General features: G+C 54.9%; 52 protein-coding genes (1 of these 52 cut by a window edge). 30 read left to right on the forward strand and 22 right to left on the reverse strand.

Features of this window, described 5'->3' with window-relative positions; all coding sequences use genetic code 11:
- The first annotated feature begins 419 nt into the window (after positions 1-419).
- Both FHC51_RS05390 and mdtD read left to right on the forward strand, forming a co-directional pair.
- Positions 420-1,112, forward strand: a complete 693-nt coding sequence (locus tag FHC51_RS05390) for a FadR/GntR family transcriptional regulator (RefSeq protein ID WP_103824219.1) — start codon at positions 420-422, stop codon at positions 1,110-1,112.
- Between the two features lie 20 nt (positions 1,113-1,132).
- The gene (gene mdtD / locus FHC51_RS05395) at positions 1,133-2,560 is read left to right on the forward strand and encodes a multidrug transporter subunit MdtD (protein ID WP_103824220.1); all 1,428 of its coding nucleotides are present in this window, start codon (positions 1,133-1,135) and stop codon (positions 2,558-2,560) included.
- On the opposite strand, the gene rbsR is transcribed toward mdtD, so the two are convergent.
- From rbsR to kup, 7 genes are all read right to left on the reverse strand, one after another.
- Positions 2,526-3,518, reverse strand: coding sequence for a ribose operon transcriptional repressor RbsR (gene rbsR, locus FHC51_RS05400; protein ID WP_103177593.1), 993 nt, complete (start codon positions 3,516-3,518; stop codon positions 2,526-2,528). The two genes, mdtD and rbsR, sit on opposite strands and share 35 nt — an antisense overlap.
- Before the next feature lie 3 nt (positions 3,519-3,521).
- Positions 3,522-4,451, reverse strand: a complete 930-nt coding sequence (gene rbsK, locus FHC51_RS05405; RefSeq protein WP_220436653.1) for a ribokinase — start codon at positions 4,449-4,451, stop codon at positions 3,522-3,524.
- A gap of 107 nt (positions 4,452-4,558) precedes the next feature.
- The gene (rbsB, locus tag FHC51_RS05410; RefSeq protein ID WP_220435053.1) at positions 4,559-5,449 is read right to left on the reverse strand and encodes a ribose ABC transporter substrate-binding protein RbsB; all 891 of its coding nucleotides are present in this window, start codon (positions 5,447-5,449) and stop codon (positions 4,559-4,561) included.
- A 27-nt stretch (positions 5,450-5,476) separates the two neighbouring features.
- Positions 5,477-6,442, reverse strand: coding sequence for a ribose ABC transporter permease (gene rbsC / locus FHC51_RS05415; RefSeq protein ID WP_220435054.1), 966 nt, complete (start codon positions 6,440-6,442; stop codon positions 5,477-5,479).
- 4 nt (positions 6,443-6,446) lie between these two features.
- Positions 6,447-7,952 (reverse strand): ribose ABC transporter ATP-binding protein RbsA, encoded by a 1,506-nt coding sequence (gene rbsA / locus FHC51_RS05420; protein ID WP_103824224.1) that lies wholly within the window; start codon positions 7,950-7,952, stop codon positions 6,447-6,449.
- Positions 7,953-7,959: 7 nt separating this feature from the next.
- The gene (rbsD, locus tag FHC51_RS05425) at positions 7,960-8,379 is read right to left on the reverse strand and encodes a D-ribose pyranase (RefSeq protein ID WP_114316332.1); all 420 of its coding nucleotides are present in this window, start codon (positions 8,377-8,379) and stop codon (positions 7,960-7,962) included.
- A gap of 196 nt (positions 8,380-8,575) precedes the next feature.
- Positions 8,576-10,444 (reverse strand): low affinity potassium transporter Kup, encoded by a 1,869-nt coding sequence (gene kup / locus FHC51_RS05430; RefSeq protein WP_103177598.1) that lies wholly within the window; start codon positions 10,442-10,444, stop codon positions 8,576-8,578.
- Positions 10,445-10,667: 223 nt separating this feature from the next.
- On the opposite strand from kup, the gene ravA reads away from it, so the two are divergent.
- Both ravA and viaA read left to right on the forward strand, forming a co-directional pair.
- Positions 10,668-12,164: an ATPase RavA gene (gene ravA / locus FHC51_RS05435; protein ID WP_103824226.1), complete on the forward strand. Its 1,497-nt coding sequence runs from the start codon at positions 10,668-10,670 to the stop codon at positions 12,162-12,164.
- A complete protein-coding gene (gene viaA / locus FHC51_RS05440; RefSeq protein ID WP_103824227.1) occupies positions 12,158-13,609 on the forward strand; it encodes an ATPase RavA stimulator ViaA in 1,452 nt (483 codons plus the stop codon). The genes ravA and viaA overlap by 7 nt, the downstream gene beginning before the upstream one ends.
- On the opposite strand, the gene asnA is transcribed toward viaA, so the two are convergent.
- Positions 13,610-14,602: an aspartate--ammonia ligase gene (gene asnA, locus FHC51_RS05445; RefSeq protein WP_103824228.1), complete on the reverse strand. Its 993-nt coding sequence runs from the start codon at positions 14,600-14,602 to the stop codon at positions 13,610-13,612.
- Between the two features lie 150 nt (positions 14,603-14,752).
- On the opposite strand from asnA, the gene asnC reads away from it, so the two are divergent.
- From asnC to FHC51_RS05510, 13 genes are all read left to right on the forward strand, one after another.
- A complete protein-coding gene (gene asnC / locus FHC51_RS05450) occupies positions 14,753-15,211 on the forward strand; it encodes a transcriptional regulator AsnC (protein ID WP_032615488.1) in 459 nt (152 codons plus the stop codon).
- 90 nt (positions 15,212-15,301) lie between these two features.
- Positions 15,302-15,751 (forward strand): FMN-binding protein MioC, encoded by a 450-nt coding sequence (gene mioC / locus FHC51_RS05455; protein ID WP_103177602.1) that lies wholly within the window; start codon positions 15,302-15,304, stop codon positions 15,749-15,751.
- 373 nt (positions 15,752-16,124) lie between these two features.
- Positions 16,125-18,014, forward strand: coding sequence for a tRNA uridine-5-carboxymethylaminomethyl(34) synthesis enzyme MnmG (gene mnmG, locus FHC51_RS05460; RefSeq protein ID WP_220435055.1), 1,890 nt, complete (start codon positions 16,125-16,127; stop codon positions 18,012-18,014).
- 105 nt (positions 18,015-18,119) lie between these two features.
- Positions 18,120-18,743, forward strand: a complete 624-nt coding sequence (gene rsmG, locus FHC51_RS05465; protein WP_220435056.1) for a 16S rRNA (guanine(527)-N(7))-methyltransferase RsmG — start codon at positions 18,120-18,122, stop codon at positions 18,741-18,743.
- 615 nt (positions 18,744-19,358) lie between these two features.
- Positions 19,359-19,739 carry a F0F1 ATP synthase subunit I gene (atpI, locus tag FHC51_RS05470; protein WP_220436654.1) on the forward strand — a complete coding sequence of 127 codons (381 nt, stop codon included), beginning with the start codon at positions 19,359-19,361 and terminating at the stop codon, positions 19,737-19,739.
- Positions 19,740-19,747: 8 nt separating this feature from the next.
- Positions 19,748-20,563 carry a F0F1 ATP synthase subunit A gene (atpB, locus tag FHC51_RS05475; RefSeq protein ID WP_040077702.1) on the forward strand — a complete coding sequence of 272 codons (816 nt, stop codon included), beginning with the start codon at positions 19,748-19,750 and terminating at the stop codon, positions 20,561-20,563.
- A gap of 49 nt (positions 20,564-20,612) precedes the next feature.
- Positions 20,613-20,852, forward strand: coding sequence for a F0F1 ATP synthase subunit C (gene atpE, locus FHC51_RS05480; protein ID WP_000429386.1), 240 nt, complete (start codon positions 20,613-20,615; stop codon positions 20,850-20,852).
- A gap of 52 nt (positions 20,853-20,904) precedes the next feature.
- Positions 20,905-21,375 carry a F0F1 ATP synthase subunit B gene (gene atpF, locus FHC51_RS05485; RefSeq protein ID WP_032615498.1) on the forward strand — a complete coding sequence of 157 codons (471 nt, stop codon included), beginning with the start codon at positions 20,905-20,907 and terminating at the stop codon, positions 21,373-21,375.
- 14 nt (positions 21,376-21,389) lie between these two features.
- A complete protein-coding gene (gene atpH / locus FHC51_RS05490) occupies positions 21,390-21,923 on the forward strand; it encodes a F0F1 ATP synthase subunit delta (RefSeq protein WP_103824232.1) in 534 nt (177 codons plus the stop codon).
- 12 nt (positions 21,924-21,935) lie between these two features.
- A complete protein-coding gene (gene atpA, locus FHC51_RS05495) occupies positions 21,936-23,477 on the forward strand; it encodes a F0F1 ATP synthase subunit alpha (RefSeq protein WP_103177607.1) in 1,542 nt (513 codons plus the stop codon).
- 50 nt (positions 23,478-23,527) lie between these two features.
- Complete coding sequence (gene atpG, locus FHC51_RS05500; protein WP_103824234.1) at positions 23,528-24,391, forward strand: F0F1 ATP synthase subunit gamma; 864 nt, start codon at positions 23,528-23,530, stop codon at positions 24,389-24,391.
- 31 nt (positions 24,392-24,422) lie between these two features.
- A complete protein-coding gene (gene atpD, locus FHC51_RS05505) occupies positions 24,423-25,805 on the forward strand; it encodes a F0F1 ATP synthase subunit beta (protein WP_103824235.1) in 1,383 nt (460 codons plus the stop codon).
- 20 nt (positions 25,806-25,825) lie between these two features.
- Complete coding sequence (locus tag FHC51_RS05510; protein WP_039032217.1) at positions 25,826-26,245, forward strand: F0F1 ATP synthase subunit epsilon; 420 nt, start codon at positions 25,826-25,828, stop codon at positions 26,243-26,245.
- Positions 26,246-26,585: 340 nt separating this feature from the next.
- Here the strand turns inward: FHC51_RS05510 and FHC51_RS05515 are convergent, their stop codons facing one another.
- Complete coding sequence (locus FHC51_RS05515) at positions 26,586-28,676, reverse strand: right-handed parallel beta-helix repeat-containing protein (RefSeq protein WP_220435057.1); 2,091 nt, start codon at positions 28,674-28,676, stop codon at positions 26,586-26,588.
- 343 nt (positions 28,677-29,019) lie between these two features.
- On the opposite strand from FHC51_RS05515, the gene glmU reads away from it, so the two are divergent.
- From glmU to FHC51_RS05555, 8 genes are all read left to right on the forward strand, one after another.
- Positions 29,020-30,390 carry a bifunctional UDP-N-acetylglucosamine diphosphorylase/glucosamine-1-phosphate N-acetyltransferase GlmU gene (gene glmU / locus FHC51_RS05520; protein ID WP_220435058.1) on the forward strand — a complete coding sequence of 457 codons (1,371 nt, stop codon included), beginning with the start codon at positions 29,020-29,022 and terminating at the stop codon, positions 30,388-30,390.
- Positions 30,391-30,569: 179 nt separating this feature from the next.
- Positions 30,570-32,399: a glutamine--fructose-6-phosphate transaminase (isomerizing) gene (gene glmS, locus FHC51_RS05525; protein WP_220435059.1), complete on the forward strand. Its 1,830-nt coding sequence runs from the start codon at positions 30,570-30,572 to the stop codon at positions 32,397-32,399.
- 323 nt (positions 32,400-32,722) lie between these two features.
- Positions 32,723-33,763, forward strand: a complete 1,041-nt coding sequence (pstS, locus tag FHC51_RS05530; protein ID WP_114316326.1) for a phosphate ABC transporter substrate-binding protein PstS — start codon at positions 32,723-32,725, stop codon at positions 33,761-33,763.
- 128 nt (positions 33,764-33,891) lie between these two features.
- Positions 33,892-34,851 (forward strand): phosphate ABC transporter permease PstC, encoded by a 960-nt coding sequence (pstC, locus tag FHC51_RS05535; protein WP_103177614.1) that lies wholly within the window; start codon positions 33,892-33,894, stop codon positions 34,849-34,851.
- The gene (pstA, locus tag FHC51_RS05540) at positions 34,851-35,741 is read left to right on the forward strand and encodes a phosphate ABC transporter permease PstA (protein WP_103177615.1); all 891 of its coding nucleotides are present in this window, start codon (positions 34,851-34,853) and stop codon (positions 35,739-35,741) included. The genes pstC and pstA overlap by 1 nt, the downstream gene beginning before the upstream one ends.
- Before the next feature lie 47 nt (positions 35,742-35,788).
- A complete protein-coding gene (gene pstB, locus FHC51_RS05545) occupies positions 35,789-36,562 on the forward strand; it encodes a phosphate ABC transporter ATP-binding protein PstB (RefSeq protein WP_103177616.1) in 774 nt (257 codons plus the stop codon).
- Positions 36,563-36,576: 14 nt separating this feature from the next.
- Positions 36,577-37,302: a phosphate signaling complex protein PhoU gene (phoU, locus tag FHC51_RS05550; RefSeq protein WP_103177617.1), complete on the forward strand. Its 726-nt coding sequence runs from the start codon at positions 36,577-36,579 to the stop codon at positions 37,300-37,302.
- A gap of 156 nt (positions 37,303-37,458) precedes the next feature.
- Entirely contained in the window at positions 37,459-38,607 is a 1,149-nt protein-coding gene (locus tag FHC51_RS05555) for an esterase (protein ID WP_375373815.1), read from the forward strand.
- Positions 38,608-38,643: 36 nt separating this feature from the next.
- Here the strand turns inward: FHC51_RS05555 and yieH are convergent, their stop codons facing one another.
- Positions 38,644-39,309, reverse strand: a complete 666-nt coding sequence (yieH, locus tag FHC51_RS05560; RefSeq protein ID WP_220435061.1) for a 6-phosphogluconate phosphatase — start codon at positions 39,307-39,309, stop codon at positions 38,644-38,646.
- A 168-nt stretch (positions 39,310-39,477) separates the two neighbouring features.
- Between yieH and adeP the strand changes: the two genes are divergently transcribed.
- Positions 39,478-40,812 carry an adenine permease AdeP gene (gene adeP, locus FHC51_RS05565; protein WP_156240113.1) on the forward strand — a complete coding sequence of 445 codons (1,335 nt, stop codon included), beginning with the start codon at positions 39,478-39,480 and terminating at the stop codon, positions 40,810-40,812.
- A 49-nt stretch (positions 40,813-40,861) separates the two neighbouring features.
- Here the strand turns inward: adeP and FHC51_RS05570 are convergent, their stop codons facing one another.
- The 12 genes from FHC51_RS05570 to rpmH form a co-directional block, all read right to left on the reverse strand.
- Positions 40,862-41,428 carry an NADPH-dependent FMN reductase gene (locus tag FHC51_RS05570; RefSeq protein ID WP_103824242.1) on the reverse strand — a complete coding sequence of 189 codons (567 nt, stop codon included), beginning with the start codon at positions 41,426-41,428 and terminating at the stop codon, positions 40,862-40,864.
- Between the two features lie 38 nt (positions 41,429-41,466).
- Complete coding sequence (locus FHC51_RS05575; RefSeq protein ID WP_114316323.1) at positions 41,467-42,213, reverse strand: 4'-phosphopantetheinyl transferase superfamily protein; 747 nt, start codon at positions 42,211-42,213, stop codon at positions 41,467-41,469.
- Between the two features lie 143 nt (positions 42,214-42,356).
- Positions 42,357-43,319, reverse strand: a complete 963-nt coding sequence (gene yidZ / locus FHC51_RS05580; protein WP_220435062.1) for an HTH-type transcriptional regulator YidZ — start codon at positions 43,317-43,319, stop codon at positions 42,357-42,359.
- Entirely contained in the window at positions 43,288-44,463 is a 1,176-nt protein-coding gene (locus tag FHC51_RS05585; RefSeq protein WP_220435063.1) for an MFS transporter, read from the reverse strand. The genes yidZ and FHC51_RS05585 overlap by 32 nt, the downstream gene beginning before the upstream one ends.
- Positions 44,464-44,595: 132 nt before the next feature.
- Positions 44,596-45,852 (reverse strand): low affinity tryptophan permease TnaB, encoded by a 1,257-nt coding sequence (gene tnaB, locus FHC51_RS05590; RefSeq protein WP_220435064.1) that lies wholly within the window; start codon positions 45,850-45,852, stop codon positions 44,596-44,598.
- 90 nt (positions 45,853-45,942) lie between these two features.
- A complete protein-coding gene (gene tnaA, locus FHC51_RS05595; RefSeq protein ID WP_220435065.1) occupies positions 45,943-47,358 on the reverse strand; it encodes a tryptophanase in 1,416 nt (471 codons plus the stop codon).
- Between the two features lie 228 nt (positions 47,359-47,586).
- Positions 47,587-47,664 (reverse strand): tryptophanase leader peptide, encoded by a 78-nt coding sequence (tnaC, locus tag FHC51_RS23205; RefSeq protein WP_350028380.1) that lies wholly within the window; start codon positions 47,662-47,664, stop codon positions 47,587-47,589.
- 194 nt (positions 47,665-47,858) lie between these two features.
- A complete protein-coding gene (mnmE, locus tag FHC51_RS05605; protein ID WP_114316319.1) occupies positions 47,859-49,223 on the reverse strand; it encodes a tRNA uridine-5-carboxymethylaminomethyl(34) synthesis GTPase MnmE in 1,365 nt (454 codons plus the stop codon).
- 74 nt (positions 49,224-49,297) lie between these two features.
- Complete coding sequence (gene yidC / locus FHC51_RS05610; RefSeq protein ID WP_103177628.1) at positions 49,298-50,941, reverse strand: membrane protein insertase YidC; 1,644 nt, start codon at positions 50,939-50,941, stop codon at positions 49,298-49,300.
- A 2-nt stretch (positions 50,942-50,943) separates the two neighbouring features.
- On the reverse strand, positions 50,944-51,201 hold the full coding sequence (yidD, locus tag FHC51_RS05615; RefSeq protein WP_072036746.1) for a membrane protein insertion efficiency factor YidD: 258 nt from the start codon (positions 51,199-51,201) through the stop codon (positions 50,944-50,946).
- A complete protein-coding gene (gene rnpA / locus FHC51_RS05620) occupies positions 51,165-51,524 on the reverse strand; it encodes a ribonuclease P protein component (RefSeq protein ID WP_014072458.1) in 360 nt (119 codons plus the stop codon). The genes yidD and rnpA overlap by 37 nt, the downstream gene beginning before the upstream one ends.
- A 16-nt stretch (positions 51,525-51,540) precedes the next feature.
- Positions 51,541-51,681 carry a 50S ribosomal protein L34 gene (gene rpmH, locus FHC51_RS05625; protein WP_003849659.1) on the reverse strand — a complete coding sequence of 47 codons (141 nt, stop codon included), beginning with the start codon at positions 51,679-51,681 and terminating at the stop codon, positions 51,541-51,543.
- 604 nt (positions 51,682-52,285) lie between these two features.
- On the opposite strand from rpmH, the gene dnaA reads away from it, so the two are divergent.
- The 4 genes in view from dnaA to gyrB are tightly spaced (at most 28 nt apart) and all read left to right on the forward strand, a layout consistent with a single transcriptional unit that may run on beyond the window.
- Entirely contained in the window at positions 52,286-53,686 is a 1,401-nt protein-coding gene (gene dnaA, locus FHC51_RS05630; RefSeq protein ID WP_103177629.1) for a chromosomal replication initiator protein DnaA, read from the forward strand.
- Between the two features lie 4 nt (positions 53,687-53,690).
- A complete protein-coding gene (gene dnaN, locus FHC51_RS05635) occupies positions 53,691-54,794 on the forward strand; it encodes a DNA polymerase III subunit beta (RefSeq protein WP_103177630.1) in 1,104 nt (367 codons plus the stop codon).
- Positions 54,794-55,867, forward strand: coding sequence for a DNA replication/repair protein RecF (gene recF, locus FHC51_RS05640; RefSeq protein WP_114316318.1), 1,074 nt, complete (start codon positions 54,794-54,796; stop codon positions 55,865-55,867). Before dnaN ends, recF begins: the two co-directional genes overlap by 1 nt.
- A gap of 28 nt (positions 55,868-55,895) precedes the next feature.
- Positions 55,896-57,671: the 5' portion of a DNA topoisomerase (ATP-hydrolyzing) subunit B gene (gene gyrB / locus FHC51_RS05645; RefSeq protein WP_103177632.1), read on the forward strand. 636 nt of this gene lie beyond the right edge of the window; 1,776 of the gene's 2,412 nt are visible here — the first part of the coding sequence; its start codon is at positions 55,896-55,898; the stop codon falls past the right edge of the window.

Below are 57,671 nucleotides of genomic sequence, written 5' to 3' on the forward strand. Positions count from 1 at the left end.
ATTCATTTATTGTCCGAGGACATTAAGAATCCATGTCACTTTGAGTGCCCACACAGATTGTCTGATAAATTGTTAAAGAGCAGTGCAACGCGGCTTTCGCTCACCGTTGCGAGGTCCCGTATATTACGCTTTCCTCTTTCAGAGTCAAGCGATTATTTTACGCTTTTCTCTGCCGGGTATTCATCGCTGAACCCCGCTGACCCGGCGGCTTGCGTGCCGTTGTTCCGTGTCAGTGGAGGCGCATTATAGGGAGTTCTCCGGCGCTGACAAGCGTAAAATTAAAAAAAACTATCAACCGTGTTTTTTTTCGCCAAAAGCCTCATCTTTTAGCCAGAAACGGCGCTAATTGCTGTTTTCGCCACCACAAGCCGCCTGCAGGTGGCATACTTACTGGCATCAAGATTTAAGGAATATGCTTTATGCCTTTAAGCGCGCAACAGCTGGCGGCACAAAAAAACCTTTCCTATGTGCTGGCAGAAAAACTGGCACAGCGGATCCTGGCAGGTGTTTACACGCCTGGCAGCATCCTGCCGGGTGAACTGGAACTGGGGGAACAGTTTGGCGTGAGCCGAACGGCCGTTCGTGAAGCCGTGAAAACGTTAACCGCGAAAGGGATGGTATTGCCCCGTCCGCGCATCGGTACGCGCGTGATGCCCCAGGGCAACTGGAACTTCCTCGATCAGGAGCTGCTCTCCTGGTGGATGACGGAAGATAACTTCCAGCAGGTTATTGATCACTTCCTTGTCATGCGCAGTAGCCTGGAGCCGCAAGCCTGCCTGCTGGCCGCAACGATCGGAACGGCAGAGCAAAAAGCGCGGTTAAATACTCTGATGGATGAAATGGTGCATCTGAAAAAGCACTTTAACCGGGAACGCTGGATAGATGTGGATATGGCCTGGCACGAGCATATCTATGAGATGAGCGGTAATCCGTTCCTGACCTCTTTTGCCTCGCTCTTTCACTCTGTCTATCACACCTACTTTACCTCTATTACCCAGGATGAAGTGGTTAAGCTGGATTTACACCAGGCCATTGTCGATGCCATTCAGGACAGTGACGGGCCACGCGCCATGGCAGCCAGCCAGGCGCTGCTTGCCCCACCAGCACGGTAGCCATAACAACAGGAACTCGAATGACAGTAAAAAAAGCACGCAGTATGGCGGGCCTGCCGTGGATAGCGGCAATGGCCTTCTTTATGCAGGCCCTGGATGCGACCATCCTCAATACTGCCCTTCCCGCAATAGCCCAAAGCCTGAACCGTTCTCCGCTGGCCATGCAGTCGGCCATCATCAGTTATACCCTGACCGTTGCGATGCTGATCCCGGTGAGCGGCTGGCTGGCCGATCGCTTCGGCACCCGCCGTGTCTTTATGCTGGCGGTAACGTTATTTACGCTGGGCTCGCTGGCCTGCGCACTCTCCAGTTCTCTGGGAGAGCTGGTTGTTTTCCGGGTGATCCAGGGGATAGGCGGCGCGATGATGATGCCGGTTGCGCGCCTGGCACTGTTACGGGCCTATCCGCGCAGCGAACTGTTGCCGGTGCTTAACTTTGTCACCATGCCGGGCCTGGTCGGGCCGATCCTCGGCCCGGTGCTAGGTGGCGTGCTGGTCACCTGGGCCAGCTGGCACTGGATATTCCTTATTAATATCCCGATTGGGATCGCCGGTCTTTTCTATGCCCGTAAATTTATGCCGAACTTCACCACCCCACGGCGCAAATTCGATATGGGCGGGTTCTTCCTGTTTGGCCTGAGCCTGGTGCTCTTTTCCAGCGGCATGGAGCTTTTCGGTGAGAAAGTGGTGGCGACCTGGCTGGCTATCTCCATCATTTTCAGCGGCATCGTTCTTTTCCTTCTTTATATCCGTCACGCGCGCCGTCACCCGACGCCGCTTATTTCACTGTCGCTGTTTAACACGCGCACCTTCTCGGTGGGCATTGCCGGCAACATCGCTTCACGGCTGGGTACCGGTTGTGTTCCTTTCCTTATGCCGCTGATGCTGCAGGTCGGGTTTGGTTACCCGGCACTGATTGCGGGCTGCATGATGGCGCCTACGGCGGTGGGCTCGATTCTCGCCAAATCCGGCGTGACGCAACTTCTGCGTCGGCTGGGCTACCGCAGGACGCTGGTTGGCGTGACGATATTTATCGGCGTGATGATTGCTCAGTTCTCACTGCAGTCGGCGGCGTTGCCGGTATGGATGCTGATCCTGCCGCTGTTTGTGCTGGGGATGGCGATGTCCATCCAGTTCACGTCGATGAACACCATTACCCTTGCCGATCTCAACGACGAGAATGCCAGCGGCGGTAACAGCGTGCTGGCGGTGACGCAACAGCTGTCGATCAGTCTGGGGGTGGCGGTAAGTGCGGCAGTACTGCGTTTTTATGAAGGGTTCGACAGCACAAATACTGTCGAACAGTTTCACTCCACCTTTATCACCATGGGCGTGCTGACGGTGATCTCGGCGCTGGTCTTTATGCTGCTAAAACCGAAGGATGGTCGTAACCTTATTAAAGATCGGCACAAACCTAAACAGACCCCCGTTCCATCAGAACAGGAGTAAGCTGCAGCCGCTGTTGTTGCAGAGCGGGCTGGGCGATACGGTGGATCAGGACATCAACCGCCAGCTCGCCCAGTTCATCTTTTGGCTGATGAATGGTGGTGAGCGGCGGCGTCATATACTGCGCCAGTTCGATATCGTCATACCCCACCACGGCGATATCGTCCGGGATACGCAGTCCCGCCTGATAAAGCGCCTTGTAAGCCCCTACCGCCATCGCATCGTTACCAATAAAGACCGCCTGCGGGCGCTCCTTCTGGGCGAGTAAGGCCTGCATCGCCTCAAACCCGCCGCTAAATTCAAAGTCACCGGTGATTTGATAGCCCTCAGGCACTGGCAAACCTGCACGCGCCATCGCCACCAGGAACCCTTCCAGCCGCAGGCGGGCGGGGGTTTTATCCAGCGGACCGGTAATACAGGCGATGCGGGTGTGGCCTTTATCAATCAGATGCTGCGTCGCCATGTCCCCGCCCAGCAACGAGTTATCCTGGATGAGATCGCTGGTACCGTCGAACGGCGCCCAGTCCATCATCACCGTAGGAACGGAGGGGTAGCGCTGCATAATCTCAGGGGAGGGTTGGTGCGTTTCGGTGCACAGCAATAGCAACCCGTCGACGCGCTTTTGCATTAGCGTCTCCAGATTGCGGTTCATGCGCTGTTCGTCGCCTTCGGTATTGCATAACACCAGGCTGTAGCCACGCTCAAAACAGCTGCGCTCAACGCCGCGCACCAGCTCAGAGTAAAAGGGGTTGGTACTGGCCGTAATGAGCATGCCAATGGTGCGCGTCTGGTTGAGTTTCAGACTGCGCGCCAGGGCGGAAGGCGCATAATTGAGGGATTTAACGGCAGCCTCGACCTTCTCCCGAATCGCGTCGCTGACGAAGCGATCGTTATTGATGACGTGGGAGACCGTCGAAGTAGAGACGCCCGCCATGCGGGCGACATCTTTCATTGTGGCCAAGCGTTACCTCTGCTGACTTAAAAATTCATCGATCTCATTACGCCATGGTACAGAAGGCTGTGCACCTGGACGGGTCACCGCAATGGCCGCCGCCGCATGGGCAAAGCGGATTGCATCATCCAGTTGTTCGCCTTCCAGCAGCGCCGTCACCAGCGCACCATTAAAGGTGTCGCCCGCAGCGATGGTATCGACAGCTTTCACCTTAAAGCCAGGAATGCGACGCCCTTCTCCCTCAACGCTTGCCCATACGCCGCGGCTGCCAAGAGTAATGATGACCGTGTGGATGCCTTTGTCGTGCAGGGCTTTCGCCGCGCGAGCCGCATCCTCATCGTTTTCAACGCAAATGCCCGTCAGCTTTTCGGCCTCGGTTTCATTCGGGGTAATAATGTCCACCAGCGCCAGAAGCTCGTCTGATAATACACGGGCTGGCGCGGGATTTAGTACGACAGTGGTATGATTTTCATGAGCAATTTTCGCTGCCGCCAGCACGCTTTCTACCGGGGATTCCAGCTGCATCAGCAGGGCGTCGGCACCGGCGATAAGCGCATGTTGCGCCGCCACTCGCTCAGGCATCAGCGCCGCGTTTGCACCCGCATGAATACCGATGACATTCTCACCTTCTCCGTTGACAAAAATCAGCGCCACGCCGGTTGATTCACCGTCCACCACGCTCACTGGCGCAATATCGATGTTGTCGCTTTCCAGCTGCTGGCGAACGCGCTCCCCGGTATCGTCATCGCCGGTACAGGCGATAAAGGCGATGTTTGCCCCGCTACGTCCGGCGGCGACCGCCTGGTTCGCGCCCTTGCCGCCAAAGGCGACCTGGTAGCGATGACCCGTTACGGTTTCGCCCGGTGTTGGGAAAGCGTCAAGGTTAAGAATGTGATCGGCATTAATACTGCCAAGGACGACGAGCTTACCTGCGGTTTTCATAGTTGAAGTGTCCATCAGAGAGTGCCACCGGGATGCCCCGGTGGCGTATGCCACTCTTTTCTTTATATGTTGTCCCTCAGGCAGCCTGCGACTGCCTGAATCGCATATTACTGCTTGATGACCAGTTTCAGGTCAACAGGGTATTTGGCCTGAACTTTCTCGCCCTTCAGCACTTTGTCAGCAGTCTGTACGCCAGTGGCGCCGATCTGCTCTGGCAGCTGAGCGATGGTCGCAGCCAGTTTGCCATCGTTTACCGCTTTTTCACCATCAGGCGTGCCGTCAAATCCAACCACCATCACATCAGATTTACCCGCAGTCTGCAGTGCACGCAGCGCGCCCAGCGCCATTTCGTCGTTCTGTGCGAATACCGCTTTAACGTCCGGGTGCGCGGTCAGCAGGTTCTGCATGACGTTCAGGCCCTTAGTACGGTCGAAGTCTGCCGGCTGGCTGGCCAGTACGTTGAATTTGTGGGCAGCAACCGCCTGCTGGAAGCCTTCGCCACGCTCACGCGCTGCGGAAGTCCCGGCGATACCCTGCAGTTCGATAACCTTGGCACCTTCGCCCGCTTTCTTGGCAATGTAGTCACCGGCAATTTTGCCGCCCAGCACGTTGTCAGAGGCAATGTGGCTCACCACGTCGCCTTTATTCGCCTGACGGTCAAGGGTGATCACCGGGATGTTAGCCTGGTTCGCCATCTTCACGGCGTTACCTACCGCATCGGAATCGGTCGGGTTGATCAGCAGAATTTTGGTGCCGCGAACAGTTAAGTCCTGCACGTTAGCCAGCTCTTTAGCCGGGTTGTTCTGGGAGTCGAGGATCACCAGGTTGTAGCCCAGTTTGTCGGCCTCTTTCTGCGCGCCATCTTTCAGGGAGACGAAGAACGGGTTGTTCAGGGTAGAAACCACCAGCGCGAGGGTATCTTTCGCCATGGCGTTTGCACTCACGGTTGCGCTCAGCGCGACAGCAGAAACCAGGGTAGCCAGTTTTTTCATGTTCATATCAAAGATGTCCTGTAGTGTCGTCAGTTACTGTTTTTTGTTGTCTACCAGTACCGCCAGCAAAATCACTACCGCTTTGACGATCATCTGGTAATAGGAAGAAACACCTAACAAATTCAATCCATTATTCAGGAAGCCGAGGATCAGCGCACCGATCAGCGTACCGACGATACGGCCTTTCCCCCCGGCCAGGCTGGTGCCGCCCAGCACGACCGCGGCGATGGCATCCAGCTCATAACCCGTACCGGCGGTCGGTTGCGCAGACGAGAGACGCGCCACTTCGATAATCCCCGCCAGCGAAGCCAGCAGGCCGCTCAGGGCGTAGACGATAACTTTGACTTTATTGACGCTGATACCGGACAGACGCGTCGCCGCTTCGTTTCCCCCCAGGGCATAGATATAGCGGCCCAGGCGGGTGTGGTGCAACATGTACCACGCCGCGAGGAAGACCAGGCCCATGATCCAGACCGGCGTCGGGATACCCAGCGGGCGGCCAATACCGAACCAGCCAAACAGATCGGCGTTATCGGTAAAGCCGGTGTTGACCGGACTGCCGTTGGTGTAAACCATGGTCACACCGCGCAGCAGCAGCATCATCACCAGGGTGGCAATAAACGCCTGAACACGACCTTTCGCCACAATAACACCGGTAACAGCCCCAATAGCCGCACCCAGCGCCAGCGCCGCTGCAACGGCCACCAGCGCGTTGACTTCAATCCCTACAATTGAAGCAGCAACCGCGCCGGTGAGCGCCAGCAGGGAACCGACGGACAGATCGATACCCGAGGTCAGGATCACCAGCGTCATGCCCACCGCCATAATGGCGTTCACGGACGTCTGCTGGAGGATGTTGAACAGGTTATTAACGGTAAAAAAGTTCGGGCTCATGGTAGAGACAATCGCGATCAGCACCAGCAGGGCAATCAGCGATTTTTGTTCCATCAACCATGCCTTAGTGAAATAACGGCGTCCAGAAACAGCCTGGGTAGTCATCTTCTTACTCCTGATCCACGCGATTAAGCTTGCCCACAGCGGCAGCCATCAGAATTTCCTGGGTGGCCTGCTCGCGACTGAATTCACCGCCGAGATGCCCTTCATGCATGACGATAATGCGATCGCTCATGCCTAATACCTCTGGCATCTCGGAAGAGACCAGAATGATGCTTAGCCCGTCAGCCTTAAACTGGTTAATGAGCTGGTAAATCTCTTTTTTGGCGCCAACGTCCACGCCGCGCGTCGGTTCATCAAGGATCAGTACCTTCGGACGGGTCATCAGACCGCGGGCAATCGCCACTTTCTGCTGATTCCCGCCGGAGAGCAGCCCGATAGCCTGTTCCATCGACGGGGTTTTAACATTAAAGAGGCGGATAAAATCGCTGACCGCCTGCTGCTCGTCTTTATGCTTCAGACCACCGCCGCTGCGGCTGAAGTAGCGTAGCGCGGTTAAGGACATGTTCTCTTTCACCGACATGCCCAGCACCAGGCCATCGCGCTTACGGTCTTCGGAGATATAGACGATACCGTTCGCCAGGCCATCCTGCGGAGAACGGGTGACAACTTCATGACCATCAAGGGTGACATAGCCGCTGGTGCGCGGGTTGGCGCCATACAGCACCTTCATCAGCTCGGTACGCCCGGCGCCCATCAGCCCGGCCACGCCGAGGATCTCCCCCTGACGCAGGGTAAAGCTGACATCATGCACCCCAGGGCCACACAGATTGTCGACCTTCAGGCGGATCTCGCCCGGCGCTTTATCGATACGTGGATACTGGTCTTCCAGCTTACGTCCCACCATCATCTCAATTAGCGTGTCTTCATTAAGCGTCGCCACTTCACGCTCGGCAATAAACTGCCCGTCGCGGAAGACGGTGACGTCATCGCAAATCTCGAAGATCTCTTTCATGCGGTGGGAGATATAGACAATGCCACGCCCCTGCGCTTTCAGCTCGCGGATCACGCGGAACAGGGAGTCGGTTTCGGTATCGGTGAGGGCGTCGGTCGGTTCATCCATCACGATAACCCGGGATTCGAAACTCAGGACCTTGGCAATTTCGACCATCTGCTGATCGCCGATAGAGAGTTCGCCCACCAGACGATCGCTCTTAAAGCGCAGATTCAGCTTCGCCAGCAGTTTGTCGGCTTCGGCATACATCTGTTTCCAGTCGATTTTGCCAAAGCGGTTAACAAACTCACGCCCCAGGAAGATGTTCTCCGCGATGGAGAGCTGCGGGATGAGGTTCAGCTCCTGGTGGATGATGCCGATCCCGGCTTCCTGAGAGGATTTCGGGCCGTTGAAAGTGGTCTCTTTTCCCAGCCACAGCAGCGAACCGGCATCGCGTTGATAGATCCCGGTCAGCACTTTCATCATGGTAGATTTGCCGGCGCCGTTTTCGCCCACCAGCGCCATCACGCGCCCGGCGTAAACATTCAGCGCGGCCCCGGAGAGGGCTTTGACGCCCGGGAACGATTTATCGATCCCTTTCAGTTGCAGGAGTGCGTCCATGATGGCCTCAGAAGGTGACGCCAGCACAGAGAATGATATTCGCATACGGGGAACACTCCCCGCTGCGAATCACCGCCTGGCTGTCAGCGGTATTTTTCTTGAACTGCTCGTGCGTTATGTAGCTTATTTTTATGGTGTTTCCCTGGCATTGTTGCAGTTGCTTGATATGGTCAAGCAACGTTTCGTGGAGCTGCGGATTATGTTGTTTGATTTCCGTTGCGAGAATGGCTTCCTCAACCTGCATCTCGGTTGTCACTACATCCAGCACCTGCATAAACGTGGGTACGCCCTGCGTTAATGCCAGATCAATACGCGTTGTGCTGTGGGGAATGGGTAAACCCGCATCACAAACCACCAGCGTATCGGTATGCCCGAGACGGGAGATGACCGATGAGACTTCAGAGTTGAGTACCGTGCCTTTCTTCATTTTCTTGCTCCACTAGCGAAACGTTTCGCTGGCATCAGTTTTATCTTACCGATGCGCAGAAAACCACCATGACGTAACAGATTTGTGATCGTTGTCGAAACGTTTCGCTAAGTGAAATGGGGAGACAATTATGGCGGTCAGGGAGCGATTTTGTAGGCCGGGTAAGCGAAGCGCCACCCGGCATTTTCAGGAGGGATTAAATCTCGACTTGCGTCCCCAGCTCAATCACGCGGTTAGGCGGGATCTCGAACTGGTCAGGCGCGCGCAGGGCGTTACGCTGGAGAATAAGATAGAGCTTCCCACGCAGGCGCAGATACCACGGGCGTTTGCCGATGATCAGCGACTCGTGGGACATAAAGAACGAGGTCTCCATCATCCGGCAGCTTAAACCCTCCAGACCGCAGCGGTGGAACACCTCTTCCACGTTCGGGGTTTCACGCCAGCCGTAGCTGGCCACCACCCGCCAGAAGGTGGGCGACAGCTGCTCTATCTGCACCCGGCGGACGTTATGCACATAGGGCGCATCCTCGGTACGCAGGGTCAACAGGATCACCCGCTCGTGCAGCACTTTGTTGTGCTTGAGGTTGTGCATCAGGGCAAACGGGATCACGTTCAACGCGCGCGACATATAGACCGCAGTGCCAGGTACGCGCACCGGCGGAGATTTCTCCAGCGAGGCAATCATCGCCTCCAGAGAGTTACCGTGTTCATGCATCCGGCGCAGCAGGCGGAAACGCTCGCTCTTCCAGGTGGTCATCACAATGAACATCACCAGACCCAGCGTCAGCGGCAGCCAGCCGCCGGAGACAATCTTGTCGAGGTTCGCGGAGAACAGCGGCACGTCAATACAGAGGAAGCCGACCAGAATCATCCCCACAAGGAATTTATTCCAGTGCCAGTTCCGGTACGCCACCGTGGTAGAGAGGATCGAGGTCAGCACCATCGTACCGGTAACGGCAATACCGTAGGCCGCCGCCAGGTTACTGGAGTGCTCGAAGCTGACGATAACAATTACCACCGCGACATAAAGCAGCCAGTTAACGAAAGGAATGTAGATCTGGCCCGACTCCATCTCGGAGGTATGGATGATACGCATTGGCGACAGATAGCCCAGACGCACCGCCTGGCGGGTCAGGGAGAAGACGCCGGAAATCACCGCCTGAGAAGCAATTACTGTCGCCAGTGTCGCGAGGATCAGCATCGGCACCAGCGCCCAGTCCGGCGCCAACAGGAAGAACGGGTTTTTAATCGCTTCCGGATGTTTGAGCAGCAGCGCCCCCTGGCCGAAGTAGTTCAGCACCAGCGACGGCAGCACCACTAAAAACCAGGCCACGCGAATAGGCAACTTACCGAAGTGGCCCATATCGGCATAGAGCGCTTCAACCCCGGTAATAGAGAGCACCACCGCGCCCAGCGCGATAAACGACACGGTTTTGTATTCGAGGAAGAAATGCACTGCCCACATCGGATTCAGGGCATGCAGCACTTCCGGGTTAGCAATGATGCTGCGTAACCCCAGCGCCGCCAGGATCAGGAACCAGGAGAGCATAATCGGCGCGAAGAGTTTGCCCACCAGCCCGGTACCGTGTTTCTGAATCACAAACAGCAGGGTCAGAACAAGTATGGCCAGCGGGACAACCCACTCATCAAGATGCGGCGCGATAATCTCCAGCCCCTCTATCGCCGACAGCACCGAGATAGCGGGGGTGATCACCACTTCGCCATAGAAGAAGCTGCCTCCCACCAGACCGATGATGACCAGGAACGAGGTCATTCTGGCGGACGTATTGCGCCCGGCAAGCGACATCAGGGTCAGGATCCCACCTTCACCGGCGTTATCAGCACGCATCACGAAGGAGAGATATTTAACAGAAACTACCAGGATCAGCAGCCAGAAGATCAGGGACAAAAAACCAAACACAGCGTCGCGTTCAACGCCAAATCCAAACTGACCGGACAAACATTCGCGCAGCGTATAAAGCGGGCTGGTGCCGATATCACCGTAGACAACGCCGATCGCCGCGAGCGTAATTGCGGGTAATGATTGCTTATTATCAGTGCTCATAGACTAGTCTTTTCGTTTAAATAACAAATGTGTGCTTAGTCCCTTGGCCCACAAAAAGCGCACAGTATGCACGATTAATCTTAGAATCGTACCCCTAAATGCCACCTCATTAACGTAGCGCAAAGAAAATAGCACCGTGGTTCAGTCTATTACCAGCCCGGAACGAAACGTCTATACTCGCTTCAATTAGCCGGGGGTACGGCGAAAGGATGCAAAAACAATTATGGCTCACACTCATTTATTAGCAGAAAGAATTTCCCGTCTCAGCGGTGCACTGGAGAAAGGGCTTTATGAACGTAGCCACGCCATTCGCCTCTGTTTACTGGCGGCGTTGAGCGGCGAAAGCGTATTTCTGCTGGGGCCGCCCGGCATCGCAAAAAGCCTGATTGCCCGCAGGCTGAAGTTCGCTTTTCAGCACGCCAGGGCGTTTGAGTACCTGATGACCCGCTTTTCCACGCCGGAAGAGGTCTTCGGTCCGCTCTCCATTCAGGCGTTAAAAGATGAAGGGCGATACGAACGGTTAACCGCCGGCTATCTGCCGGAAGCGGAAATCGTCTTTCTTGATGAGATCTGGAAAGCCGGCCCGGCGATCCTGAATACCCTGCTTACCGCCATTAACGAACGCCGGTTCCGCAACGGCGCGCATGAGGAGAAAATCCCGATGCGCCTGCTGGTGGCAGCATCCAACGAACTGCCCGAAGCCGACAGCAGCCTCGAAGCCCTGTATGACCGTATGCTGATCCGCCTGTGGCTCGATAAGGTGCAGGACAAAGCGAACTTCCGCTCGCTGCTGACCAGCCAGCAGGATGAAAACGATAACCCGGTGCCTGCCGCATTACAGGTGACGGACGAGGAGTATCAGCAGTGGCAACAGGACATCGGTAAAATCACCCTGCCTGATGCGGTGTTCGATTTGGTCTTTATGCTGCGCCAGCAGCTTGATGCCCTGCCGGGAGCGCCTTACGTCTCCGATCGCCGCTGGAAGAAAGCCATCCGCCTGCTGCAGGCCAGCGCGCTGTTCAGCGGTCGCGATGCGGTGGCGCCAATCGACCTGATCCTGCTGAAGGATTGCCTCTGGCACGACGCCAGCGGCATGAATCTGATGCAGCAGCAGCTGGAAATATTGATGACCGGACACGCGTGGGGACAGCAGGAGATGTTGAACCAGCTCGGGGCCATTACCCAGCGTCGCCTTCAGCTTCAGCAGCAGCAGAGCGACAAAACCGCCCTGCGCGTTATCCGTCAGAGCGGCATGTTCGCCCGTCGCCCACACTACGAATTACCAGCCGAACTGAGTGATACCACCCTGACGCTGCTCCTCCAGCAGCCGCTCAAGCTCCACGATATGCAGGTGATTCACATCACCCTCGAGCGGGAAGCCCTGGCGCAGTGGCTGACCAAAGGCGGCGAGATCCGCGGCAAACTCAACGGCATTGGTTTCGCCCAACCGCTCAATATGGAAGTGGACGGCAGCCTGCATCTGGTGATCCGCGACGTCAGTTTGCAGGGATCGCGCCTTGCGCTGCCCGGCACCGCGTCGGAAAGCGTGCCGGAAGAGATCAAACAGCAGCTGGAAGCGCTGGATAACCAGTGGCACCTCCAGCACACCCGCTTCAGCGAGCAGCAAAAATGTCTGTTCATCCACAGTGACTGGCTGGGGCGAATTGAAGCCAGCCTGCAGGATGTAAGCGCGCAGATCAAACAGGCGCGTCAATGCTGACGCTGGATACGCTCAACGTCATGCTTGCCGTCGGTGAGGAGGGCATGATCGAAGAGATCATCCTCACCCTGCTGGCCTCGCCGCAGCTGGCGATCTTTTTCGAAAAATTCCCGCGCCTTAAAACCGCCATCACCGACGATCTTCCTCGCTGGCGGGAAAATCTCCGCAAAAGGCTGAAAGATACCCGCGTTCCGCCGGAACTCACCGAAGAGGTGATGTGCTATCAGCAGAGCCAGTTACTCTCCACGCCCCAGCTGATCGTCCAGCTGCCGCAGATTTTAACCCTGCTGGACAAGGTTCACTCCCCATTCGCTGGCCAGGCGCGGCAGCTGGTGGTGGATAACGCCACCTTTACCCCCGCCCTGCATACCCTCTTTTTACAGCGCTGGCGGCTGAGCCTGGTGGTGCAGGCCACCTCCCTGAATCAGCAGTTACTGGAAGAGGAGCGCGAACAGCTGCTCAGCGAAGTACAGGAGCGGATGACCCTGGCCGGGGCGCTGGAGCCGGTACTGGTGGAGAACGAAAATTCCGCCGGTCGCCTCTGGGATATGAGCGCCGGTCAGCTCAAGCGGGGGGATCATCAGCTTATCGTTCGCTACGGCGATTTTCTGGCACAGCAGCCGGAGCTGATGCAACTGGCGGAACAGCTGGGCCGTTCGCGGGAGGCGAAGTCGGTGCCAAAAAAGGATGCCCCGCTGGAAACCTTCCGCACCCTGGTGCGCGAACCGGCGACGGTGCCGGAGCAGGTGGACGGTCTACAGCAGAGCGATGACATTCTGCGCCTGCTGCCGCCAGAGCTGGCGACCCTCGGCATCACAGAACTTGAGTACGAATTTTACCGTCGGCTGGTGGAGAAGCAGCTCCTTACTTACCGTCTGCAAGGCGATGCCTGGCGGGAGAAGGTGAGCCAGCGCCCGGCGGTACATCAGGATTTCGACGAACAGCCCCGCGGGCCATTTATCGTCTGCGTGGATACCTCCGGTTCGATGGGAGGATTCAACGAGCAGTGCGCCAAAGCCTTCTGTCTGGCCCTGATGCGCGTGGCGCTCGCCGACAGAAGACGCTGCTTTATCATGCTGTTTTCCAGCGAGGTGGTGGGCTACGAACTCTCGGGCCAGCACGGTCTGGAGCAGGCGATCCGTTTCTTAAGCCAGCGCTTTCGCGGTGGTACCGATCTCGCCAGCTGTTTTCGCGCCATTATCGAGCGGATGCAGGGCGGCGAGTGGTATGACGCCGACGCGGTGGTGATTTCAGACTTTATTGCCCAGCGGCTGCCGGAAGAGGTGGTAAGTAAGGTGAAGGTACTGCAGCAGGTCCACCAACATCGTTTTCATGCCGTTGCGATGTCCACACATGGAAAACCCGGCATCATGCGCATCTTCGATCATATCTGGCGCTTTGATACCGGGTTGCGTAGCCGCCTGCTGCGGCGCTGGAAACGCTAATTACAGCAGGGCGTCGACGCTGTCACGAACCTGCTGCGGCCATACGCCACACTGCACCTGGCCGATATGGGAGAGCTGCAGCAGTAACATGGTCAGACGAGACTGGCCGATACCGCCGCCGATGGTCTGCGGCATCTCGCCACGCAGCAGCGCCTGGTGCCACTCCAGCTTAAGACGATCTTCATCGCCGGTAATAGCCAGCTGACGCTTCAGCGCCTCGGCATCCACGCGGATCCCCATGGATGAGAGTTCAAACGCATCTTCCAGCACCGGGTTCCAGACCAGAATATCGCCGTTCAGGCCCGCCAGGCCGCTCTCGCCTTCGCTGCTCCAGTCATCATAATCCGGCGCACGTACATCGTGACGCTGACCATGAGACAGCTTGCCGCCGATCCCGATCAGGAATACGGCCCCTAACTCTTTGGCGATCGCACGTTCACGACCTTTGGCATCCAGATCCGGGAAGCGGCTCAGCAGCTCCTGACTGTGGACAAAGTGGATCGTCTCCGGCAGGAACGGGGTCAGACCAAACTCTTTGCTGACCGCCGCCTCGGTGGCTTTGATCCCGGCATAAATGGCTTCTACCGTCGCTTTCAGCGTACCGGTATGACGTTCGCCATCACCCATGACGCGTTCCCAGTCCCACTGGTCAACGTAAACAGAGTGAATCGCGGTAAGACGGTCTTCATCGGGGCGAAGGGCTTTCATGTGCGTGTAAAGCCCTTCGCCCGCGCTGAAGTCGTGTTGTCCCAGGGTTTGACGCTTCCACTTCGCAAGGGAATGGACCACTTCGAACTGGGCATCTGGCAGTGTTTTCACTTTCACCTGTACCGCTTTTTCGCAACCAGACAGGTTGTCCTGCGTCCCGTCGCCCACACGGCTTAAGATCGGTGCCTGGACTTCAATAAGACCAAGCTTCTCTTCCAGCTGGCGGGAAAAGTGGGATTTAACGAAACTGATCTGGCGTTGTTGTGCGATGTAAGCGGTTTTCATTATTTATACTCCTGCATCCTGTTGGCATTGATTAAGCAACAAAAAAGAACCTCTTTCAATAATCCAACAATAAAACTCCCGACTCACTTTTAAATCGCTAAAATTACCCGCTAAAATAGAGTGATTCATTAATCTTCATAAGAAAAAGCTATGGAAAATTATCAGATCGACAATCTGGACCGCGGCATTCTCGAGGCGCTGATGGCCAATGCACGTACTGCCTACGCAGAACTGGCAAAACAGTTTGGTGTCAGCCCGGGGACCATTCACGTGCGCGTAGAGAAGATGAAACAGGCGGGGATCATTACCGGCGCCCATATTGACGTCAGTCCGAAACAGCTGGGGTATGACGTTTGCTGCTTTATCGGCATCATCCTCAAGAGCGCCAAAGACTACCCCTCGGCGCTGGCAAAGCTGAATGCGCTGGATGAAGTGACCGAGGCCTACTACACCACCGGCCACTACAGCATCTTTATTAAGGTGATGTGCCGATCGATCGACGCCCTGCAACAGGTACTTATCAACAAGATCCAAACAATCGATGAAATTCAGTCCACCGAGACGTTGATCTCCCTGCAGAACCCGATCATGCGTACCATCCGCCCGTAACCGGGCAAAATAATTACCACATTTTCCACAGGTAGATCCCAGCTCGTTCACAGCGTACAATGTCCCCCTGTTTATCTGAGCGAGCGATCAATGGCGGACATTACTCTTATTAGCGGCAGCACTCTTGGCGGTGCTGAATATGTCGCGGAACACCTGGCCGAAAAGCTGGAAGACGCGGGCTTTTCTACTGAAACGCTGCATGGACCGTTATTAGAGGATCTCCAGCTCGACGGGATCTGGCTATTGATCACCTCCACTCATGGTGCAGGGGATCTTCCGGATAACCTTCTTCCTTTATATGAAGAATTAAAAGAGCAGCAGCCCGACCTGACGAACGTCCGGTTTGGTGCCATTGGTATTGGCAGCCGGGAGTACGACACCTTCTGCGGTGCCGTTGAGAAGGTCGAGACCGAACTGAAGTCCTGCGGGGCACAACAGATCGGTGAAACGCTGAAGATCAACATCCTCGATCATGATATTCCGGAAGATCCAGCCGAACTTTGGCTGGCGGAATGGAAAAATTTACTCAAAACAGATTAAAGATCGTGCGATCGGATGTGGATAACTCTGGTTAAAAGCTTGGATCAACCGGTAGTTATCCAAAGAACAACCCGTGATGACTTTTTGTGCTGTGTATAACATCGCGATCTGATCCCAGCTTATACGTCACAGGATCACCGATCATTAACAGCAAACGATCCTCTCTAAGCACATGATCTTCTTTGGGAGATCCGGCTTATCCACAGAAACCCGCGATCCTAATAAGAGATCACAATAAAACAGATCTCTAAATAAAAAGATCTTCTTTTTAATAGCCAGGATCCCAGTGCTTTCTCGAACGACTAAAGTTGAGTAGAATCCACGGCCCGGGCTTCAATCCATTTTCTTACCGCTTTACGCGAGGCAGACCACCATGTTTTATCAGGATCCTTTTGACGTCATTATCATTGGCGGGGGTCATGCAGGCACCGAGGCCGCAATGGCCGCGGCGCGAATGGGTCAGCAGACCCTGCTTTTGACACACAATATCGACACGCTAGGACAGATGTCCTGTAATCCGGCGATTGGCGGCATTGGGAAAGGACACCTGGTAAAAGAAGTGGATGCACTTGGCGGCCTGATGGCAACCGCGATCGATCATGCGGGTATCCAGTTTAGGATACTAAACGCAAGCAAAGGCCCCGCCGTTCGGGCGACCCGTGCTCAGGCGGACCGCGTGCTCTACCGCCAGGCCGTACGCACCGCGCTGGAGAATCAACCGAACCTGATGATCTTCCAGCAGGCGGTTGAGGATCTGATTGTGGAAAACGATCGTGTCGTTGGCGCTGTGACCCAGATGGGTCTGAAGTTCCGTGCCAAAGCCGTCGTGCTGACCGTCGGGACCTTCCTTGACGGCAAAATTCACATCGGACTGGACAACTACAGCGGCGGCCGTGCTGGCGATCCGCCGTCCATTCCCCTTTCACGCCGTCTGCGTGAACTGCCGCTGCGCGTCAGCCGCCTGAAAACCGGTACGCCACCGCGTATCGACGCCCGCACCATTGATTTCAGCGTGCTGGCCCAACAGCACGGCGATAACCCGATGCCGGTCTTCTCGTTCATGGGCAGCGTGGATCAACATCCGCGCCAGGTGCCGTGCTATGTCACGCACACTAACGAGAAAACCCATGACGTGATCCGCAGTAACCTCGATCGCAGCCCGATGTATGCCGGTGTGATCGAAGGGATCGGCCCGCGCTACTGCCCGTCGATCGAAGACAAGGTGATGCGCTTCGCCGATCGTAACCAGCACCAGATCTTCCTGGAGCCGGAAGGGCTGACCTCCAACGAGATCTACCCGAACGGTATCTCCACCAGCCTGCCTTTCGACGTGCAGATGCAGATCGTCCGTTCCATGCAGGGGATGGAGAATGCGAAGATCGTCCGTCCGGGCTATGCCATTGAGTATGACTTCTTCGATCCGCGTGACCTGAAGCCAACCCTGGAGAGCAAATTTATCCAGGGTCTGTTCTTTGCGGGCCAGATCAACGGCACCACCGGCTACGAAGAAGCTGCCGCACAGGGTCTGCTGGCCGGTCTGAACGCCGCGCGCTTCTCGGCCGAAAAAGAGGGCTGGGCGCCGGGTCGTTCTCAGGCTTACCTGGGCGTGCTGGTGGACGACCTCTGCACCCTCGGCACCAAAGAGCCGTACCGCATGTTTACCTCCCGCGCGGAATATCGTCTGATGCTGCGTGAAGACAACGCCGACCTGCGCCTGACCGAAATCGGTCGCGAGCTGGGCCTGGTGGATGATGCTCGCTGGGCGCGCTTCAACAAGAAGATGGAGAATATCGAGCGTGAACGTCAGCGCCTGAAGACCACCTGGGTCAACCCAACAGCCGAGTCTGTAGACGAAGTGAATGCTCACCTGTCGGCGCCGCTCTCCCGTGAAGCCAGCGGGGAAGATCTGCTCCGTCGTCCGGAGATGACCTACGAGCAGCTGATCCAGATGACGCCGTTTGCGCCGGGTCTGGAAGACGTGCAGGCCGCAGAGCAGGTCGAAATCCAGGTGAAATACGAAGGCTATATCGCCCGTCAGCAGGATGAGATCGAGAAACAGCAGCGTAACGAGAGTACGATCCTGCCCGCCACACTGGATTACCGTCTGGTTAACGGCCTCTCCAACGAGGTGATCGCCAAGCTGAATGACCATAAGCCGTCATCCATCGGCCAGGCATCGCGAATTTCAGGCGTCACGCCTGCGGCCATCTCCATTCTGCTGGTGTGGCTGAAAAAACAGGGTATGCTGCGCCGTAGCGCTTAATTGTAAGAACTGCCCGGTGGCGCTGCGCTTACCGGGCCTACAGAATTCCGTAGGGCGGGTTCGCGTAGCGCCACCCGCCAGCACCTATCTCAACAGGTATTCACCGTGCTCAACAAACTCACTCGTCTGCTGGAACAAGCCGGTATTTCGCTCACCGATCACCAGAAAAATCAGCTGGTGGGGTATGTCGATATGCTGCACAAATGGAACAAGGCCTATAACCTCACCTCGGTTCGCGATCCGAACGAGATGCTGATTCGTCATATTCTCGACAGCATCGTCGTGGCACCTCATCTCCAGGGCGAGCGTTTTATCGATGTAGGCACTGGTCCGGGCCTGCCGGGTATCCCGCTCTCTATCGTGCGTCCTGAGAGTCAGTTCACGCTGCTGGACAGCCTGGGCAAGCGCGTGCGCTTTCTGCGGCAGGTTCAACATGAACTGAAGCTGGAAAATATTCATCCGGTGCAGAGTAGGGTAGAGGAGTTTCCCGCTGAGCCGCCGTTTGATGGCGTGATCAGCCGGGCATTCGCCTCGCTCAACGACATGATCGGCTGGTGTAAGCACCTGCCTGCGGAAAATGGCCGCTTCTATGCCCTGAAAGGGGTGCTGCCGGAAGAAGAAATCGCGCAGATGCCTGAAGGTTTTGAGATGGAAGAGGCGATTAAATTGCACGTTCCCCAGCTGGAAGGCGAACGTCATCTGGTGATTGTTAAGCCAAAATCTTTTTAAAAATATAATAAAAAATGTGGAATTTGTGCTGTTCTTAGTATGTTAAAAATTACGCGTCAGGCTAAGAAGTAAACAGGGCTAATTTAACCGCTTTTTTACTGTGGATTTTCTTTGGGTTAACCTGGGCGTGTAGTTAACCCAAAAGATAATAAACACCGAAAATATCAGCTTGCTAAAAGTAGGGAAGAGTAATCAGATTGTAATGTTAAATATTTATTAAAAATGTCAATAAAAGGTTTTTGTTGTATACAGGGCTGTTTTGAGAATAGTTGCTGAAATTAATCTTTAATATCAGAAAGATGAAATATAACGTTTTACCGCTTTAATTTATTCGACCTTATCGTAAATGTCTATTTTGTGATCTCGTGCACGCTTTATCGTCAACGTTTCCGCGTTGTTTGCAGTTTTGACGCGCCATTCATTGTTTGGCGAAAAGTTAAGAAATAGCGCCGGGGAAAAATATTTAAACATTTATTCACCTTTTCGCTACTTATTGTTTGAAATCACGGGGACGCACCGTATAATTTGTCCGCTTTTTGCTGCTTGACTCTGAGCCTTAAAGAACGTTTTATACGACACGCGACATACCTCGAAGTGAGCAGGAGTAAAAACGTGATATCAGTGTCGCTCTTGAGTCGAAACGTTGCTCGTAAGCTTCTGTTCATTCAGTTTCTGGCGGTGATAGCAAGTGGATTGCTGTTCTGCCTCAAAGACCCCTTCTGGGGCATCTCTGCGGTAAGCGGAGGTTTGGCAGTGGTTATGCCAAACATGTTGTTTATGATTTTTGCCTGGCGTCATCAGGCGCATACACCTGCCAAAGGCCGCATGGCCTGGTCCTTCGCCCTCGGCGAAGTGTGTAAGGTGTTGTTGACCTTTGCCCTCCTGGTGGTGGCGCTGGCGGTTTTTAAAGTGGTATTTTTGCCGCTGATAGTGACGTGGGTTTTGGTGCTGGTGGTACAAATTCTGGCGCCAGCTGTAATCAATAACAAAGGGTAAAAGGCATCATGGCTTCAGAAAATATGACGCCGCAGGATTACATAGGTCACCATCTGAACAACCTTCAGATCGACCTGCGTACATTCTCGCTGGTGGATCCGCATAACCCCCCAGCCACCTTCTGGACGATCAATATCGACTCCATGTTCTTCTCGGTGGTACTGGGTCTGTTGTTCCTGGCCATTTTCCGCGGCGTTGCGAAACGTGCGACCAGCGGCGTTCCAGGGAAATTCCAGACGTTCATCGAAATGATCATTGGCTTCGTTCACGGTAGCGTCAAAGACATGTATCACGGTAAGAGCAAGGTGATTGCACCGCTGGCGCTGACCGTCTTTGTCTGGGTCTTCCTGATGAACCTGATGGACCTGCTGCCGATCGACCTGCTGCCGTTTATCGGCGAGCATATCTTCGGTCTGCCTGCGCTGCGTGTGGTGCCGTCTGCTGACGTGAACATCACCCTGTCTATGGCGCTGGGCGTATTCATCCTGATTCTTTTCTACAGCATCAAAATGAAAGGTGTAGGCGGCTTCGTGAAAGAGCTTACCCTGCAGCCGTTCAACCACTGGGCGTTTATTCCGATCAACTTGATTCTGGAAGGCGTTAGCCTGCTGTCCAAACCGATTTCCCTCGGTCTGCGACTGTTCGGCAACATGTATGCGGGTGAGCTGATTTTCATTCTGATCGCGGGTCTTCTGCCGTGGTGGTCACAGTGGGTTCTGAATGTGCCGTGGGCCATTTTCCACATCCTGATCATTACGCTGCAAGCCTTTATCTTCATGGTTCTGACGATCGTCTATCTGTCGATGGCGTCTGAAGAGCACTGATTCTTTACCAACACTACTACGTTTTAACTGAAACAAACTGGAGACTGTCATGGAAAACCTGAATATGGATCTGCTGTACATGGCTGCCGCTGTGATGATGGGTCTGGCGGCTATCGGTGCTGCGATCGGTATCGGCATCCTCGGGGGTAAATTCCTGGAAGGCGCAGCGCGTCAGCCAGATCTGATTCCTCTGCTGCGTACTCAGTTCTTTATCGTTATGGGTCTGGTGGATGCTATCCCGATGATCGCTGTAGGTCTGGGTCTGTACGTGATGTTTGCTGTCGCGTAGTAAGTCGTTTAAACCCTAAGCCACAGTTGTAAATTTAAAGAGGTATTGTGCTGTGAACATGAACGCAACAATCCTCGGCCAGGCCATCGCGTTTGTTATCTTTGTCTGGTTCTGCATGAAGTATGTATGGCCGCCTTTAATGGCTGCCATCGAAAAACGTCAGAAAGAAATTTCTGACGGCCTGGCTTCTGCAGAACGCGCTAAGAAAGATTTGGACCTTGCACAGGCCAACGCGACCGACCAGCTGAAAAAAGCGAAAGCGGAAGCCCAGGTAATCATCGAGCAGGCGAACAAACGTCGTTCTCAGATCCTGGACGAAGCGAAAGCTGAAGCAGAACAGGAACGTACTAAAATCGTGACACAAGCGCAGGCAGAAATTGATGCCGAGCGTAAACGTGCTCGCGAAGAGCTGCGTAAGCAGGTCGCGATTCTGGCTGTTGCTGGCGCCGAGAAGATCATCGAACGTTCCGTGGATGAAGCTGCTAACAGCGACATCGTGGACAAACTTGTCGCTGAACTGTAAGGAGGGAGGGGCTGATGTCTGAATTTGTTACGGTAGCTCGCCCCTACGCCAAAGCAGCTTTTGACTTTGCTATCGAACACCAAAATGTCGATCGCTGGCAGAACATGCTGGCGTTTGCCGCTGAGGTAACGAAAAACGAACATATGGCTGAGATGCTTTCTGGCGCCCTGGCGCCTGAAACGCTCGCCGATTCGTTCATCGCCATTTGCGGTGAGCAGCTGGACGCCAACGGCCAGAACCTGATTCGGGTAATGGCAGAAAATGGTCGTCTGAAAGCGCTCCCGGATGTTCTCGAGCAGTTTGAGCACCTGCGTGCCCTCAGTGAAGCCACTGTTGAAGTTCAAGTAACTTCTGCGACTGAACTGAGTAACGAACAGCTTGCGAAAATCACCGCCGCGATGGAAAAACGTCTGTCACGCAAAGTGAAGCTGAATTGCAATATCGATAAGTCTGTAATGGCAGGCGTAATCATCCGTGCGGGTGATATGGTCATTGATGGCAGCGTACGCGGCCGTCTTGAGCGCCTTGCAGACGTCTTGCAGTCTTAAGGGGACTGGAGCATGCAACTGAATTCCACCGAAATCAGCGAACTGATCAAGCAGCGCATTGCTCAGTTCAGTGTTGTGAGTGAAGCTCACAACGAAGGTACTATTGTTTCTGTAAGCGACGGTGTTATCCGCATCCACGGCCTGGCCGATTGTATGCAGGGTGAAATGATCTCCCTGCCGGGTAACCGTTACGCTATCGCACTGAACCTGGAGCGCGACTCCGTAGGTGCAGTTGTGATGGGTCCTTACGCTGACCTCGCCGAAGGCATGAAGGTTAAGTGTACTGGCCGTATTCTTGAAGTTCCAGTTGGCCGCGGCCTGCTGGGTCGCGTGGTGAACACCCTGGGTGCGCCAATCGACGGTAAAGGTCCGGTTGAGCACGATGGCTTCTCCCCAATCGAAGTTATCGCACCAGGCGTAATCGACCGTCAGTCCGTCGACCAGCCGGTGCAGACCGGTTATAAATCCGTTGACGCCATGATCCCAATCGGCCGTGGCCAGCGTGAGCTGATCATCGGTGACCGTCAGACCGGTAAAACCGCGATGGCAATCGATGCGATCATCAACCAGCGCGATTCCGGCATCAAATGTGTGTACGTGGCTATCGGCCAGAAAGCGTCCACCATCTCTAACGTGGTGCGTAAACTGGAAGAGCACGGCGCGCTGTCCAACACCATCGTTGTTGTGGCGACCGCTTCTGAATCTGCTGCACTGCAATACCTGGCACCGTATGCCGGTTGCGCAATGGGCGAATACTTCCGTGACCGCGGTGAAGATGCACTGATCGTATACGATGACCTGTCTAAACAGGCTGTGGCTTACCGTCAGGTTTCCCTGCTGCTCCGTCGTCCACCTGGACGTGAAGCATTCCCGGGCGACGTATTCTATCTGCACTCCCGTCTGCTGGAGCGTGCATCCCGCGTTAACGCGGAATACGTTGAGAACTTCACCAAAGGTGAAGTGAAAGGCAAAACCGGTTCTCTGACCGCTCTGCCGATCATCGAAACCCAGGCGGGTGACGTTTCTGCGTTCGTTCCGACCAACGTAATCTCCATTACCGATGGTCAGATCTTCCTGGAAACCAACCTGTTTAACTCCGGTATTCGTCCGGCGGTTAACCCGGGTATCTCCGTATCCCGTGTAGGTGGTGCAGCGCAGACCAAGATCATCAAGAAACTGTCCGGTGGTATCCGTACCGCACTGGCACAGTATCGTGAACTGGCAGCGTTCTCCCAGTTTGCATCCGATCTTGACGATGCAACCCGTAAACAGCTTGACCACGGTCAGAAAGTGACCGAGCTGCTGAAACAGAAACAGTATGCCCCTATGTCAGTCGCACAGCAGGGCCTGGTACTGTTCGCAGCAGAACGTGGTTATCTGGGGGATGTAGAACTGGCGAAAATCGGTAGCTTTGAAGCCGCACTGCTGGCTTACGCTGACCGTGACCATGCTCCACTGATGCAAGAGATCAACCAGTCCGGTGGCTATAACGACGAAATCGAAGGCAAGCTGAAGAGCCTGCTCGATTCCTTCAAAGCAACCCAGTCCTGGTAACGTCTGGCGGTCTGTCTTAGGGCAGACCGCAAGGCATTGAGGAGAAGCTCATGGCCGGCGCAAAAGAGATACGTAGTAAGATCGCAAGCGTCCAGAACACGCAAAAGATCACTAAAGCGATGGAGATGGTCGCCGCTTCCAAAATGCGTAAATCGCAGGAACGTATGGCGGCCAGCCGTCCTTATGCAGATACCATGCGCAAAGTGATTGGTCACCTTGCGAGCGGTAATCTGGAATATAAGCACCCTTACCTGGAAGAACGCGACGTTAAGCGCGTGGGCTACCTGGTGGTGTCTACCGACCGTGGTTTGTGCGGCGGCTTGAACATTAACCTGTTCAAAAAGCTGCTGGCGGATATGAAAGCATGGTCCGATAAAGGCGTTCAAAGCGATATCGCGATGATCGGCTCTAAGGGCGTCTCTTTCTTCAATTCCGTAGGCGGCAATATTGTCGCCCAGGTGACCGGTATGGGTGATAACCCGTCCCTGTCCGAACTGATCGGTCCGGTTAAAGTGATGTTGCAGGCCTATGATGAAGGCCGTCTGGACAGGCTGTACGTTGTAAATAACAAATTTATTAACACCATGTCCCAGGTTCCGACCCTCACTCAGCTGCTGCCGTTACCGGCATCAGAAGATGAAGAGTTAAAACATAAAGCCTGGGATTACCTGTATGAACCGGATCCAAAACCGCTGCTGGATACCTTGCTGCGTCGTTATGTTGAATCTCAGGTTTATCAGGGCGTGGTAGAAAACCTGGCTAGCGAGCAGGCCGCACGTATGGTGGCGATGAAAGCCGCTACCGATAATGGTGGCAGCCTGATCAAAGAGCTGCAGTTGGTATACAACAAAGCTCGTCAGGCCAGCATTACTCAGGAACTCACCGAGATCGTCTCGGGGGCCGCCGCGGTTTAACCAGGTTTACGAATTACGTAGAGGATTCAAGATGGCTACTGGAAAGATTGTCCAGGTAATCGGCGCCGTAGTTGACGTCGAATTCCCTCAGGATGCCGTACCGCGCGTGTACGATGCTCTTGAGGTTCAGAATGGTAACGAAAATCTGGTGCTGGAAGTTCAGCAGCAGCTCGGTGGCGGTATCGTGCGTACCATCGCCATGGGTTCTTCCGACGGTCTGCGTCGTGGTCTGGAAGTAAAAGACCTCGAGCACCCAATTGAAGTACCAGTAGGTAAAGCAACCCTGGGCCGTATCATGAACGTCCTGGGTCAGCCGATCGACATGAAAGGCGATATCGGCGAAGAAGAGCGTTGGGCTATCCACCGCGCAGCACCTTCCTATGAAGAGCTGTCCAGCTCTCAGGAACTGCTGGAAACCGGCATCAAAGTTATCGACCTGATGTGTCCGTTTGCGAAGGGCGGTAAAGTTGGTCTGTTCGGTGGTGCGGGTGTAGGTAAAACCGTAAACATGATGGAGCTGATCCGTAACATCGCGATCGAGCACTCCGGTTACTCCGTGTTTGCGGGCGTAGGTGAGCGTACTCGTGAGGGTAACGACTTCTACCACGAAATGACCGACTCCAACGTTCTGGATAAAGTATCCCTGGTTTACGGCCAGATGAACGAGCCACCTGGAAACCGTCTGCGCGTTGCGCTGACCGGTCTGACCATGGCTGAGAAATTCCGTGACGAAGGTCGTGACGTACTGCTGTTCGTCGACAACATCTACCGTTACACCCTGGCCGGTACGGAAGTATCCGCACTGCTGGGTCGTATGCCATCAGCGGTAGGCTACCAGCCGACCCTGGCGGAAGAGATGGGTGTTCTGCAGGAACGTATCACCTCTACCAAAACCGGTTCTATTACCTCCGTTCAGGCGGTATACGTACCTGCGGATGACTTGACTGACCCATCCCCAGCAACCACCTTTGCGCACTTAGACGCAACCGTGGTACTGAGCCGTCAGATCGCGTCTCTGGGTATCTACCCGGCCGTTGACCCGCTGGACTCCACCAGCCGTCAGCTGGATCCACTGGTAGTGGGTCAGGAACACTACGACACCGCGCGTGGCGTACAGTCCCTGCTGCAGCGTTATCAGGAACTGAAAGACATCATCGCCATCCTGGGTATGGATGAACTGTCTGAAGAAGACAAACTGGTGGTAGCACGTGCGCGTAAGATCCAGCGCTTCCTGTCCCAGCCGTTCTTCGTAGCAGAAGTATTTACCGGTTCTCCGGGCAAATACGTTGCGCTGAAAGACACCATCCGTGGCTTTAAAGGCATCATGGAAGGCGAATACGATCACCTGCCGGAGCAGGCGTTCTATATGGTGGGTTCCATCGACGAAGCCGTGGAAAAAGCCAAAAAACTTTAACGCCTTAATCGGAGGGTGATATGGCAATGACTTACCACCTGGACGTCGTCAGCGCAGAGCAACAAATGTTCTCTGGTCTGGTCGAGAAAATCCAGGTAACGGGTAGCGAAGGTGAACTGGGTATTTTCCCGGGTCACGCCCCGCTGCTCACCGCCATTAAGCCTGGTATGATCCGCATCGTTAAACAGTTCGGTCATGAAGAGTTTATCTATCTGTCTGGCGGCATTATTGAAGTGCAGCCTGGTAGCGTGACCGTACTGGCTGATACCGCAATTCGTGGCCAGGATCTCGACGAAGCGCGAGCTCTGGAATCGAAGCGTAAAGCAGAAGAGCACATTAAGAGCTCTCATGGCGACGTGGATTACGCTCAGGCGTCTGCAGAGCTGGCCAAAGCGATCGCGAAACTGCGCGTTATCGAGTTGACCAAGAAAGCGATGTAACACCGGCTTGAAAGCACGAAAGCCAGTCTGGTCTCCAGACTGGCTTTTTTTATGGTTCCGTTTCAGAAAATCTGAAGCTAAAACGATGTTTTATTATTTTGTGATTTAGATCACAAAAAGATTGATCGGCAGAATAGTCAGGAGTAGACTTCGTTTTGTGATGAATATCACATAACTGAACTCCAAAAATATCAGGATGCCATCATGAAAACGATCAATAAAATCATCGCCCTTTTCAGCAACATGAACGTCTCTTTCGGTACGTTCAACCACTAAGTGCTGATATGCCGGGTGGCGCCACGCTTACCGTAGTGTGATAAGCGAAGCGCCTCCCTGGTACCTACATTTTTACCTGCGTTTTATCCAGTTCCTTCCCTTCACTGTTCACGCTTTTACCCTTCTTGATAAAGTAGTTCGTGTTATCAATGTTTCCTGTCACCGCATCGTCGTACTCGCCTGGCTTATTACGGATCGATACGTTGCCGGTAAAGGTTCCCTGAGTTGTCACATCGCCGTACGGGCTTGGACGGAAGATATAGTTAAAGCGCTGGTTATCTACCGCGATATTGTTCTCCACCACCAGCCTGCCGGGGTTAAAGTTATCGGTGAAGCCGTCCAGGTGATTGCCCGTGGCTTTGCTGTTGCGGATCTGATGCGCCACAGGCTGCCCTTCTCCGCCGAGCTTAAAGCCGTTACTGGTATTGTTGCTGGCAACCGAGTTCTCGATCACGACCACGCCGTTTGCGCCATCTTCAATCTTGTTGAACAGGTCAAAACCGTCGTCGATATTGTCGTGGGAATAGCAACGCTCCAGCCGGTTACCTTCCCCCACCCGCATTTTCACCGCGAAGCCATCGGCGTTAATTTTGCCGGGATCTTCATTGGCGTAAGATTCAGAATCCACAACCCGGTTATAGCTTGCCCATAATGGCCGGCCAATCTTCTCCGGGGAGGAGATCTGGATCCCGGTATCGTCATTGCGGTAGGCCGTGACGCGCTCGATCAGGTTATGGCTGCCCTGAACGCGCAGACTTTTGTCGGTCACGTCGATACCGTTGATATGCCAGTAGCTGGCATCAAGCAGCAGGCCGTGGATCACCACTTTCCCGTCTGCCAGCAGGGTTTTGAGTTTATCGCTGCTGCCGCTGGCAGCGACGGGGATCTCACTCTGCGGGTAATCGCCGCTTTTCAGCACCAGCTTGCCGCCGGGCGCCAGCAGGGCGATGGCGGTGGCGAGATCCAGTGGCGCATCGGCGGTGCCTTGTGCATCCGCTTTTCCGTCCGGAGCGGCATAGAGGTGCGTCGTATCTCTGTCCGCAATGCGTTCGACGGTGAGCTGCTGGTTCACTGGCGTGCCATGAGCAGGCGTAAAGGTCACCGTGAAGGTGCTGGTCTGCTCCAGGCGGGCTGGCAGGGTGTACATTTCGCCTGCTTTCACCGCTTTCTCATTACCGATCACCACTTCGTTTTGTCTTACGCTAAATACCCCGTCCTCATTAGCGCGCGCCTGCAGCAGGTAATCTGGCGAAGCGCTGACCGTACCAGATGCCAGCTGCACCACGACCGGCAGTGGCTCTGCCTGCCAGGGCTCCGAAGGCACGGTATGGGCGCTGGTGGTGGTGAGCGAGGCGTTAGTTACCGTAATTTTGGCATTGCGGGAGGCAAAAAAGCCGACGTAATAGTGGTCCTTGTTCTGTACCGAAATCAGGTCAGCGCGCGGCACGCGCTTGCTCACCCAGGTGTCGCTGTCCAGCGGGGCCCAGGCGGTAATAAAGCCGTCGTCGGTGCGCTGGAGTTTCAGGCGAAATTCAGGCGTCTGGCTCAGATCCACCTCTTCCTTATAACTCTGCTTTTTAATGGCGGCTCCGGCATCCCCCCAGGGATGGCTGATCCCCTCCCGGGTGATAGCCTGCATTTTTACCCTCTGATGGTCTTTTTTATCCTGAGTCATAATGGCGTTCATCACCTGATTTGATGCCGCCGGAAACTCTTCATAGCCGGTTTTTAGCGGTTGCTGGCGTGGGTTGCCGAGGACATCGCGCACCAGTAGTCCGGCGCCCTCCTGCGCGGCAGGTTTCGCGCCATTCTCCGGCCCAAACTGGTCGACCCGGACAGTGGCCTGCAAAACGAAATTTTCTGCCGTCGGCAGCTCGGTATAGAAAAACGTTAAGCCGTCGTGGGAGTTGGCGATTTTGCCGCCCCGGCTTTCCAGGGTGATGGCTTTTGCCAGGTCAGCGCTCTCCTGGGGCGAGAGCTTTTTCCCGTCGATGGTCACATCATTGACGCCGATTTTCTCGGGCAGCACGTTGGAGGAAAAATTCAGATCCGTTGATTGCCCAAAGGCGATGGCTTTCCAGACATGAGGTTGTTCTGTTGCCATAGCGGAAAAGGCGCTACACATCATCAGGGCCAGAGGTATTTTAGACTTCATCTTATTCTCCTGAGTAATAATTGAGCGCTATTATCATCAGAATAAAACAGTGTTTCTTTTTTGTGTGTCACACATTCAGATAATTAAAACAGTGTTTTGCTTATAACAGGCTTTATTAATAGAGCGAAAAAATAGCTAACATGTTGGGAGGGCTGGAGAGTTCGCTAAAGGGCGCTTTATTTCACAGGCAAAGCCCTTTAATCTGCGGTAAAAAGGACCGTTAATTTGCCCGAAACAGGCAACGTTGTGCGTTTTACCGTCACTCCATTTTTTGGCGCAAAATATGTAGAATTTTCAACGCCAAAGGGTTTTACTTTTCACTCAAATTACAGTCAGGACGTGTATGTTGAACACTGCAATGAGCGTGGTCATCCTTGCCGCAGGCAAAGGCACCCGCATGTATTCCGATCTTCCTAAAGTGCTGCACACCCTTGCAGGGAAAGCGATGGTGCAGCATGTCATTGATGCCGCTAACGATCTCGGCGCCAGCCAGGTGCATCTGGTCTACGGTCACGGCGGCGATCTGCTGAAGCAGACGCTACGCGATGACAAACTCAACTGGGTTCTGCAGGCAGAACAGTTGGGCACCGGCCACGCCATGCAGCAGGCCTCCCCGTTCTTCTCTGACGACGAAGACATCCTGATGCTCTACGGCGACGTGCCGTTGATCTCCGTTGAGACGCTGACCCGCCTGCGCGCTGCAAAACCGCAGGGCGGGATCGGTCTGCTGACCGTTAAGCTGGACGATCCAACCGGTTATGGCCGTATCACCCGTGATAACGGCAAGGTGACGGGCATCGTTGAGCACAAAGATGCCACCGAGGCGCAGCGTGAAATTCAGGAAATTAACACCGGCATTCTGATCGCCAACGGGGCGGACATGAAGCGCTGGCTGTCACAGCTGAACAACAATAACGCCCAGGGCGAATTCTACATCACCGATATCATCGCGATGGCGTATCAGGAAGGCCGCGAAATCGCTGCCGTTCATCCGGATCGTTTAAGCGAAGTGGAAGGGGTGAACAACCGTCTTCAGCTGTCCCGTCTGGAGCGCGTATATCAGTCCGAGCAGGCTGAAAAGCTGCTGCTGGCGGGCGTAATGCTGCGCGATCCGGCACGTTTCGATCTGCGCGGAGTGCTTAATCATGGGCGCGACGTCGAGATCGATACTAACGTTATTCTGGAAGGCAACGTAACGCTGGGTAATCGCGTCAAAATTGGCACCGGTTGTGTGATCAAAAACAGCGTCATTGGCGACGACTGCGAAATCAGCCCTTATAGCGTGGTTGAAGATGCTCATCTGTCCGCCGCCTGCACTATCGGGCCGTTCGCCCGTCTGCGTCCGGGCGCTGAGCTGCTGGAAGGCGCACACGTCGGCAACTTCGTCGAAATGAAAAAAGCGCGTCTGGGCAAAGGCTCGAAAGCTGGCCATCTGACCTATCTGGGCGACGCAGAGATTGGCGATAACGTGAATATCGGCGCCGGGACTATCACCTGTAACTACGATGGCGCGAACAAGTTTAAAACCATTATTGGTGACGACGTGTTTGTGGGATCGGATTCGCAGCTGGTGGCACCCGTGACGATTGGTAAAGGCGTAACCATTGCGGCGGGCACGACCGTTACCCGCAATGTGGCGGAGAACGAGCTGGTGTTAAGCCGTGTGCCGCAGGTGCATAAGCAGGGCTGGAAACGCCCGGTGAAAAAGAAGTAAGCGGATTATTTCCTCTCCCCCTCCGGGAGAGGATTCGGGATGAGGGGATAACATAATCCCCCGCCCATCAGCAGTACCCATAAATATAACCCCACTCTCTACAAGGCTCGGGGCGCCCGGAAAGGGCATAACAGGTCAGCGACAACGCAGGCGAAAGCCTCTATTCGGAATCTAAAACTATGTGTGGAATTGTTGGCGCAGTCGCGCAGCGTGATATTGCTGAAATCCTTCTCGAAGGTTTACGTCGTCTGGAATACCGTGGTTATGACTCTGCCGGTCTGGCAGTGGTGGATGCAGAAGGGAATATGACCCGTCTGCGTCGCCTCGGTAAAGTAAACATGCTGGCACAGGCCGCGGAAGAGAACCCGCTGCACGGTGGCACAGGTATTGCCCATACCCGTTGGGCGACCCACGGTGAACCTTCGGAAGGCAACGCGCACCCGCACGTCTCTGAACACATTGTGGTGGTGCATAACGGCATCATCGAAAACCATGAACCGCTGCGTGAAGAACTTATCGCGCGTGGTTACACCTTCGTCTCTGAAACCGACACCGAAGTGATTGCCCACCTGGTTCACTGGGAGCTGAAGCAGGGCGGTACGCTGCGTGAGGCCGTACTGCGTGCGATCCCACAGCTGCGCGGCGCCTACGGCACCGTGATCATGGACAGCCGCGACCCGTCTACCCTGCTGGCAGCCCGCTCTGGCAGCCCGATGGTGATTGGTCTGGGGATGGGGGAGAACTTTATCGCCTCCGATCAGCTGGCGCTGCTGCCGGTGACCCGTCGCTTTATCTTCATGGAAGAGGGCGATATTGCAGAAGTGACCCGCCGTGACGTCAAAATCTTTGATAAATCTGGCGAGCCGGTAAAACGTCAGGATATCGAATCCAACCTGCAGTACGACGCGGGTGATAAAGGCGCTTACCGTCACTACATGCAGAAAGAGATCTACGAGCAGCCGAATGCCATCAAAAACACCCTGACCGGGCGTATCAGCCACGGCGAAGTGGATTTGAGCGAACTGGGTGCTAACGCCAACGAAATGCTGGCAAAAGTTGAGCACATTCAGCTCGTGGCCTGCGGCACCTCCTACAACTCCGGTATGGTTTCCCGCTACTGGTTTGAAGCGCTGGCAGGCGTGCCGTGCGACGTGGAGATCGCCTCCGAGTTCCGCTATCGCAAATCAGCCGTGCGTCGTAACAGCCTGATGATCACCCTGTCCCAGTCCGGTGAAACCGCTGATACCCTGGCGGCGCTGCGTCTCTCCAAAGAGCTGGGCTATCTGGGCTCGCTGGCCATCTGTAACGTACCGGGCTCCTCGCTGGTGCGTGAATCCGATCTGGCGCTGATGACCAAAGCCGGTACCGAAATCGGCGTGGCCTCTACCAAAGCGTTCACCACCCAGCTGACAGTTCTGCTGATGCTGGTGGCGAAACTGGCCCGTCTGAAAGGTCAGGATGCGGCGATTGAGCACGATATCGTGCACGGTCTGCAGGCGCTGCCGAGCCGTATTGAGCAGATGCTCTCCCAGGACAAGCGCATTGAAGCGCTGGCGGAAGATTTCTCCGACAAGCATCATTCCCTGTTCCTGGGTCGTGGCGATCAATATCCGATTGCTCTGGAAGGCGCGCTGAAGCTCAAAGAGATCTCCTATATCCACGCTGAAGCCTATGCGGCAGGTGAGCTGAAACACGGTCCACTGGCGCTGATCGATGCGGATATGCCGGTTATCGTGGTGGCACCGAACAACGAACTGCTGGAAAAACTGAAGTCCAACATCGAAGAAGTCCGCGCCCGTGGCGGCGTGCTCTATGTCTTCGCGGATCAGGATGCCGGCTTTACCAGCAGCGACAACATGCACATCATCGAGATGCCGCATGTGGAAGAGGTCATCGCCCCGATCTTCTATACCGTTCCGCTGCAGCTGCTGGCTTACCACGTTGCGCTGATCAAAGGCACTGACGTCGACCAGCCGCGTAACCTGGCGAAGTCCGTTACCGTAGAGTAATCCTCTCAGGCTCCACCTTCGGGTGGAGCTTTTTTTATCCTTTCTGCGCGTTTTTTCGCCTGCTTTTTTACCCTGCGTTCTATGACAAACTGTCATCTTCGGCTATTTTTTTTCAGTGTCACAGAAAGAAAATTTACCTGAAATCAATTTGTCATATTTCAATATAACTACTTGATAATAATAGATTATTTTGCTGGTTTTTCTGCGCGATTTTCGTTGTCATAAAACTGTCATAATTCGTACATTTATCTGTCACCTCTTTGTCCTATTTTGCTCATCGTAGCCACTAAACAACGATTTACGAAAATCTTGCAGGAGACATTATGAAAGTTATGCGTACCACTGTCGCAACTGTTGTCGCCGCGACCTTATCGATGAGCGCGTTCTCTGTATTTGCAGAGGCAAGCCTGACTGGCGCTGGTGCAACCTTCCCTGCGCCGGTGTATGCCAAATGGGCTGATACTTACCAGAAAGAGACTGGTAACAAGGTGAACTACCAGGGTATCGGCTCCTCCGGTGGCGTTAAACAAATTACCGCAAATACCGTTGATTTCGGCGCATCTGATGCTCCGCTGTCGGATGAGAAACTGAATCAGGAAGGCCTGTTCCAGTTCCCGACCGTTATCGGTGGTGTTGTGCTGGCGGTGAATATCCCTGGCCTGAAGTCCGGCGAACTGGTGCTGGATGGCAAAACCCTGGGTGATATCTACCTCGGCAAAATCAAAAAATGGGATGACGAAGCCATCACCAAACTGAACCCGGGCGTTAAGCTGCCTTCGCAGAACATCGCTGTGGTTCGTCGTGCTGACGGCTCCGGTACCTCCTTCGTCTTCACCAGCTACCTGGCGAAAGTGAACGAAGAGTGGAAATCCAAAGTCGGTTCCGGCTCTACCGTTAACTGGCCGACCGGTCTGGGCGGTAAAGGTAACGACGGTATCGCCGCGTTCGTACAGCGTCTGCCTGGCTCCATCGGCTACGTAGAATACGCTTACGCCAAGCAGAACAACCTGGCGTACACCAAACTGGTTTCTGCCGACGGCAAACCGGTCAGCCCGACCGAAGAGAACTTTGCTAACGCAGCCAAAGGCGCTGACTGGAGCAAATCTTTCGCTCAGGATCTGACCAACCAGAAAGGCGAAAATGCATGGCCAATCACCTCTACCACCTTCATCCTGGTCCACAAGGATCAGAAGAAGCCAGAGCAGGGTGCTGAAGTGCTGAAGTTCTTCGACTGGGCATACAAAAATGGCGGCAAACAGGCTAATGACCTGGATTACGCCAGCCTGCCGGACAGCGTGGTTGAGCAGATTCGTGCTGCATGGAAAACCAACGTGAAAGACAGCAGCGGTAAAGCGCTGTACTAACAGGATATTTTTGACGAAGATGGCGGGTAGCGCTAGCGCTAACCCGCCCTACGGTTCCGACTGTAGGCCCGGCAAGCGTAAGCGTCACCGGGCATATTCGTAAGACGTCTCAAACAGAAGAGTAATTTATGGCTGCAACCAAGCCTGCATTTAACCCTCCGGGTAAAAAAGGTGACATGATTTTCAGCGCGCTGGTAAAACTGGCTGCGCTGATTGTGCTATTGCTGCTGGGCGGCATTATCGTGTCCCTGATTTTCTCCTCCTGGCCGAGCATCCAGAAATTTGGTTTCTCCTTCCTGTGGACCAAAGAGTGGGATGCGCCGAACGATATCTACGGTGCGCTGGTGCCTATCTACGGCACGCTGGTGACCTCGTTTATCGCGCTGCTGATTGCGGTGCCGGTGAGCTTCGGTATCGCCCTGTTCCTGACCGAACTGGCGCCAAACTGGCTGCGACGCCCGCTGGGTATTGCCATTGAACTGCTGGCGGCCATTCCAAGTATCGTTTACGGCATGTGGGGTCTGTTTATCTTCGCTCCGCTGTTCGCGACCTACTTTCAGGAGCCGGTGGGCAATGTCCTTTCCGCTATCCCGTTTGTGGGCGCACTGTTCTCCGGTCCGGCTTTCGGTATCGGCATCCTGGCGGCAGGCGTGATCCTCGCCATCATGATTATTCCGTACATTGCGGCGGTCATGCGCGATGTCTTCGAACAGACCCCGGTGATGATGAAAGAGTCGGCCTACGGTATCGGCTGCACCACCTGGGAAGTTATCTGGCGTATCGTCCTGCCGTTCACCAAAAATGGGGTAATCGGCGGCATTATGCTGGGTCTGGGTCGTGCGCTGGGTGAAACCATGGCAGTGACCTTTATCATCGGTAACACCTACCAGCTCGACAGTGCCTCGCTCTATATGCCGGGCAACAGCATCACCTCGGCGTTGGCGAACGAATTCGCTGAAGCGGAGTCGGGCCTGCACGTAGCCGCGCTGATGGAACTGGGCTTAATTCTGTTTGTTATCACCTTCATTGTTCTGGCGATCTCCAAACTGATGATCATGCGCCTGGCGAAAAATGAGGGGGCACGCTAATGGCTACGCTCGAAATGCAAAATACCGCGGAGCTGGCGGAATCCCGCCGCAAAATGCAGGCGAAGCGCCGCATGAAAAACCGCCTCGCCCTGACGCTCTCCATGGCGACCATGGCGTTTGGTCTGTTCTGGCTGATCTGGATCCTGTTCTCCACGGTGGCGCGTGGCATCGACGGCATGTCGTGGGCGTTGTTTACCGAAATGACGCCGCCGCCAAATACGGCGGGCGGTGGTCTGGCGAATGCCCTGGCGGGCAGCGGCCTGCTGATCCTCTGGGCGACCGTCTTCGGCACGCCACTTGGTATCATGGCGGGGATCTATCTGGCGGAGTATGGCCGTAAATCCTGGATTGCAGAAGTAATTCGCTTCATCAACGACATCCTGCTCTCTGCCCCATCGATTGTGGTCGGCCTGTTCGTCTACACCATCGTGGTGGCGCAGATGGAACACTTCTCCGGCTGGGCGGGTGTGATTGCGCTGGCGCTGCTGCAGGTACCTATCGTTATTCGTACCACCGAGAACATGCTGAAACTGGTGCCGGACAGCCTGCGTGAAGCGGCCTACGCACTGGGTACGCCAAAGTGGAAGATGATTTCTGCCATCACCCTGAAAGCCTCCATCTCGGGGATCCTGACAGGTGTGCTGCTGGCCGTTGCCCGTATCGCCGGTGAAACGGCACCGCTGCTCTTTACCGCGCTCTCAAACCAGTTCTGGAGCACGGACATGATGCAGCCGATCGCCAACCTGCCGGTGACGATCTTTAAATTTGCGATGAGCCCGTTTGCCGAATGGCAGTCACTGGCCTGGGCCGGGGTACTGATTATTACCCTGTGCGTACTGTTACTGAACATTCTGGCGCGCGTTATTTTCGCGAAGAAGAAACACGGTTAATTATTGACGGCGTGGCACACTGCGGCGCCGGATGAGGAAATGAGTCAATGAGTATGGTGAATACTGCTCCGGGTAAACTTTCGGTTCGTGACCTGAACTTCTACTACGGTAAGTTCCATGCCCTGAAGAACATCAACCTGGATATTGCTAAAAACCAGGTTACCGCGTTCATCGGTCCGTCTGGCTGCGGTAAGTCCACGCTGCTGCGTACCTTTAACAAAATGTATTCGCTTTATCCGGAGCAGCGCGCCGAAGGCGAGATCCTGCTGGATGGCGACAACATTCTGACCAATACCCAGGATATCGCTCTGCTGCGTGCGAAAGTGGGTATGGTGTTCCAGAAGCCTACGCCGTTCCCGATGTCGATTTATGACAACATTGCCTTTGGTGTGCGCCTGTTCGAGAAGCTCTCCCGCGCCGATATGGATGAACGCGTGCAGTGGGCTTTGACCAAGGCCGCATTGTGGAACGAAACCAAAGATAAACTTCACCAGAGCGGGTACTCTCTCTCCGGTGGTCAGCAGCAGCGTCTGTGCATTGCGCGCGGTATCGCCATTCGCCCGGAAGTGTTGCTGCTGGATGAGCCGTGCTCAGCGCTGGACCCGATCTCCACCGGGCGTATTGAAGAGCTGATCACCGAGCTGAAAGCGGATTACACCGTGGTGATCGTGACCCACAACATGCAGCAGGCTGCCCGTTGTTCCGACCACACAGCATTTATGTACCTGGGCGAGTTGATTGAGTTCAGTAAAACGGACGACCTGTTCACCAAGCCTGCGAAGAAACAAACAGAAGACTACATCACCGGACGCTACGGCTGATTCAGGAGTGCGCAATGGATAATCTCAATCTTAATAAACACATTTCCGGCCAGTTCAACGCAGAGCTGGAAAGTATCCGCACCCAGGTGATGACCATGGGCGGAATGGTCGAGCAGCAGCTTTCTGACGCGATCACCGCAATGCATAACCAGGACAGCGAGCTGGCGAAGCGCGTGGTGGAAGGCGACAAACATGTCAACATGATGGAAGTGGCGATCGATGAAGCCTGCGTGCGCATTATCGCCAAGCGTCAGCCGACAGCGAGCGACCTGCGTCTTGTCATGGCGATCATCAAAACTATCGCTGAACTGGAACGTATTGGCGACGTGGCGGACAAAATCTGCCGCACTGCGCTGGAGAAATTCTCCCAGCAACACCAGCCGCTGCTGGTGAGCCTGGAGTCGCTGGGGCGTCACACCGTGCAGATGCTGCATGATGTGCTGGATGCCTTTGCGCGTATGGATCTTGATGAAGCGGTACGTATTTATCGGGAAGACAAGAAAGTCGACCAGGAGTACGAAGGCATCGTGCGCCAGCTGATGACCTACATGATGGAAGATACGCGAACCATTCCAAGCGTTCTGACCGCACTGTTCTGCGCCCGCTCTATCGAGCGTATCGGTGACCGGTGCCAGAACATTTGCGAATACATCTTCTACTTCGTGAAGGGCCAGGATTTCCGCCATGTGGGTGGCGACGAGCTGGACAAGATGCTGGCGGGTAAAGATCCGAAAGAGTAATACCCTCCTCTCATCACGCCAGTACTTACTGGCGTGATTATTTCTGGTGCAATCACATTATTTACCTTCATCCGTTGCCTGACGACCGAAACGCGCTAACGTGGGACGAAAAACAGCAAAGGATGGAACATGAAAAAATCATTAGCATGCCTGGCTATGGCAATCAGTATTGGAATAAGTACTGGAATGCCGGTTAACGCCGCCCCCTTTCCTGCCACACCCGATCCGGCGATGCCGGTTAGCCACTATGTCACGCAGGTTAATACGGATAAAAGTATTACCTTTCGCCTGTTTGCGCCTGCTGCGAAGCGGGTCTCCGTGGTGACGGGATCGATGCCGGAAACCTGGGTTTCCCATGATATGACGAAAGATAAAAATGGCGTCTGGTCATGGAAAAGCGAGCCTATGGCTCCGAACCTGTATGAATATTTCTACGATATTGACGGTTTTCGCTCCAGCGACACGGGCAGCCGCTATCCAAAACCCCAGCGCCAGGTCAATACCAGCCTGATTCTGGTCCCCGGCAGCATTCTGGACGATCGTCCGGTTCCCCATGGCGATCTGACCACCCTGACCTGGCATTCGCAGGCGCTCAACGCTGAACGCCGCGTCTATGTCTGGACCCCGCCGGGGTATAACGGTAAAGGCGAACCGTTACCGGTTCTCTATTTCTATCATGGGTTTGGGGATACCGGCCTTTCGGCCATCGATCAGGGCCGCCTGCCGCAAATCATGGATAATCTGATGGCCGAGGGGAAAATCAAACCTATGCTGGTGGTCGTGCCCGACACGGAGACCGACATTCCCGAGGCGATTCCTGAGAACTTCCCGCCTGCCGAAAGACGCAAAACCTTTTATCACCTCAACGCCAAAGCGGCAGATCGAGAGCTAATGAGCGAGATCGTTCCGCTAATTGATACCCGCTTCAACGTGCGTAAAGAGGCGGAGGGCCGCGCGCTGGCGGGTCTGTCGCAGGGGGGATATCAGGCGCTGGTTTCCGGAATGAATCACCTGGACAGCTTTGGCTGGCTGGGAACCTTCAGCGGCGTTACCACAACGACCGTACCTGACGAGGGCGTAGCCGCAAGATTTAAGCAGCCCGATGTTATCAACGGACAGCTGCATAATTTTACGGTAGTGGTAGGGGAGCATGATTCGGTAACCGGAAAAGATATCGCCGGGCTGAAAGCGGAGCTGGAAAAGCAGGGCATTAAATTTGACTACAAGCTGTATCCCGGACTGAATCATGAAATGGACGTCTGGCGTCCGGCCTATGCGGAATTTGTACAAAAAATCTTTAAGTAAAAATATCAGCCCTCCCCATACGGGGAGGGCATTTGCTTAGCGGGTAATATTCCAGCCGCGCGCTTTCCACAATGCCGGCAGCTGCGCCAGATCGGTAAAGGTCGTGACTTTCGGATGGTCGAGCGGCGGGTTGTGCGGATCGGCGCAGAAGTAGAACACCTCCATGCCCGCGGCGATCCCCGCCTGCGCGCCTGCGCTGGAGTCATCCACCAGGATGCAGTTCTCGACGTTGACGTTCATCGCTTTCGCCGCATGGAACATCATGGCCGGATCGGGCTTCCAGCGCTGAATATCGTAGCCGCTGAACAGTTTTTCCGGAAAATGGTGCAGCATCTGTAACTTGCCAAGGGAGTGCTGCATTTTGCTCACCGGACCGTTAGAGACCACGCACATTGGCACCGCCATAGAATCCAGCAGGGCGCTGGCCCCGGCGATCGCTTCCAGTTCCGAGTCGAAAAGGCGTGCGACCTCGGCGCGGTAAACAGGCTCCAGATCCGCTTTCGCGAGGCTGACGCCGTGTTCGGCATTAATGATGTCGATGATCTCGTAGAGCTTCACGCCCTTAAAGCGTTTGAAGGTCTCTTCGAGATCGAGCGTGATACCAAATTCCTGGAACATGGTGACATACGCCCGGGAACAGATGACCTCACTGTCGACCAGCGTACCGTCGCAGTCGAAAAATACCGCATCAATCTGAGACATGCCTTTCCCTTTCTTAACAAGTTTAACGTTTACGTTATGCATAACGGTGTGACGCAATCGTTGCCGTATAAGCAGATGCAATGAAAAAAAGTACCTCACAACCGCCCTTATTGTCGCATTTTGGTATAGGATAGCGACGGATTTTCCCTCCCTGTTCGGAAATAGATAATGAGTCAACAACACACTACCCAGTCTTCTGGCGCGGGTTTGCTTGAGCGCGTGTTTAAACTGCGCGAGCACGGCACGACGGCACGCACCGAAGTGATCGCCGGTTTCACCACCTTCCTGACGATGGTCTATATCGTTTTCGTGAACCCACAAATTCTGGGCGTTGCTGGCATGGACACCAGCGCCGTCTTCGTTACGACCTGTCTTATCGCCGCCTTCGGCAGCATCCTGATGGGGCTGTTCGCTAACCTGCCGGTTGCCCTGGCACCGGCGATGGGCCTCAACGCCTTCTTCGCCTTCGTCGTGGTTCAGGCGATGGGCCTGCCGTGGCAGGTGGGCATGGGCGCTATCTTCTGGGGCGCGGTCGGTCTGCTGCTGCTGACCATTTTCCGCGTGCGTTACTGGATGATTGCTAATATCCCGGTCAGCCTGCGCGTAGGTATCACCAGCGGTATCGGTCTGTTCATCGGTATGATGGGGCTGAAAAACGCCGGGGTGATCGTGGCGAACCCGGAAACCCTGGTCAGCATTGGTAAACTCACCTCCCACAGCGTGCTGCTGGGTGTGCTGGGCTTCTTCATCATCGCGATTCTGGCCTCACGCAATATCCACGCGGCGGTGCTGGTATCAATTATTGTCACCACCCTGCTGGGCTGGATGATGGGCGATGTACACTACAACGGCATCGTCTCCGCGCCGCCGAGCGTCTCCACGGTGATTGGCCATGTCGATCTGGCGGGCTCGCTGAACCTGGGCCTGGCCGGGGTGATCTTCTCCTTCATGCTGGTGAACCTGTTTGACTCCTCCGGGACGCTGATTGGCGTGACCGACAAGGCTGGTCTGGCGGATGAGAAGGGCAAATTCCCGCGCATGAAGCAGGCGCTGTTTGTGGACAGCATCTCCTCCGTGACCGGCTCCTTTATCGGTACCTCCTCCGTGACCGCCTACATCGAATCCTCTTCCGGGGTCTCCGTGGGTGGCCGTACCGGCCTGACCGCTGTCGTCGTCGGCCTGCTGTTCCTGCTGGTGATCTTCCTCTCTCCGCTGGCCGGTATGGTGCCGCCCTACGCTGCCGCAGGCGCGCTGATCTATGTCGGCGTACTGATGACCTCCAGCCTGGCGCGCGTGAAATGGGATGACCTGACCGAAGCGGTGCCGGCGTTTATCACTGCGGTGATGATGCCGTTCAGTTTCTCCATCACTGAAGGTATTGCGCTGGGCTTTATCTCTTACTGTGTCATGAAGGCGGGGACCGGGCGCTGGCGTGAAATCAGCCCGTGCGTGATGGTCGTTGCGCTGCTGTTCATTCTGAAGATTGCGTTTATCGACGCGTAATAAAAAAAGCCCTTTTCTCAGAAAAGGGCTTTAATTTTTGTTCCTTCTTTTACGCTTTAACCCGCTGAATATACTTCCCGAACGCGCTCAGCTGTCCGCTCAGGTGATCCAGCGTGCTCTGGTCAATCACTTCACCCGTCTGCGGGTCGACCTTGTTCTGAATCACGCCCCCCATAAATTCCGGCTTGTTCATTACCATCGCGTCGAGGAAGACCAGGATCTGGCGCAGATGATACTGGCAGCGCGCACCGCCAATCGCCCCCATTGAGCTGGTCTGGATCAGCACCGGCTTACCTGCCAGCGGCTGCTCCGGCAGACGAGAAAGCCAGTCGATGGCATTCTTTAAGCCACCCGGCACGGAGTAGTTATATTCCGGAGTCACGATCACCACGCCGTCTGCCTGGCGGATCTGTTCTGCCAGCGCTTCTACGGCAGCAGGGAATCCCTCTTCCTGCTGCACATCCGCGTCGTACAGTGGGATATCGCCGATCGACGGCAGGGCGCTAATTGCCATCCCTTCAGGTGCCAGCTTCGGCAGAGTGCGGGCAACCATGCCGTTAAATGAACCTTTGCGCAGGCTTCCCAGTAACGTAACAACATTCAACGTATCAGACATCACTACTCCTTCTTCATCATGATGGCCCTGCTGAAGGGTCAGGTAAGGGTAATCGCTTTCTCCGCCGGTAAACTGGTGAGCCGCATCAGACGGGCTGCCGGCTCGTTGGCACGGGCAGGAACATCCGGCAGACCGTTCCATCCGAGGCGGCTGTCGAATGACCAGATTTTTAGCCGTTCAATAACCGGGGTGACGGCAATCGACCAGATCAGCACATCTTCGGCATCGCTTAAGGCTTCCACCTGCGCGGCTCTGGACGCCCGCAGACGACCGGAACCCGGTAACAGTTGCAGCAGGCTGGCGCAGTCATTGGCGTCGCCTGACAGTTTACGAATGCTCTGGCGCAGGGTAATGAGCTGTGCTCTGGCTTCGTTGGGGTCGTGCTGGTTACGCACCCATAAGTTCTCGTTGCTGGATAACGGGTAGGTGTCATGAGCGTGGGTACCATCCATGCTGCGAATGGTCCGCTGCAGCTCCATATCCAGACCGCAGTCGCCTTCCGTGGTCAGCGCCAGACCCACAATATTGCCGGCATAGGCAATGGAAAAACGGGGGAGTTCAGGATCGGCAAAAACCGGGCGACCCTCAGGTTCGGTAATTACGTCCGGCAGCTCGCTGGTGCCGTAAAGCATAAACATCAGTTCAGCGAGCAGCGATCGGGAAGCCAAAAATCGTGCTCGACGATGTTCCGGAAGCTTCCGCGCTTCGATATGACAGGCTGGAGAGAGTCTGGTCGAAACCAGCCGCCCCTCGGTCAGCGTCCCTCTTGCAAAATGCGTTGCCATTTTTCGCTCCATGATAATGGTCAGTAGACGGGTTAAACGTTTACATCATTATCGCTTAACTTATCTACTGTTTTAATGGCTAAATGGGAGTAAGGGAAGTTTTGCAGCGGAACTTTACATTTGCTTAGCCAAAAACCGGGCAATTAGCGCAATGGTGAACCATACAGCGCTTTAATGGTTTCTCTCAGCCAGAGAATTTTGGGGTTGAGGCTGTTACGCTTATGCCAGATCAGGGTGAAGGGGACAGTGAGCTTTTGCGCCTGCGCTTCATCGATGGGGATCGGCAGGGCAACCAGCTTCCGCTGGTGGAGCTGATTATAGTGATGGCAGTAGTGCGGCGCGGTGGCAATATAGTTATGGCCCGGCTGCGCCGCCATAAACATCGACTGCTCGAATCCGGGCAGGCTCATGGCGATATTACGTGTACGCCCCATCTCTCTCAGCACTTCATCCAGCGCCCAGGTGTCGCTCCGCTCCCAGAAGATGCTGATATGCGGATAGCGCAGGAAGGTCTCCAGATCCCACGTCTCCTGAAGGGCAGGATGGTCCTCACGCAGATAGACGCACGGCCGGTCGCTGAAGAGAATTTCGTAGTCGATAAACCACGGCAACAGCTTCAGTAACTCCCGGGAGCGCGGGTGCGTTTCACGCCCGGTAAAACCGAGATCGACCTCCCCGCGGGTAATGGCGTCCAGCGAATCGTAATCCCAGTGGCGCATCTTCACGGTCGCCTGTGGGTAACGCTGATTCACCTGTTCCAGCAGAGCGTTAAAGCGGATCAGCATCAGCGGCGTTTCCGCCGCCAGCTCAAAGGTCAGGCCGCCGGGAGAGTCATGGTGGAATTTATCGAGGATCTGGTTGCCAATCTGCATCCAGTCGGCCAGATCCTGTTCCAGACTCACCGTCAGCGGGGTGGGCAGCAGCCCCAGAGGGGTCTTCACAAACAGGGGATCGTCAAACCAGTCGCGCAGCTTCGCCAGCGATTTACTCACCGCGGACGGGGTAACGTTCATCCGTTTCGCGGCTTTGGTGACGCTGCGTTCCTGCAGCAAAAGCTGCAGGCACAACAACAGGTTAAGATCGAGACTGCTGAGGGGCTTCTTCATGATGTGCTGCGGGCCGGATGACCATAAGTAGGGTGATGCCGAGCATGCTACAGCCAATCAGAACCCCGATCAGCATATTCAGTGCATTCAGCCCGATTATCGCCGCCAGCCAAATCCACAGCGACGAGCCGCAGACCTGAGTAATACCCAGCACCGAGCTTGCCACTCCCGCTCGCAGCGCAAACGGGCCTAATGCCTGGCTCATCGCCACGCCAAACCCCATTGAGAACCCGGCGCAAACCAGAGTGATACCCGCCAGCATCAAGGTTGGGGAACTGGCTGTCGCCAGCACCACGCCCGCCGCCAGGAACAGCACCTGGGAGGACAGCATCAGCGTACGTTGACTGAAGATATTTAGCGCAAACGGCGCCGAGAAGGAGACGGCCATGCTGACCAGCGCGGTTAACGCCATTACCGTGGAATACTCGCCGCGATCGAAACCCATGATTTCCATTAATAATACCGGGGAAGCGTTTACATAGGTCAGGATCACCGCCACGCTCAGGGTGGTGATCAGCAGCCGACTGATGAAGAAGCGGTTAAGCAGCGTCTCCTCCGGCGGAACCGACGCGGTGTGAGTATGGTTTTGCGCCCCTGGATGGGTCTCTTTCAGCACCGTAATAGAGAGGATAAAAACCAGCATTCCCATCGCCGCCATGGCCCAGAAGAGGCTCTGCCATGGAAATTGCAGCATGATCAGGTAGCCCACCACCGGCGCCAGCACCGGAATAATACAGGTGATACCGTTTATCATGGAGAGTACTTTGGCGCGTCGCTGGGTGCTTAAGGTGTCACGCAAAATCGCAAACGCCACCACGTAGCAGCCGCCAGCACCGATGCCCTGGATAAAGCGCCCGGCCAGAAACAGCGTGCTCTCCTGCGCCAGAGAACAGAGCACCGATGCCAGGGCAAATATCACAGCCCCGGTAATGGCGACGGGCTGACGCCCGGCTTTATCGGCAATCTTCCCGGCAAACACCATCGATGACGCCATCCCCGCGAGGTAGGCTGAAAACGCGATATGCAGCTGCGCTTCGCTGGCGCCCAGATCGCGGGCAATATGCGGCAGCCCCACCAGATACATATCAATGCCCGATGGATAAAGCAGCACCAGCGCAAAACTACAAAACAGAAAACGAGCCATAAACCCCCCATAAATGCAGGCATGAAGCATAGGGGGAGAAGAGAGGTTTAGCGAGTTGCCATTTGGACAAAGGTGATTTCCTGGCAGGAAAGCCACCTCAGCGAGAGGTGGCTTACAGGAACGCAGGCAGGATCAACCGAAGCGCGGCAGGAAATTAAAGGTATTACCGAACCAGCAAAAAATGACCACGACACCGAAGAGGATCACCAGGGAAGGGATTACCCTCCCTCCCCAGACGGTGAACATCTTATCCGGGAATTTCTGTCTCGCTTTCAACGCGAGCAGGGCCGGGACAATGACCGCCCATAGGGTTGCACACAACCCGGCACCGCCAATTCCGTAGATAAAGCCGTTCGGGAAGATCAGGTAGAGCAAAGTGGGCGGCAGGAAGGTCAGCATGATCGTCTTCAGACGGCCGGAGGGGGAATTATCGAGTTTAAAGAGGTCGGCAAGATAATCGAACAAGCCTAGCGTGACGCCAAAGAAGGAGCTGGCCACGGCTAAATTGGAGAACACCAGTAAACAAAATTCGATGACCCCATGCTGCCGGGTGCCAAGGAAAGATTTCACCAGCGAATCGACGTTGCCTCCTGATGAGATGATCTCGTTGAAGCTATCGCGGGTGATATTCCCCATCGTGCAATACAACCAGAACAGATAGATAAAAAGCGCCAGCAGCGAGCCAAACACAAGGCTTTTGATCAGCTTATCTTTCCGCTTCCCATAGCAGATGATCAGGCTGGGAATGTTGCCATGAAAACCAAACGACGCCAGGCAGACGGGCAGGGCCATAAAGATATAGGGGAAGTAGGTGGTATTGCTGGCCGAGGTAACGTTGCTGTCTCTTAATATTGAGTAATCAACCTGAAAGAAAAATGACCCAAAAACAACGATAAAGGCGATGATCTTAATGCCTAAAAACAGCGAGGTAATTCTGCTGGCGGCTAATGAGCTGAACCACAACACCGCCGCGACAAAGAGCGCCGTACTGACACCCACAATGCGCGGGTTCACATGCGTGCCCTGATTCATGGCGATGGTTTCACTTATGATTGCGCCGTTGGCCGAAATATAGGCGTAGGTCAGAATATAAAGCACAAAGGCAACCGTGAAACCACTTACGATATTCCATTTATTGCCAAGCAGATCTTTGGTGACCGTATTAAAACTTGAACCGACAGGATAGTTTAAATTTGCTTCCAGCAATAATAACCCGGAGTGAAGCATTGAAAACCAGGCAATAATTAAAATAAAGGCACCCCAAAAAAACCATGCCCCTGCCAGATCCACAGGTAAAGCAAACATCCCCCCGCCAATAACGGTACCTGCTATAACCATGACACCCCAAACCGAAGAGTGTTTAGTCTCTAATTCTAAAGCATTATCCATGGTGCCCCCATCAATTATGGTAAGCCTGATGTTATTGATATATTTACTTTACGGGTGGCTAACATTATTTAGCCACCCGGGGACAGAAGGTTAAACTTCTTTGAGTTTTGCAGTGAAGTGGCGTAATACTTTAGGTTCGTAGGTGAAGGTTAATCCCTTTATATTCTTCGCATTTTCTTTAACGTGTTTAAAGGCTTCGACGATGAAATCCATATGCGATTGCGTATACGTGGCCCGCGGAATGGTTAAACGCAGCAGCTCTGCCGGGCAAGGTAATTGTTTACCAGTTTTCGGATCGCGGCCTAATAAGAACGAACCGATTTCAACTGCGCGGATACCCGCCACTTTATAGAGCTCACAGGCCAGCGCCTGCGCCGGGAACTGTTCTGCTGGAATGTGCGGCAATAACTTACCCGCATCCACAAAGGCAGCATGGCCCCCCGCCTGCTGGCAAACCACCCCGATGGCTTCCAGGCCGTCAACCAGGTACTGCACCTGATTAATCCGGTACGCCAGCCAGTCCTGGCCCATGCCGTCATGCAGGCCGACAGCCAGACGCTCCATTGCGCCACCTTCAAGGCCACCGTAAGTCGGGAACCCTTCCTGGACAACGCACAACGTTCTGCACTCGGTGTAGACGTCGAAGTAGTCATCGTTTTTGATGCACAGCAACCCGCCCATTGGCACCATGGCATCTTTCTTAGCGGACATCGCCAGCATATCCGCGTACTTGTAGGTTTCCCGGGTTATTTCCGCGATAGTCCAGTCTTTATATTCCGCTTCGCGTTTCTGAATAAAGTAGGCGTTTTCTGCGAAGCGCGCAGAATCCATGATGACCGGGATATCGTATTTTCTGGCGATCGCGTACATCGCTTTCAGGTTCGCCAGCGACACTGGTTGCCCACCGGCGGAGTTGCTGGTGATGGTTGCGACAATATAAGGCACGTTACTCGGCCCCACTTCTTCGATGCCGTTTTCCAGACCCTGCAGGTCAAAGTTGCCTTTAAAATCGTAACGGACGCCGGTATCGAATGCTTCCTTAATATAGACGTTGCGCACGGTGCAGCCATTTATCTGGCTATGGCCCTGCGTGGTGTCAAAGAAGTAGTTCGAGAAGGCGACCATTTTCGAGCGATCTAATCCCTTCTCCTGCTCGCGTTTTTTTATTAATACAGGAATATAGATCTGCTCCGCGCCGCGCCCCTGATGGGTCGGGATAGTATATTGATAGCCGAAAATTTCTTTCACCGCGTCAGACAGCGCATAGTAGCTGCGGCTTCCGCTATAGGCTTCGTCACCGCGCAGCATGGCGGCCTGCATATTTTGTGTGACCGCGCCGGTGCCGCTGTCGGTCAGTAAATCAATAAACACGTCTTCGCTATCCAGCAGGAAAGGGTTCATCCCCGATTTAATAATAGCGTTTTCGCGATGCTCCCTTGTGGTGCGTTTAACCGGCTCAATAACTCTGATGCGAAATGGCTCTGGTAAATGTTTGAAGTTTTCCATTATATCATTCCTGTTTTTATCGCAGCGGTGCTGGTGGCTATTTTAATAACCATTAATTCAGGCATGCCCGGGCCTGCCATACCGCTACGCAACCGGGAGAATATATTCCACCGACAGAGGCGTGCAGAGGCACAATTGCAGCCTTACGGGCGCAATGATTTCAGGCATACCGGATAAATAGAGTGTTAATCTATTCAGGTTGCATAGAGAATGAGAAGCGAAGGGAGATTAAGGATGGTGATTGACAATTTTATTGTCAATATTGAACCACTTAGAGGTGATATATGTATTTAAGATAATCATCATTGATTTATCCTCATTAGACACGCTACTACACTATTCGAATGAAAATATTTGTCTATGCGCGATGATATTAATTGTGATTGTAATCACAGAGAATATAAAAGGCGTATTTGGTATTTATTCAGGTAATATGGGAAAATAAAAGCCGCAATAACAGCGATGCTATTGCGGCTTTTTTGCAGTTAACTGCAACGGATTTATTTCCCGATGCAGAAGCTGGAGAAGATGCGACCCAGCAGATCGTCCGAGGTAAACTCCCCGGTGATCTCGCTTAACGCCTGCTGCGCCAGGCGCAGCTCTTCCGCCAGTAACTCTCCGGCCCAGGCGCCGAGCAGCTGGGCTTTACCCTGATCCAGATGCTGTGCCGCTTCTTCCAGCGCCTGCAGATGGCGACGACGGGCGAGGAAGCCGCCCTCCATGCTGGTATCAAAGCCCATGCTCTGCTTCAGATGGTTGCGAAGCTCATCCACACCCTCGCCGGTACGTGCCGACAGACGGATAAGTGAGTGACCATTCACATCGCTGATACCCAGCGTTTCGCCGGTGACGTCCGCTTTGTTGCGCACCACGGTGATCGGCAGTTTTGCCGGCAGGCGGGCGATAAAGTCTGGCCAGATCTCGGCCGGGTCAACGGCGGCGGTGGTAGTCCCGTCTACCATAAACAGCACCCGGTCGGCCTGCTCGATCTCTTGCCAGGCGCGCTCGATACCGATACGCTCCACTTCGTCACTGGCATCGCGTAAGCCCGCGGTGTCGATGATATGCAGCGGCATACCGTCGATATGAATGTGTTCCCGCAGCACGTCGCGGGTGGTACCGGCTATGTCGGTGACAATCGCCGCTTCACGCCCCGCCAGGGCATTCAGCAGGCTCGATTTCCCGGCGTTCGGACGCCCGGCAATGACCACCTTCATCCCTTCGCGCAGCAGGCTGCCCTGACGCGCCTCGGCGCGTACCGCGTCGAGATCGTTCATCACTTCGTTAAGCTGGGCTTCGATTTTGCCATCGGAGAGGAAGTCGATCTCCTCATCCGGGAAATCAATGGCTGCTTCCACGTAGATGCGCAGGTGAGTAAGTGCTTCCACCAGATGGTTAACGCGCGCGGAAAAGGCGCCCTGCAGCGAGTTCAGCGCCGAGCGCGCGGCCTGTTCGGAGCTGGCGTCGATCAGGTCGGCAATCGCTTCTGCCTGGGCCAGATCCAGCTTGTCGTTCAGAAACGCCCGCTCGGAGAACTCGCCCGGTTTGGCGATACGTACGCCCGGCAGGGTCAGAATGCGTTTCAGCAGCAGGTCGAGGATCACCGGTCCGCCGTGGCCCTGCAGTTCGAGCACATCTTCGCCGGTAAAGGAGTTCGGGCCCGGGAACCAGAGTGCGATGCCCTGATCCAGCGCCGTTCCGTCGCTATCTTTAAAGGGCAGATAATCGGCATAGCGTGGCTTTGGCAGTTTACCCAGCACCGCTTCTGCCACCTCGCGCGCCTTCAGGCCGGAGATACGCAGAATGCCCACACCACCGCGTCCCGGTGGGGTTGCCTGGGCGACGATAGTGTCGTTATGGCTCATGGTTTGTCTCTTCTTAACGCAATAAAAAAGGCGGTCTGATGACCGCCTTTATTTTAGCTACAGCCTACTTGGGATCAGGAGCTTTTCTTTTCGCGGCTATGCAGGCCACGTTTTTCCAGACCACGGTAGATCAGCTGTTGCTGAAGGATGGTTACCAGGTTGCTGACGATATAGTACAGCACCAGACCGGACGGGAACCACAGGAAGAACACGGTGAAGATGACCGGCATAAAGGTCATGATCTTCTGCTGCATCGGGTCGGTCACGGTGGTCGGCGACATCTTCTGGATGAAGAACATCGTCACGCCCATCAGGATCGGCAGGATGTAGTACGGGTCCTGTGCGGACAGGTCATGGATCCACAGCGCGAACGGCGCGTGGCGCAGCTCAACGGAGCCCATCAGCATGTAGTAGAGCGCAAGGAAGATAGGCATCTGGATCAGCAGCGGGAAGCAGCCACCCAGCGGGTTCACTTTCTCGGCTTTGTACAGGGCCATCATCTCCTGGCTCTGACGCTGTTTGTCATCGCCCAGACGCTCACGCATCGCCTGAATCTTCGGCTGCAGCATACGCATCTTCGCCATGGAGGTGTACTGCGCTTTGGTCAGCGGGTACATGATGCCACGAACGATAAAGGTGATAACGATGATGGAGAAGCCCCAGTTACCCAGGAAGCTGTGGATCCACTTCAGCAGCTTGAACAGCGGCTGAGAGATGAACCACAACCAACCGTAGTCTACGGTCAGGTCCAGGTGCGGCGCCACGGCAGCCATTTTGTCCTGGATTTCCGGGCCGACCCACAGGGTGCTGGCCAGCGTACCGGTTTGACCCGGCTGAACCAGAACCGGCTGAGACTTATAGCCGATAGCGGCAACACCGTTACCCAGGTTCGCGGTATAGAAGTTGTTGGTACCGTCGTTATTCGGGATCCACGCGGTAGCGAAATACTGCTGCAGCATCGCAACCCAGCCGCCTTTGGAGCTGACGTTCAGGTTTTCGTTATCGGCGATGGTGTCGAACTTGTATTTCTCGTATTTTGCATCCGGCGTAGAGTACGCTGCGCCGCGGAAGGTGTGCAGCGCGAAGTTGCTGCTTCCGGTATCGCGGTGCGACGGCAGATTGATGGACTGCTTCAGCTGACCAAAGGTCGACACTTCCAGCGGCTTCGCACCGGCGTTCTGTACGTTATAGCCCACGTTTACCGCAAACTCACCGCGTTTCAGGGTGAAGGTTTTGGTGAAGGTGTTACCCGCGGCGTCGGTGTAGGTCAGCGGAATGGTGATTTCGTTCTGACCATCAGCCAGCACAAAGGTATCGCTATCTACGTTATAGAGCGGACGCGCACCGTTAGCCGGGTTATCCGGGCCATCACGACCAGTCAGGCCGCTCTGTGCCTGATAGATAAACTCAGGCGTGGTTTCCAGCAGCTGGAAAGGTTCGGAAGACTTCAGCTCTTTCGGGTAGGTCAACAGCAGCGCTTGCTCAATATCACCACCACGGGTGTTGATAGTCAGCTCAAGCACATCGGTCTTAACCGTAATCTGTTTCCCCTGGCCACTGGCCGGTACGCCCTGGTCGGCGGCGCTACCCGCTGCGGTGGTCGTTGTCTGCGTGACCTGCTGCTGAGGTTGAGGATTTTTGTCCTGCTCCCAAGCCTGGAAGATCATGAAAGACACGAACAACAAAGCGATGATAAGAAGATTGCGTTGCGAATCCATCGTTAGTGTTCTCTGGTATCAAAAGGTCCTGGAGGGACGGGGTCGTCTCCACCTGGGTGTAAAGGGTGGCATTTTAATACGCGTTTCACCGTCAACCAACTGCCTTTTATCACTCCAAACCTGCGCAATGCCTCAATTCCGTATTGCGAACAGGTCGGTCTGAAACGACAGTGTGGCCCGAGTAGCGGACTAATCAGGCGTTGATAGACCCGGATAAGGCCGATCAGGACCCGTGAGCCAGGCGACAGTGGCGGCGCCATAATTTTTCCAACGCTTCCGAGAGAGCACGGTTATCGAGGTCGGCAACCCCTTTTTTAGCCACCACCACGAAATCCATAGAAGGCAGTTCATGTTGACGTAAACGGAAGCTTTCACGCGTCAGACGTTTAATCCGATTGCGTTCATGCGCACGCTTAACGTTTTTCTTGGCGACAGTGAGACCGATACGGGGATGCCCCAGCGAATTTTGGCGGCCGAGAATGGTGATTTGCGGCGTGCCAGCCCGTTGTGGCTGCTGGAAGACGAAAGTGAAATGAGTGGGAGTTAACAAACGTAACTCCCTGGGAAATGCTAGCTTAACCACTCAGGGGTTAGCTTAATTACTTGGAAACGGTCAGACGTGAACGGCCTTTAGCACGACGACGTGCCAGAACCTGACGACCATTTTTAGTAGCCATACGAGCACGGAAGCCGTGAGAACGGTTGCGCTTCAGTACAGACGGTTGAAAAGTGCGTTTCATGGCGATTTCTACCTAAACTTGAATAAATTCAATGACTTTTTGTGGAGTCCGAACGAATAACGAACGATGGACGCCGAAGCCATGGGTGATTAAAGAGGCCGGATTGTAATAATTGTACACTCCGGAGTCAATTCTCTTTCCTTATTTCCCGCGTCTTTCCGCACGTTTTTAGCGTGCAAATTGAGCAGCGTCAGACGCAGGAAATCGAGTCCCACGCGCCGGGTGGGGAATTATACGGGCTACAGGGCAAATCGCAAGGATCGTCCAGGATCTTCGTTAGATCATTTAAGCAAAAAATTGTCGTTACTCATTAATTTTTCCAATATGCGGCCTAAATCGCGGGGTCGCTTCGCCAGGATCGTTTACACTTACCCCGTTTCGATCCTCCTGTGGATAAATCGGGAAGAAACTGTGAGAAACAGAAGATCTCTGGCTCAGTTTAGGCTATGATCCGCGGTCCTGATCGCGATCCCAGGATCCAGAGCAGGTAAAAAAAACCGCAGATAGCGGTTCGCACGTCCCCCTAAACGCCGGGTTCTTTCGACGTGTGTCAACAATCACGACTATTCAATAGCTTTCTTTTTATGTTCGAGTGGAGTCCGCCGTGTCACTTTCGCTTTGGCAGCAGTGTCTTGCCCGATTGCAGGATGAGTTACCAGCCACAGAATTCAGTATGTGGATCCGCCCGTTGCAGGCGGAACTGAGCGATAACACGCTGGCTTTGTATGCGCCAAACCGTTTTGTGCTCGATTGGGTCAGGGACAAATACCTCAATAACATCAACGGACTGCTAAACGAATTTTGCGGTGCCGATGCCCCACAGCTGCGTTTTGAAGTGGGCACTAAACCGGTCACCCAAACCCTTAAAGAGACCGTTAACGTCGCCGCTGCGCCCGCGCAGACTGCGCAGGTTCAGATGCCGCGCGTCGCGCCTGCGCCGCGTGCGGGCTGGGATAACGTCCCGGCACCGGCAGAGCCGACCTATCGCTCTAATGTTAACGTCAAACACACCTTTGATAACTTCGTCGAAGGTAAATCGAACCAGCTGGCCCGCGCGGCAGCGCGCCAGGTGGCAGATAACCCGGGCGGCGCCTATAACCCGCTGTTCCTTTATGGCGGTACCGGTCTGGGTAAAACGCACCTGCTGCATGCGGTAGGCAATGGCATCATGGCGCGTAAGCCCAATGCCAAAGTGGTGTATATGCACTCCGAGCGCTTCGTTCAGGACATGGTAAAAGCCCTGCAAAACAACGCGATCGAAGAGTTTAAACGCTACTACCGTTCCGTTGATGCGCTGCTGATCGATGACATCCAGTTCTTTGCCAATAAAGAACGATCCCAGGAAGAGTTTTTCCACACCTTCAATGCGCTGCTGGAAGGCAATCAGCAGATCATTTTGACCTCGGATCGCTATCCAAAAGAGATCAACGGGGTTGAAGATCGTCTGAAATCGCGCTTCGGCTGGGGCCTGACCGTGGCGATCGAGCCACCGGAGCTGGAAACCCGCGTGGCGATCCTGATGAAAAAGGCCGACGAGAACGACATTCGTCTGCCGGGCGAGGTGGCGTTCTTTATCGCCAAGCGTCTGCGTTCCAACGTTCGTGAGCTGGAAGGCGCACTGAACCGCGTCATCGCTAACGCCAACTTCACCGGACGGGCGATCACCATCGATTTCGTGCGTGAGGCGCTGCGGGATCTGCTGGCGCTGCAGGAAAAACTGGTCACCATCGACAATATTCAGAAGACGGTGGCGGAGTACTACAAAATTAAAGTGGCAGATTTGCTGTCTAAACGTCGTTCCCGCTCGGTGGCGAGACCGCGTCAGATGGCGATGGCGCTGGCAAAGGAATTAACCAACCACAGTCTGCCGGAGATCGGCGATGCGTTTGGTGGCCGTGACCATACCACCGTGCTGCACGCCTGCCGTAAGATCGAGCAGCTGCGTGAAGAAAGCCACGACATAAAAGAAGACTTCTCCAATTTAATCAGAACATTATCATCGTGATGCTATGAAATTTACCGTTGAACGTGAACATTTATTAAAACCGCTGCAACAGGTGAGTGGCCCATTAGGCGGCCGCCCGACGCTGCCTATTCTTGGTAACCTGCTGCTGCAGGTGGCAGACGGCACGCTGTCGCTGACCGGGACCGATCTCGAGATGGAAATGGTCGCACGTGTGACGCTTTCTCAGCCTCACGAAGCGGGCGCAACCACCGTTCCGGCGCGTAAGTTCTTTGATATCTGCCGCGGACTGCCTGAAGGGGCAGAGATTGCCGTGCAGCTGGAAGGCGACCGTATGCTGGTGCGCTCTGGCCGCAGCCGTTTCTCGCTCTCCACGCTGCCTGCTGCCGATTTCCCGAACCTGGACGACTGGCAGAGTGAAGTCGAATTCACCCTGCCGCAGGCCACCATGAAACGCCTGATTGAAGCCACCCAGTTCTCTATGGCGCATCAGGACGTTCGCTACTACTTAAACGGCATGCTGTTCGAAACCGAAGGGGAAGAGCTGCGTACCGTTGCCACCGACGGCCACCGCCTGGCGGTCTGCTCCATGCCGGTTGGCGTGACGCTGCCGAACCATTCGGTGATCGTACCCCGTAAAGGCGTGATTGAGCTGATGCGTATGCTCGACGGCGGCGAAACCCCGCTGCGCGTGCAGATTGGCAGCAACAACATCCGCGCCCACGTGGGCGACTTCATCTTTACCTCCAAGCTGGTAGATGGCCGCTTCCCGGATTATCGCCGCGTATTGCCGAAGAACCCGGACAAAACGCTGGAAGCGGGCTGCGATATCCTCAAGCAGGCCTTTGCCCGCGCGGCAATCCTCTCCAACGAGAAGTTCCGCGGCGTGCGTCTGTACGTGAGCGAAAACCAGCTGAAGATCACGGCCAACAACCCGGAACAGGAAGAGGCCGAAGAGATTCTGGATGTCACCTATGCCGCAGGCACCGAGATGGAAATCGGCTTTAACGTCAGTTACGTACTGGATGTGCTGAACGCGCTGAAGTGCGAGAACGTGCGTATTCTGCTGACCGACTCCGTGTCGAGCGTACAAATTGAAGATGCCGCATCACAGTCGGCTGCTTATGTTGTCATGCCAATGAGACTGTAATGTCGCTCACCCGCCTGTTGATCCGCGACTTTCGCAATATCGAAAGCGCGGATCTTGCTTTATCCCCCGGCTTTAACTTCCTGGTTGGCGCCAACGGCAGCGGCAAAACCAGCGTTCTGGAAGCCATCTATACGCTCGGCCATGGCCGGGCGTTTCGCAGTTTGCAGATTGGCCGCGTCATTCGCCACGAGCAGGAAGCGTTTGTGCTTCATGGCCGTTTACGGGGCGAAGAACACGAGACCGCCATTGGCCTGACCAAAGACAAGCACGGTGACAGCAAGGTACGCATCGACGGCACCGACGGGCACAAAGTGGCCGAGCTGGCGCTGCTGATGCCCATGCAGCTAATCACCCCCGAGGGGTTTACTTTACTCAATGGCGGCCCCAAATACAGAAGAGCCTTCCTCGACTGGGGATGCTTCCATAACGAAGCGGGCTTCTTTACCGCCTGGAGCAACCTCAAGCGGCTGCTGAAACAGCGCAATGCCGCGCTGCGCCAGGTGACCCGCTACGCCCAACTGCGGGCGTGGGATAAAGAGCTGATCCCGCTGGCGGAGCAGATTAGCCGCTGGCGTGCGGAGTACAGCGCCGGGATCGCGGAAGACATGGCGGACACTTGCCAGCAGTTTTTACCCGAGTTCTCCCTGAGCTTCTCCTTCCAGCGTGGCTGGGAGAAAGAGACAGATTATGCCGAGGTGCTGGAGCGAAGCTTCGAGCGCGATCGCATGCTGACCTACACCGCGCATGGCCCGCACAAGGCGGATTTCCGCATTCGTGCCGATGGCGCGCCGGTGGAAGATACCTTATCACGCGGGCAGCTTAAACTTCTGATGTGCGCTCTGCGCCTGGCGCAGGGCGAGTACTTAACCCGTGAGAGCGGGCGACGCTGTCTGTATCTGATTGATGATTTTGCCTCGGAACTTGATGACGCGCGGCGCGGGCTGCTTGCCAGCCGCTTAAAAGCCACACAGTCGCAGGTTTTCGTCAGTGCGATTAGCGCTGAACACGTAATAGACATGTCGGACGAAAATTCGAAGATGTTTAACGTGGAAAAGGGTAAAATAACGGATTAACCCAAGAATAAATGAGCGAGAAACGTTGATGTCGAATTCTTATGACTCCTCCAGTATCAAAGTCCTGAAAGGGCTGGATGCGGTGCGTAAGCGCCCGGGTATGTATATCGGCGACACGGATGACGGCACCGGTCTGCACCACATGGTATTCGAGGTGGTAGATAACGCTATCGACGAAGCGCTCGCGGGTCACTGTAAAGACATTATTGTCACCATCCACGCCGATAACTCTGTTTCCGTACAGGATGACGGACGCGGCATCCCAACCGGCATCCACCCGGAAGAGGGCGTCTCTGCGGCGGAAGTGATCATGACCGTTCTGCACGCGGGCGGTAAGTTCGATGATAACTCCTATAAAGTGTCCGGCGGTCTGCACGGCGTGGGCGTCTCTGTAGTTAACGCCCTGTCGCAGAAGCTGGAGCTGGTGATCAACCGCGAAGGTAAAATTCACCGTCAGGTCTATACCCACGGCGTGCCGCAGGCACCGCTGGCGGTAACGGGCGAGACGGAGAAAACCGGTACCACGGTCCGTTTCTGGCCGAGCCTCGAAACCTTCTCCAACGTGACCGAGTTCGAATATGACATCCTGGCGAAGCGTCTGCGCGAGCTGTCATTCCTGAACTCCGGCGTCTCGATTCGCCTGCGCGACAAGCGCGACGGCAAAGAAGACCACTTCCATTACGAAGGCGGTATCAAGGCGTTCGTTGAGTATCTGAACAAGAACAAAACGCCAATTCACCCGAATATCTTCTATTTCTCCACCGAAAAAGATGGTATCGGCGTGGAAGTGGCGCTGCAGTGGAACGACGGTTTCCAGGAAAACATCTACTGCTTCACCAATAACATTCCGCAGCGCGACGGCGGTACGCACCTGGTCGGCTTCCGTACGGCGATGACCCGTACCCTGAACGCCTACATGGACAAAGAAGGCTACAGCAAAAAAGCGAAAGTCAGCGCCACCGGTGACGATGCCCGTGAAGGCCTGATCGCCGTTGTCTCCGTAAAAGTGCCGGATCCGAAGTTCTCCTCCCAGACCAAAGACAAGCTGGTCTCCTCTGAGGTGAAATCGGCGGTTGAACAGCAGATGAACGAGCTGCTGAGCGACTACCTGCAGGAAAACCCGTCCGACGCTAAAATCGTCGTCGGTAAAATTATCGATGCGGCGCGTGCCCGTGAAGCGGCGCGTAAAGCCCGTGAAATGACCCGTCGTAAAGGCGCGCTGGATTTAGCAGGCCTGCCAGGCAAACTGGCGGACTGCCAGGAACGCGACCCGGCGCTGTCCGAACTGTACCTCGTGGAAGGGGACTCCGCGGGCGGTTCTGCGAAGCAGGGCCGTAACCGTAAGAACCAGGCGATCCTGCCGCTGAAGGGTAAAATCCTCAACGTTGAGAAGGCGCGCTTCGACAAGATGCTCTCCTCTCAGGAAGTGGCAACCCTGATCACCGCCCTGGGCTGCGGCATTGGCCGCGACGAGTACAATCCGGACAAGCTGCGCTATCACAGCATCATCATCATGACCGATGCGGACGTCGACGGCTCGCACATTCGTACCCTGCTGCTGACCTTCTTCTACCGTCAGATGCCGGAGATCGTTGAGCGTGGCCACGTCTACATTGCCCAGCCGCCGCTCTACAAGGTGAAAAAAGGCAAGCAGGAGCAGTACATTAAAGATGACGAGGCGATGGATCAGTACCAGATCGCTATCGCTCTTGATGGCGCCACCCTGCACGCCAACTCAAGCGCCCCAGCGCTGGCGGGCGAGCCGCTGGAGCGTCTGGTCTCTGAGTACAACGCCACCCAGAAG

Origin of the sequence: Leclercia sp. EC_58 (assembly GCF_019584355.1) — a bacterium.
GTDB lineage: Bacteria > Pseudomonadota > Gammaproteobacteria > Enterobacterales > Enterobacteriaceae > Enterobacter.

Bases quoted from the DNA above. Each gene is read 5' to 3' on its own strand.
- atpG (WP_103824234.1), top strand. From the start codon at position 23,528: ATGGCCGGCGCAAAAGAGATACGTAGTAAGATCGCAAGCGTCCAGAAC.
- tnaC (WP_350028380.1), bottom strand. From the start codon at position 47,664: ATGATGATTATCTTAAATACATATATCACCTCTAAGTGGTTCAATATT.
- glmS (WP_220435059.1), top strand. From the start codon at position 30,570: ATGTGTGGAATTGTTGGCGCAGTCGCGCAGCGTGATATTGCTGAAATC.
- FHC51_RS05575 (WP_114316323.1), bottom strand. From the start codon at position 42,213: ATGGCAACGCATTTTGCAAGAGGGACGCTGACCGAGGGGCGGCTGGTT.
- atpB (WP_040077702.1), top strand. From the start codon at position 19,748: ATGGCTTCAGAAAATATGACGCCGCAGGATTACATAGGTCACCATCTG.
- FHC51_RS05570 (WP_103824242.1), bottom strand. From the start codon at position 41,428: ATGTCTGATACGTTGAATGTTGTTACGTTACTGGGAAGCCTGCGCAAA.
- mnmG (WP_220435055.1), top strand. From the start codon at position 16,125: ATGTTTTATCAGGATCCTTTTGACGTCATTATCATTGGCGGGGGTCAT.
- FHC51_RS05555 (WP_375373815.1), top strand. From the start codon at position 37,459: ATGGCAATCAGTATTGGAATAAGTACTGGAATGCCGGTTAACGCCGCC.
- atpE (WP_000429386.1), top strand. From the start codon at position 20,613: ATGGAAAACCTGAATATGGATCTGCTGTACATGGCTGCCGCTGTGATG.
- atpH (WP_103824232.1), top strand. From the start codon at position 21,390: ATGTCTGAATTTGTTACGGTAGCTCGCCCCTACGCCAAAGCAGCTTTT.
- tnaA (WP_220435065.1), bottom strand. From the start codon at position 47,358: ATGGAAAACTTCAAACATTTACCAGAGCCATTTCGCATCAGAGTTATT.
- FHC51_RS05515 (WP_220435057.1), bottom strand. From the start codon at position 28,676: ATGAAGTCTAAAATACCTCTGGCCCTGATGATGTGTAGCGCCTTTTCC.
- atpA (WP_103177607.1), top strand. From the start codon at position 21,936: ATGCAACTGAATTCCACCGAAATCAGCGAACTGATCAAGCAGCGCATT.
- FHC51_RS05510 (WP_039032217.1), top strand. From the start codon at position 25,826: ATGGCAATGACTTACCACCTGGACGTCGTCAGCGCAGAGCAACAAATG.
- yidD (WP_072036746.1), bottom strand. From the start codon at position 51,201: ATGGCGCCGCCACTGTCGCCTGGCTCACGGGTCCTGATCGGCCTTATC.
- asnC (WP_032615488.1), top strand. From the start codon at position 14,753: ATGGAAAATTATCAGATCGACAATCTGGACCGCGGCATTCTCGAGGCG.
- pstC (WP_103177614.1), top strand. From the start codon at position 33,892: ATGGCTGCAACCAAGCCTGCATTTAACCCTCCGGGTAAAAAAGGTGAC.
- yieH (WP_220435061.1), bottom strand. From the start codon at position 39,309: ATGTCTCAGATTGATGCGGTATTTTTCGACTGCGACGGTACGCTGGTC.
- yidC (WP_103177628.1), bottom strand. From the start codon at position 50,941: ATGGATTCGCAACGCAATCTTCTTATCATCGCTTTGTTGTTCGTGTCT.
- dnaN (WP_103177630.1), top strand. From the start codon at position 53,691: ATGAAATTTACCGTTGAACGTGAACATTTATTAAAACCGCTGCAACAG.
- pstA (WP_103177615.1), top strand. From the start codon at position 34,851: ATGGCTACGCTCGAAATGCAAAATACCGCGGAGCTGGCGGAATCCCGC.
- rbsC (WP_220435054.1), bottom strand. From the start codon at position 6,442: ATGACTACCCAGGCTGTTTCTGGACGCCGTTATTTCACTAAGGCATGG.
- atpD (WP_103824235.1), top strand. From the start codon at position 24,423: ATGGCTACTGGAAAGATTGTCCAGGTAATCGGCGCCGTAGTTGACGTC.
- FHC51_RS05390 (WP_103824219.1), top strand. From the start codon at position 420: ATGCCTTTAAGCGCGCAACAGCTGGCGGCACAAAAAAACCTTTCCTAT.
- yidZ (WP_220435062.1), bottom strand. From the start codon at position 43,319: ATGAAGAAGCCCCTCAGCAGTCTCGATCTTAACCTGTTGTTGTGCCTG.
- mnmE (WP_114316319.1), bottom strand. From the start codon at position 49,223: ATGAGCCATAACGACACTATCGTCGCCCAGGCAACCCCACCGGGACGC.
- rpmH (WP_003849659.1), bottom strand. From the start codon at position 51,681: ATGAAACGCACTTTTCAACCGTCTGTACTGAAGCGCAACCGTTCTCAC.
- mioC (WP_103177602.1), top strand. From the start codon at position 15,302: ATGGCGGACATTACTCTTATTAGCGGCAGCACTCTTGGCGGTGCTGAA.
- adeP (WP_156240113.1), top strand. From the start codon at position 39,478: ATGAGTCAACAACACACTACCCAGTCTTCTGGCGCGGGTTTGCTTGAG.
- FHC51_RS05585 (WP_220435063.1), bottom strand. From the start codon at position 44,463: ATGGCTCGTTTTCTGTTTTGTAGTTTTGCGCTGGTGCTGCTTTATCCA.
- kup (WP_103177598.1), bottom strand. From the start codon at position 10,444: ATGAGCACTGATAATAAGCAATCATTACCCGCAATTACGCTCGCGGCG.
- recF (WP_114316318.1), top strand. From the start codon at position 54,794: ATGTCGCTCACCCGCCTGTTGATCCGCGACTTTCGCAATATCGAAAGC.
- pstB (WP_103177616.1), top strand. From the start codon at position 35,789: ATGAGTATGGTGAATACTGCTCCGGGTAAACTTTCGGTTCGTGACCTG.
- viaA (WP_103824227.1), top strand. From the start codon at position 12,158: ATGCTGACGCTGGATACGCTCAACGTCATGCTTGCCGTCGGTGAGGAG.
- asnA (WP_103824228.1), bottom strand. From the start codon at position 14,602: ATGAAAACCGCTTACATCGCACAACAACGCCAGATCAGTTTCGTTAAA.
- tnaB (WP_220435064.1), bottom strand. From the start codon at position 45,852: ATGGATAATGCTTTAGAATTAGAGACTAAACACTCTTCGGTTTGGGGT.
- rbsA (WP_103824224.1), bottom strand. From the start codon at position 7,952: ATGGACGCACTCCTGCAACTGAAAGGGATCGATAAATCGTTCCCGGGC.
- ravA (WP_103824226.1), top strand. From the start codon at position 10,668: ATGGCTCACACTCATTTATTAGCAGAAAGAATTTCCCGTCTCAGCGGT.
- rbsK (WP_220436653.1), bottom strand. From the start codon at position 4,451: ATGAAAACCGCAGGTAAGCTCGTCGTCCTTGGCAGTATTAATGCCGAT.
- glmU (WP_220435058.1), top strand. From the start codon at position 29,020: ATGTTGAACACTGCAATGAGCGTGGTCATCCTTGCCGCAGGCAAAGGC.
- rbsB (WP_220435053.1), bottom strand. From the start codon at position 5,449: ATGAACATGAAAAAACTGGCTACCCTGGTTTCTGCTGTCGCGCTGAGC.
- rbsD (WP_114316332.1), bottom strand. From the start codon at position 8,379: ATGAAGAAAGGCACGGTACTCAACTCTGAAGTCTCATCGGTCATCTCC.
- pstS (WP_114316326.1), top strand. From the start codon at position 32,723: ATGAAAGTTATGCGTACCACTGTCGCAACTGTTGTCGCCGCGACCTTA.
- mdtD (WP_103824220.1), top strand. From the start codon at position 1,133: ATGACAGTAAAAAAAGCACGCAGTATGGCGGGCCTGCCGTGGATAGCG.
- phoU (WP_103177617.1), top strand. From the start codon at position 36,577: ATGGATAATCTCAATCTTAATAAACACATTTCCGGCCAGTTCAACGCA.